This window comes from Chryseobacterium sp. BLS98, from assembly GCF_001045445.1.
GTDB lineage: Bacteria > Bacteroidota > Bacteroidia > Flavobacteriales > Weeksellaceae > Chryseobacterium.
Map to the genome: position 1 here is coordinate 1211104 of NZ_LFNF01000002.1, position 57671 is coordinate 1268774.

General features: G+C 36.9%; 51 protein-coding genes and 1 tRNA gene (2 of these 52 only partly in view). 21 read left to right on the plus strand and 31 right to left on the minus strand.

Annotated elements, in window-relative coordinates; genetic code table 11:
- The 8 genes from ACM40_RS10515 to ACM40_RS10540 all read left to right on the plus strand — a co-directional run.
- On the plus strand, positions 1-714 hold the end of the coding sequence (locus ACM40_RS10515; protein WP_165579302.1) for a helix-turn-helix domain-containing protein. 840 nt of this gene lie to the left of the window's left edge; only the last 714 of its 1554 coding nucleotides appear in the window; its start codon lies off the left edge, out of view; its stop codon occupies positions 712-714.
- A gap of 239 nt (positions 715-953) precedes the next feature.
- Entirely contained in the window at positions 954-1082 is a 129-nt protein-coding gene (locus ACM40_RS20840; protein WP_262483715.1) for a hypothetical protein, read from the plus strand.
- 26 nt (positions 1083-1108) lie between these two features.
- Positions 1109-1282 (plus strand): hypothetical protein, encoded by a 174-nt coding sequence (locus tag ACM40_RS20575; protein WP_165579303.1) that lies wholly within the window; start codon positions 1109-1111, stop codon positions 1280-1282.
- A gap of 19 nt (positions 1283-1301) precedes the next feature.
- Entirely contained in the window at positions 1302-1457 is a 156-nt protein-coding gene (locus ACM40_RS20580; RefSeq protein WP_165579304.1) for a hypothetical protein, read from the plus strand.
- A 34-nt stretch (positions 1458-1491) separates the two neighbouring features.
- Positions 1492-1674: a bacteriocin gene (locus ACM40_RS10525; protein ID WP_048502725.1), complete on the plus strand. Its 183-nt coding sequence runs from the start codon at positions 1492-1494 to the stop codon at positions 1672-1674.
- A gap of 53 nt (positions 1675-1727) precedes the next feature.
- Positions 1728-2171, plus strand: coding sequence for a CPBP family intramembrane glutamic endopeptidase (locus ACM40_RS20905; RefSeq protein WP_048502726.1), 444 nt, complete (start codon positions 1728-1730; stop codon positions 2169-2171).
- Between the two features lie 13 nt (positions 2172-2184).
- Positions 2185-3267, plus strand: a complete 1083-nt coding sequence (locus ACM40_RS10535; protein ID WP_048502727.1) for an HlyD family secretion protein — start codon at positions 2185-2187, stop codon at positions 3265-3267.
- Entirely contained in the window at positions 3267-5429 is a 2163-nt protein-coding gene (locus ACM40_RS10540) for a peptidase domain-containing ABC transporter (RefSeq protein ID WP_048502728.1), read from the plus strand. Before ACM40_RS10535 ends, ACM40_RS10540 begins: the two co-directional genes overlap by 1 nt.
- 472 nt (positions 5430-5901) lie before the next feature.
- Here the strand turns inward: ACM40_RS10540 and ACM40_RS10545 are convergent, their stop codons facing one another.
- The 12 genes from ACM40_RS10545 to lpxB all read right to left on the minus strand — a co-directional run bounded on the left by ACM40_RS10545 (position 5902) and on the right by lpxB (position 26131).
- Positions 5902-10293, minus strand: a complete 4392-nt coding sequence (locus ACM40_RS10545) for a GEVED domain-containing protein (RefSeq protein ID WP_083996828.1) — start codon at positions 10291-10293, stop codon at positions 5902-5904.
- Between the two features lie 291 nt (positions 10294-10584).
- Positions 10585-13512 (minus strand): reprolysin-like metallopeptidase, encoded by a 2928-nt coding sequence (locus ACM40_RS10550; protein ID WP_048502730.1) that lies wholly within the window; start codon positions 13510-13512, stop codon positions 10585-10587.
- Positions 13513-13730: 218 nt separating this feature from the next.
- Entirely contained in the window at positions 13731-14399 is a 669-nt protein-coding gene (locus ACM40_RS10555) for a DUF6048 family protein (RefSeq protein WP_048502731.1), read from the minus strand.
- Positions 14365-14841, minus strand: a complete 477-nt coding sequence (locus ACM40_RS10560; RefSeq protein ID WP_048502732.1) for a DUF6452 family protein — start codon at positions 14839-14841, stop codon at positions 14365-14367. The genes ACM40_RS10555 and ACM40_RS10560 overlap by 35 nt, the downstream gene beginning before the upstream one ends.
- A 31-nt stretch (positions 14842-14872) precedes the next feature.
- On the minus strand, positions 14873-16279 hold the full coding sequence (gene rlmD, locus ACM40_RS10565; RefSeq protein WP_048502733.1) for a 23S rRNA (uracil(1939)-C(5))-methyltransferase RlmD: 1407 nt from the start codon (positions 16277-16279) through the stop codon (positions 14873-14875).
- A gap of 167 nt (positions 16280-16446) precedes the next feature.
- Positions 16447-17970, minus strand: coding sequence for a TlpA family protein disulfide reductase (locus ACM40_RS10570; RefSeq protein WP_048502734.1), 1524 nt, complete (start codon positions 17968-17970; stop codon positions 16447-16449).
- A gap of 318 nt (positions 17971-18288) precedes the next feature.
- Positions 18289-19056, minus strand: a complete 768-nt coding sequence (locus ACM40_RS10575; RefSeq protein ID WP_048502735.1) for a succinate dehydrogenase/fumarate reductase iron-sulfur subunit — start codon at positions 19054-19056, stop codon at positions 18289-18291.
- 24 nt (positions 19057-19080) lie between these two features.
- Positions 19081-21093, minus strand: coding sequence for a fumarate reductase/succinate dehydrogenase flavoprotein subunit (locus ACM40_RS10580; RefSeq protein ID WP_048502736.1), 2013 nt, complete (start codon positions 21091-21093; stop codon positions 19081-19083).
- A 15-nt stretch (positions 21094-21108) separates the two neighbouring features.
- Positions 21109-21774 carry a succinate dehydrogenase cytochrome b subunit gene (locus ACM40_RS10585; protein WP_040997499.1) on the minus strand — a complete coding sequence of 222 codons (666 nt, stop codon included), beginning with the start codon at positions 21772-21774 and terminating at the stop codon, positions 21109-21111.
- Between the two features lie 143 nt (positions 21775-21917).
- Positions 21918-23687, minus strand: coding sequence for a ComEC/Rec2 family competence protein (locus tag ACM40_RS10590; RefSeq protein ID WP_048502737.1), 1770 nt, complete (start codon positions 23685-23687; stop codon positions 21918-21920).
- Positions 23688-23870: 183 nt separating this feature from the next.
- Positions 23871-24911: a glycoside hydrolase family 99 protein gene (locus ACM40_RS10595; protein ID WP_228376167.1), complete on the minus strand. Its 1041-nt coding sequence runs from the start codon at positions 24909-24911 to the stop codon at positions 23871-23873.
- Positions 24912-25027: 116 nt separating this feature from the next.
- On the minus strand, positions 25028-26131 hold the full coding sequence (gene lpxB / locus ACM40_RS10600) for a lipid-A-disaccharide synthase (RefSeq protein WP_048502739.1): 1104 nt from the start codon (positions 26129-26131) through the stop codon (positions 25028-25030).
- A gap of 78 nt (positions 26132-26209) precedes the next feature.
- On the opposite strand from lpxB, the gene ACM40_RS10605 reads away from it, so the two are divergent.
- From ACM40_RS10605 to ACM40_RS10615, 3 genes are all read left to right on the plus strand, one after another.
- Entirely contained in the window at positions 26210-26719 is a 510-nt protein-coding gene (locus tag ACM40_RS10605; protein ID WP_048502740.1) for a DUF2480 family protein, read from the plus strand.
- Positions 26720-26722: 3 nt separating this feature from the next.
- A complete protein-coding gene (locus ACM40_RS10610) occupies positions 26723-27982 on the plus strand; it encodes a protein O-mannosyl-transferase family (RefSeq protein WP_048502741.1) in 1260 nt (419 codons plus the stop codon).
- A gap of 81 nt (positions 27983-28063) precedes the next feature.
- The gene (locus tag ACM40_RS10615; RefSeq protein WP_040997509.1) at positions 28064-28720 is read left to right on the plus strand and encodes a DUF937 domain-containing protein; all 657 of its coding nucleotides are present in this window, start codon (positions 28064-28066) and stop codon (positions 28718-28720) included.
- 54 nt (positions 28721-28774) lie between these two features.
- Here the strand turns inward: ACM40_RS10615 and ACM40_RS20265 are convergent, their stop codons facing one another.
- A complete protein-coding gene (locus tag ACM40_RS20265) occupies positions 28775-28894 on the minus strand; it encodes a 30S ribosomal protein THX (RefSeq protein WP_083996829.1) in 120 nt (39 codons plus the stop codon).
- A 207-nt stretch (positions 28895-29101) separates the two neighbouring features.
- Positions 29102-30496 carry an MATE family efflux transporter gene (locus tag ACM40_RS10620; RefSeq protein ID WP_048502742.1) on the minus strand — a complete coding sequence of 465 codons (1395 nt, stop codon included), beginning with the start codon at positions 30494-30496 and terminating at the stop codon, positions 29102-29104.
- Between the two features lie 112 nt (positions 30497-30608).
- Between ACM40_RS10620 and ACM40_RS10625 the strand changes: the two genes are divergently transcribed.
- From ACM40_RS10625 to ACM40_RS10660, 8 genes are all read left to right on the plus strand, one after another.
- Positions 30609-30974, plus strand: coding sequence for an ankyrin repeat domain-containing protein (locus tag ACM40_RS10625; protein ID WP_165579305.1), 366 nt, complete (start codon positions 30609-30611; stop codon positions 30972-30974).
- A 162-nt stretch (positions 30975-31136) separates the two neighbouring features.
- Positions 31137-32891, plus strand: coding sequence for an aspartate--tRNA ligase (gene aspS / locus ACM40_RS10630; protein WP_048502744.1), 1755 nt, complete (start codon positions 31137-31139; stop codon positions 32889-32891).
- Positions 32892-32937: 46 nt separating this feature from the next.
- Positions 32938-33642 carry a glutamine amidotransferase-related protein gene (locus ACM40_RS10635; protein WP_048502745.1) on the plus strand — a complete coding sequence of 235 codons (705 nt, stop codon included), beginning with the start codon at positions 32938-32940 and terminating at the stop codon, positions 33640-33642.
- Positions 33643-33664: 22 nt separating this feature from the next.
- Positions 33665-34396 (plus strand): carbon-nitrogen hydrolase family protein, encoded by a 732-nt coding sequence (locus ACM40_RS10640; protein WP_048502746.1) that lies wholly within the window; start codon positions 33665-33667, stop codon positions 34394-34396.
- Positions 34397-34621: 225 nt separating this feature from the next.
- Positions 34622-35407 (plus strand): Ku protein, encoded by a 786-nt coding sequence (locus tag ACM40_RS10645; protein ID WP_048502747.1) that lies wholly within the window; start codon positions 34622-34624, stop codon positions 35405-35407.
- Positions 35407-36009 carry a DNA polymerase ligase N-terminal domain-containing protein gene (locus ACM40_RS10650; protein WP_048502748.1) on the plus strand — a complete coding sequence of 201 codons (603 nt, stop codon included), beginning with the start codon at positions 35407-35409 and terminating at the stop codon, positions 36007-36009. The genes ACM40_RS10645 and ACM40_RS10650 overlap by 1 nt, the downstream gene beginning before the upstream one ends.
- A 77-nt stretch (positions 36010-36086) precedes the next feature.
- A complete protein-coding gene (gene ligD, locus ACM40_RS10655; protein WP_048502749.1) occupies positions 36087-37958 on the plus strand; it encodes a DNA ligase D in 1872 nt (623 codons plus the stop codon).
- Between the two features lie 45 nt (positions 37959-38003).
- The gene (locus tag ACM40_RS10660) at positions 38004-38543 is read left to right on the plus strand and encodes a hypothetical protein (RefSeq protein ID WP_048502750.1); all 540 of its coding nucleotides are present in this window, start codon (positions 38004-38006) and stop codon (positions 38541-38543) included.
- Here ACM40_RS10660 and ACM40_RS10665 read toward each other — a convergent pair.
- From ACM40_RS10665 to ACM40_RS10705, 9 genes are all read right to left on the minus strand, one after another.
- Complete coding sequence (locus tag ACM40_RS10665; protein ID WP_048502751.1) at positions 38540-39274, minus strand: SDR family NAD(P)-dependent oxidoreductase; 735 nt, start codon at positions 39272-39274, stop codon at positions 38540-38542. The two genes, ACM40_RS10660 and ACM40_RS10665, sit on opposite strands and share 4 nt — an antisense overlap.
- Positions 39275-39329: 55 nt before the next feature.
- The gene (locus ACM40_RS10670) at positions 39330-39656 is read right to left on the minus strand and encodes a transposase (protein WP_048502752.1); all 327 of its coding nucleotides are present in this window, start codon (positions 39654-39656) and stop codon (positions 39330-39332) included.
- A gap of 9 nt (positions 39657-39665) precedes the next feature.
- Positions 39666-40103, minus strand: a complete 438-nt coding sequence (locus ACM40_RS10675) for a helix-turn-helix domain-containing protein (protein WP_048502753.1) — start codon at positions 40101-40103, stop codon at positions 39666-39668.
- Between the two features lie 68 nt (positions 40104-40171).
- Positions 40172-41749 carry a hypothetical protein gene (locus ACM40_RS10680; protein ID WP_131705356.1) on the minus strand — a complete coding sequence of 526 codons (1578 nt, stop codon included), beginning with the start codon at positions 41747-41749 and terminating at the stop codon, positions 40172-40174.
- 276 nt (positions 41750-42025) lie between these two features.
- Positions 42026-43525 carry a hypothetical protein gene (locus ACM40_RS10685; RefSeq protein ID WP_048502755.1) on the minus strand — a complete coding sequence of 500 codons (1500 nt, stop codon included), beginning with the start codon at positions 43523-43525 and terminating at the stop codon, positions 42026-42028.
- Positions 43526-43784: 259 nt separating this feature from the next.
- Entirely contained in the window at positions 43785-45389 is a 1605-nt protein-coding gene (locus tag ACM40_RS10690) for an AraC family transcriptional regulator (RefSeq protein ID WP_083996830.1), read from the minus strand.
- Positions 45390-45532: 143 nt separating this feature from the next.
- On the minus strand, positions 45533-45898 hold the full coding sequence (gene yajC, locus ACM40_RS10695; protein WP_048502757.1) for a preprotein translocase subunit YajC: 366 nt from the start codon (positions 45896-45898) through the stop codon (positions 45533-45535).
- A 6-nt stretch (positions 45899-45904) separates the two neighbouring features.
- Positions 45905-46423, minus strand: coding sequence for a DUF1573 domain-containing protein (locus ACM40_RS10700; RefSeq protein WP_048502758.1), 519 nt, complete (start codon positions 46421-46423; stop codon positions 45905-45907).
- Between the two features lies 1 nt (position 46424).
- Complete coding sequence (locus ACM40_RS10705) at positions 46425-47330, minus strand: transcription antitermination protein NusB (RefSeq protein WP_048502759.1); 906 nt, start codon at positions 47328-47330, stop codon at positions 46425-46427.
- 90 nt (positions 47331-47420) lie between these two features.
- Between ACM40_RS10705 and ACM40_RS10710 the strand changes: the two genes are divergently transcribed.
- Positions 47421-49082, plus strand: a complete 1662-nt coding sequence (locus ACM40_RS10710) for an ABC transporter ATP-binding protein (RefSeq protein ID WP_048502760.1) — start codon at positions 47421-47423, stop codon at positions 49080-49082.
- Positions 49083-49181: 99 nt separating this feature from the next.
- Positions 49182-49517 (plus strand): DUF3276 family protein, encoded by a 336-nt coding sequence (locus ACM40_RS10715; RefSeq protein ID WP_034701927.1) that lies wholly within the window; start codon positions 49182-49184, stop codon positions 49515-49517.
- A gap of 142 nt (positions 49518-49659) precedes the next feature.
- On the opposite strand, the gene ACM40_RS10720 is transcribed toward ACM40_RS10715, so the two are convergent.
- The 8 genes from ACM40_RS10720 to ACM40_RS10755 form a co-directional block, all read right to left on the minus strand.
- On the minus strand, positions 49660-51894 hold the full coding sequence (locus ACM40_RS10720) for a T9SS type A sorting domain-containing protein (protein WP_048502761.1): 2235 nt from the start codon (positions 51892-51894) through the stop codon (positions 49660-49662).
- Positions 51895-52458: 564 nt separating this feature from the next.
- Positions 52459-52534 (minus strand) — tRNA-His (locus tag ACM40_RS10725).
- 35 nt (positions 52535-52569) lie between these two features.
- Positions 52570-53289, minus strand: coding sequence for a bacillithiol biosynthesis deacetylase BshB1 (gene bshB1, locus ACM40_RS10730; protein ID WP_048502762.1), 720 nt, complete (start codon positions 53287-53289; stop codon positions 52570-52572).
- Between the two features lie 160 nt (positions 53290-53449).
- Entirely contained in the window at positions 53450-55099 is a 1650-nt protein-coding gene (locus ACM40_RS10735; protein ID WP_048502763.1) for a tetratricopeptide repeat protein, read from the minus strand.
- Between the two features lie 92 nt (positions 55100-55191).
- On the minus strand, positions 55192-56064 hold the full coding sequence (locus ACM40_RS10740) for a PstS family phosphate ABC transporter substrate-binding protein (RefSeq protein ID WP_048502764.1): 873 nt from the start codon (positions 56062-56064) through the stop codon (positions 55192-55194).
- Positions 56054-56251 carry a DUF308 domain-containing protein gene (locus ACM40_RS10745; RefSeq protein ID WP_083996832.1) on the minus strand — a complete coding sequence of 66 codons (198 nt, stop codon included), beginning with the start codon at positions 56249-56251 and terminating at the stop codon, positions 56054-56056. The genes ACM40_RS10740 and ACM40_RS10745 overlap by 11 nt, the downstream gene beginning before the upstream one ends.
- A 76-nt stretch (positions 56252-56327) precedes the next feature.
- Positions 56328-57167 carry an energy transducer TonB gene (locus ACM40_RS10750; RefSeq protein ID WP_048502765.1) on the minus strand — a complete coding sequence of 280 codons (840 nt, stop codon included), beginning with the start codon at positions 57165-57167 and terminating at the stop codon, positions 56328-56330.
- A 23-nt stretch (positions 57168-57190) separates the two neighbouring features.
- Positions 57191-57671 carry the 3' portion of an ExbD/TolR family protein gene (locus ACM40_RS10755; protein ID WP_040997546.1) on the minus strand. It continues 92 nt past the right edge of the window, so only the last 481 of its 573 coding nucleotides appear in the window; its start codon lies off the right edge, out of view — the gene reads right to left on this strand; the stop codon is at positions 57191-57193.

Sequence of the window (57671 nt, forward strand, 5' to 3'; positions counted from 1 at the left end):
AAACTTGACGAACAATTCAAATATTTATCTACAGAGCTTCCTAAAAAATATGATACTCCTAATCTTTTACAGGAAAAAGAAAGTATCATTAATGATTTGCAAAACAGAAAAATGATTCTGAATATATCTATTGGTTTTCTATCAATAGTTCTTGTATTGCTTACTTTTTTGTACTTCAGGTCTAAAAAGAGAGAGAGACAGCACAGGAAAATTGCTCAGGACCTGATCAATTCCATTGAGATGAAAAGCTTTAAAACTCAGGAAACAGAACCCATCATCATCCCTTCTCCTGCAATTGAACAAACTGAAATAGAAACAGAGGATAAGATAGTTAAAACTACTCCAGAAGATATAACTCAATTTATCTTAAAAGAGCTTGAAATTTTTGAAAGTAAAGAGCTTTTTTTAAAGAAAGGAATTACATCCGCAAGTTTAGCAAAAAGTATTAAAACCAATACTACGTATTTATCAGAAGTTATCAATACTCAGAAAGGCAAAAACTTTGCAACTTATCTTAATGACCTTCGTATAGATTATGCCCTTAACAGGCTGATAAAGGATAAAAAATTCCGTTCATATAAATTATTGGCCATTGCTGAAGAGCTGGGCTATAATAATGAGCAGTCTTTTTCTCTGGCTTTTAAGAAAAAAACCGGAATTACGCTTTCTGTCTATATTAAAGAAATTGAAAAATCTAACAATTCACAATCATAATTAACTTACTTCTTTTCAATAATTTACAACTTTCCCCATTTATAAATCTATGGCTTTAGATTTATAAATCTAAGATTCATCTCCTTTTTTTGCTCCAGGTTCTTACGTAAGTTTGCTCCAGGTAAGAACACAAATACCCTTTTTTATATGTGTACAGTATAAAAAATAGTAAGCTGATCAGCAAAAGCCCATGTCAGGGTTTATATGACAAAAAAAGATTCAACTTTAAAATTAAAAAAATGAAATTAACATTTTTAACAACAAAAGAGCTAATAACAATCGAAGGTGGCTCGGGAACTGGGGAACCGCAAACAATTAATATTCTGGGTAATGTTATCTATACAGGTACACCACCTTTAAATCCTTAATAAATAACAATTAAAATTAATTTACAATGAATTTAGCAAAATTAAACTTAGTAGAGCTCGAAGCTCATGAAACTATATTAGTTAACGGTGGTGGTAATGGTGGTTGGCTTTGGCTGGCGGAACAGGTAATTGAGAACTGGAATGAAATTAAAAGCGGACTTTCCGATGGATGGAACGGAAATTATAATCCACCAAAATAATTAACTTAAAATTTAAATTATGACAAATATTCAAATACTGACAAACGAAGAACTTTTAATGATAAACGGAGGAGACGGTTTTTGGTATGATGTGGCTTATGCAGTTGGGGCTTTAGCACATGAATATGTACATCAGGTTTCATTAGCAGGCTATTATGCTAGTGCAGGTCATTAATTTCTTTAACTTATTAAAATAAAAAAAATAGAATATGAAAAATTTAGAAACACTTACAAACGCTGAACTATCATCAATTAATGGAGGGGATGGTTTTTGGTATGATGTTGCCTATGCAATTGGAGCTGGTGCTCATGCAGCTGCTAATGTACTGGTAGCTGCTGCGGATACAATCGCTTCACATCCTGTTGGAGGACCAAGAGGCGGCTATAATTAATAATATTAATTACTAAAAATTGCTACCTTATAATAAGGTAGCAATTATTATTTATGAAAAAACTATTTATTTTCTTTTTAATTTCATTTGCTCTCGCAGTAATTAATGGATATTTTTTTAATTATATTAATGATATCTATTTGCACTTTGATGTAAATCAAGATAAAAATCAAAATATTTCAAAAAATGAACTAAACTTCATTGCAATATTCATTGCTCCTTTTATAGAAACTTTTGCATTTCAATATCTTCCGTATTTAGTCTTAACCAAATGGATAGGTATCAAGAATAACATAATTTGTATAATTACTATGAGTGTAATTTTTTCATCGATGCATTATTATAATTGGTTATATATTGTTATGACATTTTTCGGAGGATTAATTTTAAATAATCTTTATGTTTATTATTATAAGCATACTCATAAATACAGTTTTATTTTAACGGTTTTCTTCCATGCATTATTTAATCTTTACGGATTTCTATTTGTAATGTAAAATCATTTTCTCAATGTTTAAAAAATCAATTTATATAGGAATTTTAATTCTTATAATTACACTCATATGCACTTTACCGATCATTAAAATCCCGATTTCCTCTTCATCAAGAGGGGTGATACGATCTGTACAGGAGAATACTAAAATCTCTGCCATTGTTTCAGGAAGAATAATTTATAGCAAATTAGAAAAAAATAATCAGGAAATAAAGCAAGGTGATACGTTATTCATCGTAACAGCAGAACAATTAGACACCCAGAAAAATCTACAAACCAGTCAAAGTTCAGATTATTCAGCACAATTACAGGATCTAAATAAACTTACAAAAGGACATGCTTCAGGATTGCAAACCGGGCAATATCAAAGAGAATTATCTGCTATGCAGGAGAAAGTTGCACAGGTACAAACACAATTATCTTTAGCGCAGAAAGATTTTGACAGAGCTTCAACATTGTATAATCAAGGGGTAGTTCCAAAAGCAGAATACGATAAATTCTTCTATAATTTGCAAGGTCTTAAAAATCAGATTGCTGGTATAAGAGAACAACAAATTGCTCAATGGCAAACACAAAAAAGAGAAACGGAAAGACAAATTCGTTCTCTGGGCTCAGAAGTACAACGTATTAATCAGGAGCAGAAAAATTATATTATTACTGCACCAGTTTCCGGAAGACTTGTTAATTTCTCCGGAATACAGAAAAACAATTTTCTTACACAAGGTCAGAATATAGGAGAAATATCTCCGGAAGTCTCTTTAATTGCTGAATGTTTGGTTTCCCCAAAAGATATAGGTTTTATCCACAAAGGACAAAATGTAAAATACCAAATCGACACTTATAATTACAACCAGTGGGGACTACTGGAAGGAAAAGTAGCTGAAATTGATCAGAACATTAAAATTAATGAACAAACCGGAGAAGCTTTCTTCAGAGTTCTCTGTAAAATGGATAAAAACCATTTGCAACTAAAAAACGGATATAAAGGAAATATTGGAAAGGGAATGAGTTTTACGGCTCGTTTTCATTTAATAGACCGCACATTGTGGCAACTATTATTCGACAGAATAGATGATTGGTTCAATCCGAAACTAAAATAATGAAAAAAAACATACTTGTAAAACAGCATGATATAAAAGACTGCGGTGCTGCATGTCTTGCTTCTGTTACAACACATTACGGATTAAAAATGCCTATTGCCAAAATCAGGCAGATCTGCCATACCGATACAAGAGGTACCAATGTTTTAGGTTTAATACAGGGGCTGGAACAAATGGGTTTCAATGCAAAGGGAGTAAAAGGCGGTATTGATGCTTTGCCGGAGCTTCCGTTACCTGCTATCGCACACATTATTGTTAATGGACACATGCACCACTATGTAGTCATTTACAAAGTTGCAAAAGACAAAATCACGGTAATGGATCCTGCACGAGGAAAACTGGAAGATTACAAAACAGAAGATTTTTCAAGAATATGGACTGGGGTTCTTATTCTCATGGAACCCAATGAATATTTTGAGCAAAGGGATGAAAAAACAAGCCTCTATAAAAGATTCTGGAACTTAGTCCGGCCACACAAAAGCATTTTAATTCAGGCATTATTAGGAGCCCTGGTTTATACTATTTTAGGATTATCGACTTCAATTTATATAGAAAAAATCACAGATTATGTTTTAATAGACGGAAATAAGCGTCTTCTTAATCTGCTGTCAGTAGGAATGATTGTTATTCTGCTTTTCCAGATTTTTATCGGCGCGATGAAAAGCGTTTTGGTATTGCAGACCGGGCAAAAAATGGATAAGCACCTCATTCTCGGTTACTACAAACATCTGTTAAAGTTACCTCAACGGTTTTTTGATACGATGAAAGTTGGTGAGATAATTTCAAGGGTAAATGATGCCGTTAAAATAAGAACATTTATCAATGATGTTTCGATACAGATTTTTGTCAATATTTTTATTATCATCTTCTCATTTGCTTTAATGTTTACATATTACTGGAAACTGGCTCTGATTACGGCATTGGTCATTCCATTTTATTTTTTAGTCTATTGGATTACCAATAAATTGAATAAAAAAGCAGAACGAAAGTTGATGGAAGAAAGCGCTGAACTGGAATCCCATTTGGTAGAATCAATTACTTCTGTAAAAACCATTAAACAATTTGGAGTAGAAACGTTTGCCAATAATAAAACAGATAATGCTTTCTCAAATCTTCTTAAAACGATCTATGCTTCGGTAATGAACGCTTTATTTTCAGGAAATTCCTCTGAATTCCTATCAAGAATTTTCACTATTGTATTGCTTTGGGTTGGCTCCGGATATGTAATTGACAGGGTAATCACCCCTGGAGAATTGTTGTCTTTTTATGCTCTGATAGGATATTTTACAAGTCCTGTATCCCAATTAATCGGAATGAATAAAACTATTCAGAATGCATTAATTGCTGCTGACCGTCTTTTTGAAATTATGGATTTGGAACGTGAAGAAAATACAGAAAAGCTAGACCTTACAAAAAAAAATATTGGAGATATACAATTTAAAGATGTGAGTTTTAGTTATGGAAGCAGAGCGGAGGTGTTTGCTAGCTTTAATTGTCTTATAAAAAAAGGAGAAACTACAGCTATTGTTGGAGAAAGTGGAAGCGGAAAAACTACTTTAGCTTCGTTAATTCAAAATCTGTATTCGCTTAAAGCAGGTAAAATTATGATCGGAGATTATGATATTAATTATATATCTAACTATTCTTTAAGAAATTTAGTTTCCGTAGTTCCACAGCAGATAGACTTATTCTCAGGAAATATTATTGAAAATATAGCTTTAGGAGAGGATTTTCCGGATATACAAAGGATTTTAAACATCACCAAAAATTTGGGAATATTAAATTTTGTTGAAAAATTACCCAACGGTTTTCAAACGTATCTAGGTGAAAACGGAGCGTTGCTTTCCGGCGGTCAGAAACAGAGAATAGCCATTGCCAGAGCTTTATATAAAAATCCTGAAATTTTAATATTGGACGAAGCAACTTCTTCTTTGGATACAGAATCGGAGATCGTGATCCAAAATACGTTACAGGAATTTAGAAATCAAGGCAAAACTATGATTGTTATCGCCCATCGTTTAAGCACTATTGCCAATGCAGATACCATTCTTGTAATGAAAGAAGGACAAATTATTGAAAAAGGAAACCACAACGAACTTCTAAATACAGACTCTGTTTATAAATCTATGTGGGAAAAACAAGGGACTAGGTTAGATTATTAAAGCTAATATTATGATTGATTTTATGCTTACTTTATTTTTAGCTATTATGGAGTTTTTAGATAAAATCTTATAATACCAATGACAAAATGGCTTTGTAATATTCTGCGTTTGGATATGGATATTATATACACCACAATAAATGAATAGAAAAATGAATCTAAATAAAAAGTAATAAATTCATTTTTTATAAAATACATTTGTCTAATTTTCAAATTACAATTTAACCATTGTTTTCTTATCCCGAACTCAGATTATTTACGAATTAATCCAAAAGCTGAAAGCTGAAATCTGAAAGATAATCTTTATCATCAGCTATTATTTAAAAGAATTTCCGATAATATTCTAACCATAAACAAACACAAATCACCAACTATTTTGTCAGTTAATTAAGATATACTAAAATCAAAAATACAAGACCCAACAATAAAAAAGCCCTCATCACTGAGGGCTTACTTATATTTGAAATTTAATATTATTCTTTAATAAATTTCTTCTGAACTGTTACTCCATTGTCTTCGATATCTATTACATAAATACCGCTGATCAATTTAGCGACGTTAACCTGGTTATTAAGCAGAATACCGTCACCGATAACCTGTCCTGCAGAATTGTAGATCTTATATTTAGCTTTCTTGCTGATATTTTTCACATACAATACTGTACTTACCGGGTTAGGGTAAATCATGATATCCGTCTGATTAAGAGAATTCGGCACTCCCGGTTTAGAGATTCTTACAGAATAATCTTCTACTTCCCCGTTGGCAAAATTGGTACAGTTCACAGGAATTCCGTCTCTCATCATTGCCACTCTCATTACTACATATTTGTAGTTCGTCATGCTTACGTAAGCGTCTACAGGTACATTGAATGTTCCTGTAACAGGAGTTGTAGTATTTGGAGGTGATGTGAATACTCTTTCATCAAGATCAAAATATCCGTTTCTGTTGAAATCGATCCATACCGCGATACCTTCATCATGGTTGGTTCCGTTCCATTTCTTCTCAATTGTAATCTGGTTTCCTGTAGATCCCTGAACCATTTCAATAAATGTATCAGGTACTCCTGTATAGTTTGTATAGCTGGAAGGTCCCGACTCATTCTCCATCTTAGGTCTTCCGTTTGGAACTACCGTAACTTTGGAGATATGTTCGTTAACAGCATTTTGAGAAGCCATCTGGCAATAAACTACTGTAGGTGTTGTGAAATAGTATGGAGGTGTATATGTACCTGGGGTACCATTACAAACATTCACCACCTGCATTTCATATTTCGTTTCTTCCAATAATCCTGTTATAGTGTACGTATTCGTTGTTAATGGAACATTTGTCCAGCTTGGAATACCTACTTTTCTGTATCGAAGGATGTAAGTAGCCCCAGGGAAACCTTCCCAAGTAACTTCAGCCCATGTAGGATTAATCTGAGTTATCGTTAATCCCGGAGGAGGAAGTTCACATGTTCTTTCCGTAGTAAATACTTTCGGGTTAGAATATGGGTTAAGAGTAGTTTCTCCAACACATTTATTAGCCACTCTTACTTCATATTTTGTATATGGGTCTAAGTTTGTTAATAAATAGGTATTGGCAGGAGGTGCAATGTTAGGAACCTGTGTCCATGTAGCTGCTCCTACTTTTCTCCATTCCAGTGTATATGTTGAGCTTGCTGAAAGCGGTGCCCATGTAATCAGTGCGGAATTTGTAGTGATATTACTTACCGTAACATTTGGAGGTGTAGGATCACATCTTGTTACAAATGTCTTGATCGCAGTAAATGTACCAGCAACATCTCCACAAACAGTAGCCACCTGAACTTCATAGATGGTAGCCGGAGTTAAACCGGTCAATACCAATGGAAGGTTATTTAATAATGTTGAAGCATATACTTCTGTCCACGCTCCCGGAGGAGTTGCCTGAACTCTGTATCTTACAAGATAAGTTACGTTAGTTGCCGAACCTGTTAATGTAAGAGTAGCTGTATTATGAGTAGCTGTAATCGTAGGCTGGTTTGGTGTTGCGTTGCTACAAGGTCTGATTCTTACCGCATAGTCTTCAACTTCACCGTTTACCGCATTCTGACACATTACCGGAGCACTTGTACGTTTAAGAACAACTCTCATTGTAGTGGTAAGCGGACCTGTATAAGCAGCTCCCGGAACAGAGAAGGTTGCAGTAATAGGAGTTGTTGTGTTTGCCGGAGAGTTTATAATTTGTTCTGATGTTTCAAAAACACCGTTTCTATTATAATCAATCCAAACTGACACTGCATCATTACTTGTTGCACCCGTCCATCCTTTTGCTACAGAGATCTTATTATTCGCAGAACCTGCATCAAGAGTGATTAATGTTTGAGGTGTAGTATAGCTTGTATAGTTATTCTGTACAGTAGTATTGCTCATCACCGGCACTCCAGGGTTGGAAGAAGTAACAGTTACATTTGAAATGTGGTCGTTAGTTCCGGTACCTGTCATCGGACAATAGGTAAGCGGTGGTGTTGTAAACTGTACTGTTGTAGAATATGGTCCTGTAGAAGTTCCACATGTAGTAGAAACCTGTACATCATATTTAGTCTGCTCAGCAAGTCCAGGAATAGTATAGTTGTTTACTCCCGGTGCCAAAGTCACAGGTGGAATTGTGAAAGTTGGTGCACTGGCCAGTTTCCATCTGATCGTATAAGTAGCATTTGCTGCAGCCATCCAATAAACCGTCGCTGTAGAAGCAGTAAGGTTGGTAACAGTAATATTTGTAGGTGGTGCTGTAGTACAGGCTGGCTGGTCAATAAGTTTCACAGCATAGTCTTCTACTTCACCCCATGTGAAAGTTCCACAAGGAGCAGCCGTAGCACTTTCTCTCAACGCTACACGCATACGGGTGGTAAGGTTTCCTGTGTAAACTCCTCCGGCAACGTTTGGTACAGTGAAGGTAGCAGTCACAGGAGTGGTTGTATTACTTGGTGAGTTCAATACCTGTTCGGATGCTTCAAAAACTCCATTCCTGTTAAAGTCAATCCATACACCTGTTCCGAAAGACCATTGAGTTCCCGGCCATGTTTTTTCGACAGTAATAGTATTCGCTCCTAAACCTCTTACCAGAGTAACAAGTCTTGCAGGATCTGTGGTATAATCTGTATAATTACTGAAATCTGAAGTGCTGGTCATTGGGATGGCAGCATTCGGCGTTACAACAACTTTACTGATATAGCCGTCAATAGTGCTGCTTGTAGAACCAGAAGTACAATAAGAAATAGCAGGAGTCGTAAATGTGGTGCTTGGAGAGAATGGTCCCTGGGTTCCACCACAGATTGTAGCAATCTGCACTTCGTATTGGGTCTGTTCTGTAAGGTTGTTTATTGTATAATTACTCGCAAGAGGAGTTGTAATATTTACTGAGGTCCATGTTGCGGCACTTACAGCTTTATATCTCAGTACATAAGTAGCCCCTGTTGAAGGCAGCCAACTTACAAGAGCTGTAGTTGGGGTAACGTTGGAAACTGTAATATTACTCGGAGGTGCGGTAGTACATGGCTGCAATGCCATAACTGTTAATGTAAAGTCTACATAGTTACCATAAGGTGCAGATCCGCATGAATTTACAGTTCCTATAAACGATGTTGCCGTTCTTACCCTGTAATTACCCGGTGCCTGTGACGCTGGAATGACAATTGATGCCGTTCCGTTTGTAACATAGTTGGGAGTTGCCAGAATTGTTTCACCCGGATCATTAAAGCTCATATTATTATTCCAGTCAACCCAAACATAATAATAGTAAGTACTTGTTCCGGAATTCAGGTTCATTGTTACCGTGTTACTAGGTAAAGCGGTAATAACCGGAGAGGCACTGTTAACATAAGCCGTATAGGAATTAGCCGTATAGTTGATATTCGTGATTCCCCCTGTCGTATTAACAGTTTTCAGATAATATGAAGTTGAACTGGAACCTCCTGTAGGTGTACAATATCCTGTAAATATATTCAAAGGTCCGATCCAGGTACTCTGATCCGTTCCGCTGCATCTTGATCTTACCCATACATAATAAGCCGTATTGGCTGTCAATGGAGAAAGTGTTGTACTTGTCCCGGTTGTAATGGTTTGTGAAGGTAGAGTTGCAGATGTAGGAGCTGTTGCGGATGTACTGTAGTAAACATCATATCCTCCTGCCGGTACGGAAGAAGGAGCAGTCCAGCTGATTGCCGCACTTGTTGTTGTCACAGTTCCTAAAGTTAATCCTGAAGGCGGTATACACGAAGGAGCCGCTCCAAAGGTGAATTGAACATTGGGCCTGTTGGAGTTAACAGTTCCTGTATTGGTAGTAGGGGCAGTATTATCCACCTCTATATACATATGTCTTGAAGTAGCACTAGAGTATGTAAAAGCACTTCCTGAAGTACTTCCGGTTCCGGTACCTCCATAGTCTGTTTCTACCAACACCATCAGGTTTTCTGTCCCGTTGTAATAATAAGGCGTTTGCAGGGTGATGGTGTTCCAACCTGTCGTTATATTATTGATCGTTCCGGTATACACTAAACTAGCACCGGCCTTGGTTGTTGGCCAGTCTTGCGATGCAATAGTGTTTGTTGCTGCCGGAACAGTTTTTAAATAAACCTTTACCGGAGCAGTAGCACTCGTAGCTGTTGTGGCATTCCACGCTACTGACAGTACACTTCCTCCAGCAGGCATATTAATTTCTGCTGCAGTATAAAGTGATGCATCTCTTTGATACCCATAGTACACACTCAAAGGATATCTTTGAGTACTTGTACCTGTACCAATGGTAACTGTTTGTGCCTGTGAAAACAGCCCGAAGACCATACAAAGCAATGTTATGAGCACCCTAAAGGGCCGGCTCATTTTACAGAGTAAAAATCCACTCATATTTTAAAAATTTAGTTATAATAACAATAGTAATAAGGTATAGTATTTCTTATTTGATGATGCTCAAGTACGTTTGGAGCATCTGTTTTACAGATTATCTGTATTGAAAAAAGTAGTTTTTTAATTCATACGCTAATATTTTAATAATTACACAAATCTAATAATTTTTTCACTATTAATATATTCATTCAAATATTTTTTTGTAAAAATTTCACAATAATAATACATTCTGTGTATAAAAATACAAAATCCTCAGGAGGACCTGAGGACTTTATACTGTCTTAATTAGGATTATTTTTTGATGAATTTAGATCTGAACTGATCTTTATCTTTTTCATCTATCGTGATCACATATCCGCCTTTTACAAGAGAGGAAACATTGATCTTTCCATCATTAATATTTCCGTTTCCTACCAGCTGACCGGCAGTATTGTAAATTTTATAGACTGCTTTATCTGACACTTTGGTCACATTCAGAATATCAACTACCGGGTTAGGATAAATCTGGATGTCATTATTTGGATTGCTGACATCACTTGTACCCAGTGCAAGCTGAATCTGAACAGGATAATCTTCAATTTCACCATAAGCAAACCCATTACATCCGTTTTCAGGCTGATCTTCGTAAGCCATTACCACTCTCATGATCACTTTTTTGTCTGTATATGCATTAGCTGGTACGGAGAAGGTTCCTGAAACAGGAGTTACCACGTTTGACGGGCTGGTGAAGATGATTTCAGAATCTGTGAAGTTACCATCCCTGTTGAAATCTATCCAGGCAGTTACTCCTTCGTTATACTGGCTGGCAGTCCATGCCTTTGTAACACTGATGGCATTACCTGAACTTCCTTGTCTAAGGGTAATTAATTTTGAAAGGTCTGATGTATAATCTGTATAAGTGGAAGCTGCACTGGTATTGGACACCGCTGTCATTCCAACCGGAGTTACAGATACGTTTGAAATATATTCATCATCGGAGCTTCCTGTAGCATTGGTACAGTATGCATAAGGCAATGTACTGAAGTTGGTACTTGCAGAATAGGTTCCTACAGTGCTTCCGCATATATTGGCAACCTGTACTTCGTACTGAGTAGTATCGTCAAGTCCTGAAATATAATAAGAATTGGTTGGAACATTTACCGTAGTCCAGTTTGTAGTTCCTGTTTTTCTGTATCTTAGAGTATAAGTAGCTCCCTGAACCGGTGCCCAGGTAATATTTCCTGAAGAAATTGTTAATCCTGAAGCGGCAACTCCTGTAGTGGCTGCAGAAGAACAAGTTGCTGTTGAAGCAGCTACTGTAGCATTTCCTATTGCATAGAAAACATTACCTACGGCACTTACCCTGATCTTTATATTCGTTCCGTTAGGAAGGGAAGAAAATGTAAAGGCTTCCGCTCCGTCATTCGGTGTGGATGGCGAAAGTACTACCCATGTCAATCCGTTATCTGCAGTGTAATCTATTTTTACATTGGGTGTATTGTATATACCGCTGTTGGTGTTCACAACATCCCAGGTAACAGCACCTGCTGTATTATTATAAACAGTCGTTGAAGTCACTTTAAAAGGTCCCTCGTTTCCTACATTGATATTCTGAAGTCCTGAATTGGTTTGCTGCTCATTTACAATCGGGCTGTTATCTCTTGCTGTAAATACAAAGCTTGAAGATCTTGCTCTGTTGGATACCGTTTCCCAGTCTGCTGCAGAGGAAAGATTCCCTGCTAAAACGGTACCTAGTTTAGGGAAATATCTTGTAGGTGAAGTAGACGGAAGTATAGATCTAAACAGCGGACCTACTCCTGTATCTCCATTAACAGAAGTAACCGGAACACCAGCATTATCAAACTGCTCCCACGTAAAGGTCATAGGATTTCCCTCCGGATCAATAGCATTTCCTGTAAGGGCAAATGCTGTCCCTTTCGGAATGGCATAATCATTTAATGCAGCAATTACAGGAGGATTATTGGTAACCGAAGTTTCAACATCACAGGTTTTAGCAACAAGGTTATTCTGAACCTGAAGGATGCTTACGACATGAAAATAAGGATCGGAGTTATTCTGAACATCAGCATTGGTAATCCCTGCATATCCCATAATAGTGGATCCTGATCCTGGTTCCATATTAACTCCTGCACCTTCAAGATTATGAGAGAAAGTATGGTTGGCTCCCAGCTGGTGTCCCATTTCGTGCGCTACGTAGTCGATATCAAATGTATCTCCCTGCGGAATAGCATTGGCCGGTGAAGTGTATCCTGAACCTTTAGCTTTAGCCGTTGGTGTTGCAGGATTTACACAGATACATCCTATACATCCTGCATTTCCTCCACCTCCGCTTCTTCCGAAAAGGTGTCCTATGTCATAATTTTCGTTCCCTACAACACTGGTAAGGGTTTGCTGAAGCTGAACATTCCAGTTCCCCATCTGGGAAGCAGGAGAATATGGATCTGTAGCAGCATCCATGTAGACCAGTGTAGGATAGTTGACCATATTAAGGTGTATCCCCATGTCTTTTTCAAAAACTCCGTTTACCCTTGAAAGTGTAGCATTCATAGCGGTAAGGGCTCCTGCCTGGGTACCTCCGAAGTAAGCAGTATATTCTCCGGTTACGGAAAGGGCAAGCCTTAGAGTTCTGTACTTTTTATCTGAAGATTTAGAAAAATCCGTATTATTATTGGCAAAGGATTTATTGGTATTGTAAAGTTGGGCAATCTCCTTTTTAGAAAGAACATCTTCATCCATGGAACACAGGAAGCCCTGGGAGCCCGAAGGTTTTGTTTTTCCGTGCACTCCATAAATGGTTTTAGAGGCATTCTGAGGTTCAATGAACTGGTATACCCCATCTTTAATAATCATGGACTGAAAATCATTGGGAGCCAGTGAAAATCTTAAATACTTGGAAGGATCATCAATTCCCACCCCTACATAGGATCCCAGCTGATACTGATCGGCAAGGTTTTTAGCAATAACAGGAAAGCTATAAACATTAAATCTTTCAATTTTACCGTCTAAAGTAGGAAGCGAAATGGCAATAGGTTTTGCATTCTGCCCCATCTCCTGAGCTCCGGCAAGCTGTGATCTTAATAAAGAAATATCGAGAGCATAATATTCTTTAACATCTGACCGCTGTATTACTTCTCCAGACCGTCCCGTAGAGGGCGTCCACTGGGCAGTAGCAGCAGCAAACATACAGAGAGAAAATATTGAAGTAAAAATTTTCTTCATAATTATTGAGATATTAGATTAATTTTACAAATATAATATTTCCATTAAAATAAAATCATTAAATCATAAACAATAATAAATAATCACCACAATACAACCCATTCAAAGTATTATTATAAAAAATTAATCCTCAGAAAAATCTGAGGATTAATTATAGTTACCGTTTATTTTATACAGTATAATAAATATTATTCTGCTTTTATTGAAAACAAACTGTTTTAAAACTTATAAGCAATATTCCATGCAAAACCCATGTTGAATTTGGATGAGCTTTTTCCAAATCCGGGAACTATCATTGGGGTAATATCATCCTGTTTGGACGTATATACTAAATATCTTGGCTGGAGGTTGACATCAATATAAAAATTGGATTCAAAGAGCTGCACTCTTCCTCCCAAAGTTCCTTCCACCCAGGCTGAAGTTTGTGATGAAGACGGAAATGCCACAGATGAACCACTGCCCCCAAAGCCACGAACCGGAACTGCCATATATTCCTGATTGTAAAATGCCCCTCCTATCTTACCACCGGCATAAAAACCGTTGAATTCATTTTCGAGGTCTTTTGCCAGCATATAAAATGCACCCACCTTTACAAAAGGACCGCTTGCTTTTGCATCGTAGCCATTTTTTTGATATACATTTTTCTCAAAACCGGCTTCTGCAACAGCATGAATGTTTCCTTTCACCTTAGATGAAATAAAACCCTGATAAAGAATCCTGTCTGAAAAAAAAGAAACACCCGCATTCAGGATATCAAAACCTACCATAAAGTTCGGCTTATATTTTTCCTGCACTTTTTTAGCTTCGCCGGTTTCTTTTTTTTCCTGGGCAAACCCGGCTACTGACAGGATGCTAAAAAATAAGGAAAAGATTAGTCTTGTCTTCATTCTCTATTTGGTTTTGTCCTGCTTCAATTTTCTGTACAGGATTGGGTTGTATTAATTCTGAATTCAAATTCTCATATGTTTTCTTAATTCCACATCCGGGAGAAACATAGATCGCCTTCGTCGTATAATTAATCCGCACGTGAGATTCTACTCCTTTATCTGCAAGTCTGAAATAAACATCTGTATAAGGTGAATCATCAACTCTTAACGGGATAAGCCTGGAATCTGTTTTCTCCGTTTTTCCAAGCTGCACTTTACCGGAGCCATAATCTACAGCGACATACAATGAATCTAAAGTTTTGGGTTTTCCAGACACTACATCCTTGAATGCCACTTTCATTCTTGGTGTTCCCTCTCCACTTTCGCAGATATCGTCATCTCCGCCGCAGGAAAAAAGCATCCCTACAAAACAGATCATGATGAGAAATTTAAAATACTTCATATTAAGATTTGAGAGTCAAATTTAAATAATTTTATTTTTTAACAAGCAATGCGATGTTTTCAACGTGATGGGTCTGCGGGAACATATCTACCGGGAGGATTTTTACCAGTGTATAATGTTCTTTCATTAAAGCCAGATCTCTTGCCTGCGTTGCTGAATTACAGCTTACATATACTACTTTTTCTGGGGCAAGCTTCAGGATCTGTTCTACCACTTTCTGGTGCATCCCGTCTCTTGGCGGATCGGTAATCAAAACATCTGCTTTCGGATGATTTTCCATGAATTCATCGTTAAAGACATTTTTCATGTCTCCACAATAGAATGTCGTATTGGTAAGACCATTTAATTCGGCATGCTCAATAGCAGCATCTATGGCTTCCTGTACAGATTCTATCCCGATTACCTGCCTGGCATTCCTTGCCACATATTGAGCAATTGTTCCCGTTCCCGTATAAAGATCATAAACCACTTCATCCCCCTTTAAATCTGCAAACTCTAATGTCTTTCTGTAAAGCTCCAATGCCTGCTTATAATTGGTCTGAAAGAATGATTTAGGACCTATTTTAAATTTTAGTCCGTCCATTTCTTCCATCAGGAAACCTTCACCGAAGTAAATATTGATATCCAGATCGTATATGGAATCGTTCTGCTTAGGATTGATGGCGTACACGAGTGTTTTGATCTGTGAAAACTGTTCAAGTAAGAATTGGAAAAGCCTTTCCCTGTTTTCTTTTTCTTCTCTGTAAAGCTGGAATAATACCATCCACTCACCTTTGGAGTTCTGTCTCATCATCAGGGTTCTCAAAAATCCTTCCTGGTTTCTTACGTCAAAGAAGTCCAGCCCGTTGTCTACTCCAAACTTTTTAACAGCCAGACGGATCGCATTGGACGGATCTTCCTGCAGGAAACATTCTTTAAGATCCAGGATCTTGCTCCACATTCCGGGAATATGGAAACCCAGAGCATCCTTACTGCCAAAATTTTCCTCAGAGCTTATTTCATATTGGGTAAGCCATCTCGCGTTGGAAAAGGAAAACTCCATTTTATTTCTGTAGAAATACTGCTCTTCAGCACCTAAAATCGGAAGGGTTTCGAAATCATCAATTCCTCCGATTCTTTTAATATTATTGTATACTTCTTCCTGTTTGAAATCAAGCTGTTTTTCATAGCTCATATTCTGCCACTTGCATCCTCCACAGGTTCCAAAGTGAATACATTTAGGATCTACTCTGAATGGTGACTTCTCCAAAATTTCTACCGTTTCGGCTTCATAGTATTTGGATTTGGATTTTTTAACCCTGGCATTCACTACATCACCGGGAACCGCCCCGGAAACCAAAACGGTTTTCCCCTCTTCGGTTTTTCCTATGGCAACACCTTTTGCCCCTGCCCCAAACAGCTTAATATTTTCAAGAATTATATCTTTCTTCTTTCTCATCCCTAAACTCAATTTCTTTTAATGTTCAGATGTCACCCTCCGGCTCATCATCAACTCTATTTTATTTTTTCTAATACAGCCGAAAGAATTCTCCCGGTTTGATTCCGCAAAAATACAATAAAAAAAACCTTATCCGAAGATAAGGTTTCCATCTATATTAAAGTTTATTATTTTGTTGGAGCTGGCTGAGGATTGGCAGGCTGCGCAGATGGGTCAGCCGGCATTCCCGGCATCATCTGAACATTAGGCTGTAGTTTCGGCGCAGAAAGCCCCGTAAGTTTATCTAATATGGTCACTACTTCCTGTTCGCCAAGATTTACAAAAGATCTGCTGGCAATTTTACCGTCTTTATCAACGATTACAAAGCAAGGCAGTTTAAATCCGTAAACTCCGTATTTTTTAGCAATATCTGAATCGAGACCTTTCTCTCCATATACATTGGTTCCCGGAATTCCTTTCAGCAATGCACTGCTTGTTTTTACGAACTGGTCTTTTGTATCATCTACGTTCACAAAAACAAAGTTCATTTTAGATTTATAGAAATTCACCACTTCTTTCAGTACAGGAACTGTAGCTTCACTGATGTAAGGATTCCATGATGCATAGAAAAACAGCATGTATGGCTTTCCTTTATTTTCAGAAAGCTGGTAAGATTTACCGTCTGCTTTTATTAATGCTGCTTCAGGGGCAGCTTCTCCTACTTTAAGACCGTTAACAGCTAACTGCATTTTAACAAGGTCCGCCTTAATACCTGCATCTGTAATATCCGTATCGATGATTTTCTTAACTTTATCCATATTCTTCGCAGGAGCACCCGGATGAATATCCTGAGCCACTACAAATGCCAAAAGATAGTCTTTAGCAGTCTGTGAAACTTCTTTTCTGTCTTTCAGGAACTGTGCAAAAATTTCAGAAGTGGTAACGTCTGTTTTTCCTTTAGCTTTTGCCTCGGCATACTTTTGGAAGTCAGGACTCATTTTCACAAGAAGATATTGTCTGTATAAAGGAATCGTTTTTACCATTACGTCTTTATCTCCTTCCAGCTTGGTTTCATAATCCTTGAAATCTTTGGAAACTTTAAATGAAGGGTTTCCTGACATCTGTCGCTGTGACATCTCATAATTGGCAAGAAGGTTAAGGATCGTCACTTTCACATCATTCTTCTTCCACTCCAGGATTCCTTTGCTTGGATTATTTTTCTGAGCAAGCTCATCTACATTTTTATTGATATCGGCTTCGATCTTCTGAGCTCCTTTAAGGAATGTTTTCTCATCACCGGACATTAGTTGCTGGATATTGATTTTACTTCCGTACTCACCCAGGAATTTTTGGCTGGCCTGAAGGAAATCATTATTTTTCTTAGCATCTCCTGTTACTACAAATTCATTAGGGAAAGTCATTGCATTTCCTGAAATATTCAGTTTCTGCCCGCCTTCAAGATAAATAAGGTTTTGTCTTCCTGCATAATTAATGACATACATCCCGTCTTTAGGAGCTTCAAAGCTTCCTGTAAAGTTTCCACTTTTATCTAAACCAATATTAACAAGCGGAAGGGTTGCCACGCCAGAAGCTTCAACGAATTCAATTCTTTCGAGTGGTGAACTTCCGGTAATCTTTCCTTTAACTTCAACTTTTTTTGAACAAGACATCACAAAAGCTGTGATGATAAACAATAAAAGATATTTTTTCATTTCAATTTTAATATTACGCAAAAATACGTTTTTTGCGGCTTGTTGATTAACACTATTTATTTTTTTTGAAAATTTTATGGAATACCCTCAAAAAGGGAGTTCCAAGGCCTTTCCCGTTCTTAAAAATTCCACCATGGAAAAATAGATTCTAAAAACCCAGGTTCATTTTCATATGCCTATGTGCTCACCAAATATAGACTTATTAAACAAGGAATGTCTTATTTAAGCAACAACTTAACAAATTTTAACAGCGATGGGGTATGTATAAAAAAATCGTCTCCAAAATGAAGACGATTTTTAATGTATCTGAATAGGATTTTATCCCTGATCTACCATAGCAGCCATATATTCTCTGTTCATTCTGGCAATGTTTTCAAGAGAAATTCCTTTCGGACATTCCACTTCACATGCTCCTGTATTTGAACAGTTTCCGAATCCTTCTTCGTCCATAGCTTTCACCATGTTCAGAACTCTTCTCTTAGCTTCTACTCTACCTTGTGGAAGTAATGCATACTGAGAAACTTTTGCTCCCACGAACAGCATTGCCGAACCGTTTTTACATGTAGCTACACAAGCTCCACATCCGATACAAGCTGCAGCATCCATTGCTTTATCCGCATCTTCTTTAGGAACCGGAATTGCGTTAGCATCCAGTGTATTACCAGAAGTGTTTACAGAAATGAAACCTCCGGCAGCCATTACTCTGTCGAATGCGCTTCTGTCTACCATCAAATCTTTGATAACAGGGAAAGCAGCACTTCTCCAAGGTTCAATAACGATAGTCTCTCCATCTTTGAACATTCTCATGTGAAGCTGACAGGTAGTAATTCCTGTATCCGGCCCGTGAGCTCTACCATTGATGTAAAGAGAACACATCCCGCAGATTCCTTCACGACAGTCGTGATCGAAAGCGATAGGTTCTTTTCCTTCGTTAATTAAATTTTCATTCAGGATATCTAACATCTCTAAAAATGAAGAGTCTGTAGAAACATCCGATATTTTGTAGGTCTCAAACTGACCTTTAGTTTTGCTATTTTTCTGTCTCCAAATTTTCAGTGTAAGATGAAGGCCTTTTTTTGCACTCATAATGTTATATTTATAGGTTGGAGATTATTTATAACTTCTAGTTTTAACCTCGATGTTGTCATATATCAGGTCTTCTTTGTGCAGAATTTCATTGTTGATATCTGCTCCCTGATATTCCCAAGCTCCGACGTATTTGTAGTTTACGTCGTCTCTTTCCGCTTCTCCATCTGGAGTGGAATGGTCTTCACGGAAGTGCCCACCACAAGATTCGTTTCTATGCAGTGCATCGATAGCCATTAACTGTCCCAGTTCAAGGAAATCTGCCACTCTGAATGCTTTTTCAAGCTCAGTGTTCATTCCGTCCTTGTCACCAGGTACTTTTACATTTTTCCAGAAATCGTTTCTTACTTCCTCGATTTCTCTAATTGCTTCTCTTAATCCTTCAGGAGTTCTTCCCATTCCTACTTTATTCCACATAATGTGTCCTAATTTTTTGTGGAAATGGTCTACTGAATGTGTTCCCTTATTATTTAAGAAGAAATCTATTTTCTCTTTAATTCCTTTTTCAGCTTCATCAAATGCTGGAGACTCAGTAGGAATAGTTCCGGTTCTGATATCTGCAGAAAGGTAATCTGCAATTGTATAAGGAAGAACGAAATACCCGTCTGCCAAACCTTGCATCAATGCAGAAGCACCCAATCTGTTCGCTCCGTGATCTGAGAAGTTGGCTTCACCGATTACGAAACATCCAGGAATTGTAGACTGAAGGTTATAATCTACCCAAACACCGCCCATGGTGTAGTGAACGGCAGGATAAATCTTCATTGGAGTTTTGTAAGGATCATCAGCAGTAATTTTTTCGTACATTACGAATAGGTTACCGTATTTCTCCTCAACCCAGCTTTTTCCTAAATCATAGATCTGCTGATCTGTCGGGTTATGAATATGTTTTTCGATAGCGGCTTCTTTACCTTTTTTCATGATCTCTGTAGAGAAATCAAGGTAAACACCTTCCTTAGTATCATTATTTTCAATTCCGAAACCAGCATCACATCTTTCTTTAGCAGCTCTGGACGCAACGTCTCTAGGCACCAGGTTTCCGAATGCAGGATATCTTCTTTCCAGATAATAATCTCTGTCTTCTTCTTTAATATTTTCAGGTCTTAGTTTACCTTCTCTGATGGCTACTGAATCTTCAATTTTCTTAGGAACCCAGATTCTTCCGGAGTTTCTTAATGATTCAGACATCAGAGTCAGCTTAGACTGTTGAGTTCCGTGAACAGGAATACAAGTCGGGTGAATCTGTACATAGCAAGGGTTGGCGAAGTACGCTCCTTTTTTGTGGATCTTCCATGCTGCAGAAACGTTTGATCCCATAGCGTTGGTAGAAAGGAAATATACGTTTCCGTATCCTCCTGAAGCAATAACAACTGCGTGAGCAGAATGTCTTTCGATTTCACCTGTTACAAGGTTTCTTGCAATAATTCCTCTGGCTTTTCCGTCAACAATTACAAGATCAAGCATCTCATGACGGTTATACATCTTGATTCTACCTTTACCGATCTGACGGCTCATTGCAGAATAAGCACCTAATAATAATTGCTGTCCTGTCTGTCCTTTTGCATAGAAGGTTCTTTTTACCTGAACCCCACCAAATGAACGGTTATCTAACTGGCCGCCGTAATCTCTACCGAAAGGAACTCCCTGAGAAACACACTGGTCAATAATATTAGCAGAAACCTCAGCCAATCTATAAACGTTTGCCTCTCTCGCTCTATAGTCACCTCCTTTGATGGTATCATAGAACAATCTGTAAGTAGAGTCACCGTCACCCTGATAGTTTTTAGCAGCATTGATACCTCCCTGTGCAGCAATGGAGTGTGCTCTTCTTGGAGAATCCTGATAACAGAATGCCTTTACATTATATCCTTGCTCAGCCAGAGTAGCTGCCGCAGAACCTCCTGCCAAACCTGTACCTACAACAATAATATCAATCTTGTCTCTGTTGTTGGGTGCAACAAGGTTCATATGGTCTTTATGATGCTTCCATTTATCCTTTAACGGACCAGCCGGAATTTTTGAATCTAATTTACTCATATTGGTATATTGATATTATTGAGTTACAAAGTGAAAAATTGCGATAAAAATGAAACCTGCAGGAATAAGGATTGAATACCATTTTCCAAAAGCTTTAATTACCGGAGTATATTTCGGGTGTCTTGCCCCAATAGACTGGAACGAAGACTGGAAACCGTGAGCAAGGTGTAGTCCCAATAAAACGAAAGCGATTACATAGAGTACCACTCTCCAGATATCGGCAAACTTCTCGTGAAGCTCCGGCCAGAAACGTTCTGAATCAGGAGCAAGCCCTTCCACATACTTGTAATTGATTTCATGAAGCCAGAAATCATAAAAGTGAAGTACCAAGAAGGCTAAAACAACAGCTCCGGAAATAATCATATTTCTGGACATCCATGAAGAGTTCACAGAAGGGTTGTTGGAAGCATACTTTATCGGACGTGCTTTATTGTTCTTAATTTCCAGTACAAATCCCATGATAAAATGGAAAATAACTGCAAAACCAAGAATAGGCTGCATCAGGAACTGAACAAGCGGATTATAACCCATAAAATCGGAAGCCGTATTAAAGATGTTACGGTTCGGCAATACAGATAATAAGTTTGTCGTTAAATGCAGTATAAGAAAGATCAGCAAAAATAGAGCTGATAATGCCATCGCATATTTTCTACCTATCGTAGAACTCGTTAAACCTGCCATATAAGTTTAAATTTGAATTTCCCACAAAATTAAGAAAGTTTAACAATATCGGGAAGTGAGAAATCTCACAATTAGCCAGTTTGTAATCTTTCTAAATAAGAATCTAACACATTATTTAGAGGGAGAAATGAAATATCCGCTTACTATTTCAAGTTGTAAATTCTGCCATTATAAACTACTTTTTCTGCTGCCTGTGGAAAGGTAGTTATTTTCATATTTTTTATACGCCTGGAAGAGCAATAAGGAGCAGCTATAAATCTGGAAATTTTATTTTTATCTGAATTTTCCGGCACCCAAAAACAAGCTCTGTTCCCGTCCTTTACAGATAATACTTTAGTTTTATTAAAATCGTGAAGCACTATTTCTTCTTTCTGATTTTCAAGGATATTACATCCGGTTCTGAGCACAAAAAAGACAAGAATAGCAGCAACCACCCTAACTAAGTTTTTGAAATTGATATTTAAAAATAAAGGTTTCAGCATATAAACGATCACAGATAATGATACAACTTCAATAATATTCATTGCTATGTTTGAAAAAAACAATACATCTCTTTCTGCAAACCAATGAATCAGGTTTAATAAAATCCGGATTGAAATGTCATATATGGAATCAATCCATGTAAAATCTATCTGTAATCCTATGAGAACCGTCATCAGGAAGGAAAATACAATCAGAATTTCTGAAAACGGGACAATCAGAATATTGGCAGGAACAGAAACCAGTGAGAACTGGTGAAAATAATACAACATCAGCGGCAGTGTGGCCAGCTGTGCAGAAATTGAAATGGTAATAGTATTGAAGATCAGCTTTTTAAAGTAGCCGTCCTGCCGCGGGAAATATCTCAAAAGTGGCTGGTTCAGCCAAAAGATCCCCAGCACCGCAAGAAAGCTAAGCTGAAAACCTACATCGAAAAGCTGTTGGGTGTCGCCAACCAAAATAATCATTGCAGACAGGGAGAGAGAATGAAGCAGATCCGGCTTTCTCTGAATCAGCACATAGATAAAATACACAGAAAGCATGATACAGGAACGCAGCACGGAACTCCCAAAACCTATAAATGCAGCAAAACCCCAAATAAAAACAATACTGGTGATAATCGCATATTTCCTGAACCTTAAAGGGCTGAACCTTGTCAGTAAAAAGTAGAACATCCCGAAAATCACTACAATATGTGTCCCGGAAATAGCCAGCAGATGAACCATCCCGGACTTGTTAAAATCCTGCACAGTACCTGCATCCATTTCCGTTCTGTCTGCCAGGATAATTCCTTTCAGAAATTCCGGGGTTTTGTATGACATTTCAGCTTTGTCAATTTTTTGTAACAGGTTCAATCGATGCTGCTGAATCTGTTCATTGATAGTTAAATCTGCTCTTACTGCTGAAACAATTTCTCCAGATATATAACACTGATATTCGATACCCTTTCTTTTCAGATAAGTGGCGTAATCAAACTGAAAATCATACTGGGAAGGCTTTGGTTTCGATATATAAGTATCCGTCTTGTAATAATGTTTGAAATCCAGCTCTTTCGCTGTTTTTGGGATGTAAATTACAGCTTTAAAATTTTCTTTTTCCAATTGAACGGATCCCTCATATTTTTTATTTTTCTCCGTAGAATTCAGTTTTTTTGAAACCTTAAAAAATACAGGGCTATTTTGGGGCAAAGATAATGGAGCAGATGAAAAAGTATTAAAAAAATGAAGAATTATTCCAGCTCCGAAAAACATAAGCCCCAGTAATACCGCTTTGATTTTGTGAAGAATATACGAAGTCACAAAATACAAGAGGAAGATCAATAAGCAGAGCCCAGCAACTGCATAGATTATAGTGCTACCTATCGGAAAATTATCCTGAAAAAGAATTCCTAAAATAAAACAAACGGAAAGAATAAGAAGAGGCTGCTTGTTCATCGGTGTAATTTTGCTATCAAAAAAGTAATTAATTTACTTATAATACAATAACACTGATTTTGCAGAATTCAGGTATTATATCCCATTACAATGAATAACGTACGGCTTGATTATTTACTATGAAATAAGGTTTTAACAAAAAAATAAAAGCTGCCTTTGAAGACAGCTTTATATATTTTTCGATTATTTATCGCCGGAAAACTGATGGATCAAACGTTTGGTTTCCTTTATATAGAACCAGGAATCTTTTCCGTAATCTTCATATTTGAAATCTCCTGACTTTTTAGGGATTGCAGGTTCTATTTGCGTCCCTTCGTGCCATTCATTAAAAGACGTAATGCCGATGAAGTCCGGATTTACTTTTACAGCTGCATGAAACATCTTTTCATAATACTTACCGTTTTCTCGGCTTTTGAAATTGGCCTCATTCCAGGGTCTTATTCTGGTATCGGAGTATCCCGGGCCTACACAAGGTATGAAGATCAGATGATGGTCTTTTGCAAATTGGGAAAGATAGCTCCAGTTTGAAGTTGTACTCCCAAAAACAAAGCCTTCGCTGGCAAAATAGGTGTAGAAACCGTCAAAACCTGCTGTTTCAAAAAAAGCTGAGTCTTTTTCTTCTACCCATAATCCTATATAAAGTCCGTCCAGATCTGTATTTCTTACCGTATTTTCTCCGTTTCTGGAAAGCAGCTTTGACCATTCTGAAGAAGGGATCTTGTAACTGTCGTACACATAATACAATGGTTTGCCATCTTTTTTGTAAAAAGCATGATGATGGGAGTAAGTTTTGACCAGATAGGAAAGCTGCTCCCTAAGCTCAGTAATATTTTTGTAGAATGGTTCTATATGAAAAGCTACTTTTAAGCCAAACTGATCGGCAATATCCAGGTATTTTGTGATGCTTTTATCAACAAATGAATCTTTTCCCAACCAACTTAAAACCACTACCCCAACTCCGGATTCTTTGATCATCTTCATATGTTTTTTAATGATCTCCGGATCGTTGGAACTGTAATTTCCCAAAGCAGGATAAAAATTAGCACCAATATCATCTCCTCCTTTGTGATTTCCCATGTTATTCCATTTGGGATTGTTCCAGTGAGGCAAAATATCATGATTCCAATGCTCATATTTTCCATCTATCGCCGGATTTGCATACCAGCCATAATAGAAAATCTGAAATTTTTCATTTGGTTTATTATTTTGAGCTGAAATTTTCATTGAAGTGCTTATCAACAAAATGCATATCAGTAAGCTTCTAAAGTTCATTATAATTAAAATTTAAATCAGAAAATCATTTGACATAAGTGGATTTCAGGACAATTAACCGAAAGCATTTAAACACTCAAAATTACTTCGGCAGCTTTTTCACTGGCACCTTTCCCACCCAGTTTTTCTCTTAAAAGACTGTAATCTGCCAAAACCTGATTTCTTTTTTCACCTGCTATCATTTTATTTAGCTCTTCAACAAGGTTTTTGGTATTCAGATCAGCCTGGATAAGCTCCTTCACTACTTCCCTGTCCATAATCAGGTTCACAAGAGAAATATATTTGATGTTTTTGACTAGTCTTTTTGCAATGGCATAAGAAATTTTACTTCCACGATAGCATACGACTTCCGGAACATTAAGCAAAGCAGTTTCCAGGGTTGCTGTTCCTGAAGTTACCAATGCTGCTTTGGAACATCTCAAAAGATCGTAGGTCCTGTTGGAAACAAAGTGAACATTATTATCCACATATTTCTGATAGAATTCTTTCGGAAGGCTTGGAGCACCGGCAATCACAAACTGGTAATTTTTGAAATGGGATCTCACAGAAAGCATGATTTCAAGCATTTTCTCCACTTCCTGTTTACGGGAACCGGGAAGAAGTGCGATAATCTCTTTTTCATTAAGATTGTTTTCCTTTTTAAATTCTTCAATGCTGATATCGTTCAGACTACTTATGGCATCAAGAAGCGGATGGCCTACAAAATGGGAATGTACCCCGTGTTTTTTATAAAAATCTTCTTCAAAAGGAAGAATAACCATCATTTCATCCACATATTTTTTGATAATCTCTACCCTTCCTTCTTTCCATGCCCACAGCTGTGGAGAAATATAATAAACCACCTTGATTCCGAGTTCTTTGGCAAATCTTGCAATTCTCAGGTTAAATCCAGGATAATCGATCAGAATGAGGATATCAGGTTTATGTTTTCTGATGTCTTCTTTGCAGAATGTAATATTGTTGAGAATGGTTCTTAAATTCATAGCCACTTCCAGAAACCCCATGAAAGCAAGATCACGGTAATGCTTTACCAGCGTTCCCCCCTGTGCTTTCATAAGATCGCCGCCCCAGAATCTTATTTCTGCCTGTGGATCTTTATTCTTAAGGGCTTTCATTAAATTACTCCCATGCAGATCGCCGGAAGCTTCTCCTGCAATAATATAATACTTCATTTCTATAGTAAGGATAGAGAACAAATTAAGATCAAGTAAATCTTAATTTGTAAATTTGTCCAAAGATAATGATAAAAAATGTCAGAAGAATTTGAAATCCGAAATAAAGTTGCCGAAAGCGGCCTTGTGAATTTCGATCTGTCCACTCTGGTTCCCAAGGGAGTAAGAAAGGGAATTGACCTTAAAGATTTTCTGTTTCAGGAAATGATCCTGAAGGAGAAAGATTTCAGGGAAAAGGTAGAGGCAATAGATACGGAAGAGTACAAAGATACATACCTATATATTTATAATTCGGTGGATACTATCGTTCCACTGTGGGCTTATTTTGTATTGACTGCAAAGCTTACAGATGTAGCCAAAAAGATTGTTTTTGGGAATCGTGAAGATCTGGAAGTGATTCTCATGCACAATGCCATCCAAACTTACGATTTTGAAGATATGAGAGGCAAAAGAGTCCTTGTAAAAGGATGTTCGGACAAAGAAATCCCTGAAAATGCATATATAGAACTTGTTGAACAACTGAAGCCAATGGTAAAATCATTGATGTTCGGAGAAGCCTGCTCTAATGTTCCTATTGTTAAGAATTAAGGTATGTTTAAAAATTTATACGCAGTCTTCATCTTTTTTATTTTTTTAGCGATTTATTATGCCGGAAGTTTTACAAGGATCCCGTTTGCAGACTGTGTAGGCTTTGTACATACAGTTGAATTGGGCAAGTATGCAACAGTCGCTACGGCCATTACTCACTTTTTGTATGTAAATACAGGCATTTTCATTAAAGATATTACAGGACTTGATGCTATTGCTGCAAGCAGGCTTTTAATTGTAGGTTCTGCTGCCGCTACGGTATCAGTAATCTATCTTACGGTAAAAAGCATTACGAAAAAGGAATGGGTATCCATCACAACAGCCTTTGTTTTCGGCTTTAGTTTTTCTTTTTGGAGAAATGCTGAAATTGTTGAAGTATATACGTACAATGCTTTATGGATAAGCTTATTCTTTTATTCAATGGTAAAGAGCTTTACGGGGAATAAGAAAGTTTACATTATACTAAGCGGATTATTTTTAGGAGTAAGCCTGTGGCTGCATATACAGAATGTGTTAATGATTCCGGCTCTGTTTGTTTTTTTATATTATTTTAAAGAGGAGAAAAAATATGTTTACCCTTCACTTTTTATATTCCTGTTTCTTTTCGTGGCTATCAATATTTTAAATCTTTCTCAGGGATTACCGTTAAATTCTCCCTATACTGCACAAGGTGGACACTGGATACAGGATACATTCAAGAAAACACCGAAACAGTACCTTATAGATTTTGTTCAGTCTATCGCCTATTTGGTCTACAACTTCAATATTTTTATCGTTTTCGGAATCATCGGAATGATACAATTATACAGGTCGGATAAAAAAATGTTTTTTGTATTCTTTACAGCTGCCGCATGTGTTTATGGATTCTCTACGTTCTACGCAGTGTCAGATAATTATGTATTTTTTATTCCCTTCAACATGATCTTTGCTCTTTCAATTGGGTATGGCCTTGCATTACCGAAATATGCTCCATTGAAAAAATTCTCATGGTTGTGCCTTCTTATTCCTCTAGGTTATTTTGCTGCTTACAAGGCAGCATTTTTAACGGAACCGGGAAGAAAATTTCATGAAGCTAAAGAGTATAAAGGTGGGCTTGATTATTATATGCTTCCATGGATGAATAATAATGTCGGTATTTTGAAATTCATTATTGAAAAGAAGAAATCCCCTGACCCAATGCACTGGATGATCAATGGGGCCAAAGATTATATAGAGCTTCTGAAAAACAAAGGATATACAGAGGAGGAGATCAAAAAACTTTAACAATAATTGTGAATACAAAAATTCTGTGAATCATATTTTTTGATAACTTTGATTTACTTAATATTTAAAATAAACACAAACATGAGTTTAATCGACCTACTTACAGGTAACACCAGCAACCAGGTTGCTGAACAGGCAGAAAACAAATTCGGGATTAGCAAAAACCAGATAATCGCTCTATTGGCAGTTGCTGCTCCTTTGGTTATTTCTTACCTTAGAAACAAATCTCAGGATGCTAAAGAGGCAGAAGCTTTAAATAACGCATTAGATAAAGACCACGACGGAAGTATTCTTGATGATGCTTCACAGGCTGAAGCCAGACAGGCAGAAGGCGGATCTATCCTTGACCATGTCTTTGGAAGCCAGAAAAGCACTGTTGAAAATCAGCTTTCTCAGAATACAGGAATCTCTATTGATAAAATTGGGCCCGTGCTTGCTATGCTTGCTCCGGTAATCATGGGATATATCGGTAAAGAGAAACAGCAGAATAATGTAGGAGCCGGAGGTTTAGGAGATCTTTTAGGAGGAATCCTTGGAAATGCATCTAATCAGGCTCAGGCACAACAATCCAACCCTTTGAACGACATTTTAGGAAGTGTTTTAGGAGGAGGACAGTCTCAATCCGGAGGAAACCCACTTAACGACATCCTGGGAAGCGTACTTGGAGGCGGCGGTGGCCAACAGCAGCAAGGAGGTGGATTAGGAAGTATCCTTGGTAATATTTTAGGAGGAAAATAATTTAATTTTGCATATTGAAAAAGGCTGAAGATTCATCTTCAGCCTTTTTATTTTTTAGCTTTTTGCTTTAGTTTCAGAAGAACCAACCGTTTTGGAAGCTTTTCTAGGTCTTCTTTTACCATAGCTTCCTGAATTGATCTTTCCTCTTCTTGATTTTTTGTCTCCTTTTCCCATAGTGATAAATATTTATTGGTTAAATACTAAATTATAAAATATGGAATACAGCAAAAAATTAAGGCTGTTAAAATTTTTATAAAACTGATTCATGCAGAGCCGGAAGAAAGAGCTTATCCAAGCCACATAAAATCAAATTGTAACCAACTACCGGTAATCATAAGCTCTTCCAGCAACTGCAAACCTCCTTCACCCGGCTCCCATCCTTTACACTTTCACCGTCTTCCATTTTCCTTTTTTAAACAAAATAAAGGCAACGATGGTAATTAAAGTTTCTGCGGCAGGAATAGAGATGAATACCCCTTTCGGCCCCATTCCAAAATGTTTGGAAAGAAAATAGGCCAATGGAATCTGAAAAAGCCAGAACCCAAAGAAATTCACCCACGTTGGTGTCCAGGTATCGCCTGCTCCGTTAAATGCATTGATTAATACCATTCCAATTCCATAGAAAATAAATCCCACACTCATAATATGTAATGCATTCTTGGCAAAATCTTTAATTTCCGCTTCCTGTGTAAAAAATCCGACAAGGAAATCTCCGAGTAAGAAAAATATTAAACTCACAGCCAGCATGAAGATCACATTATATTTTACGGTTTTCATGACAGACTGTTCCGCTCTCAACATTTCATTAGCTCCCATATTCTGCCCTACCAATGTAGAAGCTGCGTTACTCAGTCCCCATGCAGGAAGCACAAAGAACATCATCAGCCTTAAAGCCGTCTGGTATCCGGCAGAAGCATTTTCCCCTCCGGTCGTTGCCACCAGCTGGGCAAGAAAGATCCAGCTGCAAGAGGCGATTACAAACTGGAAAATTCCGGGAGTTGCAATTTTTACAATAGATTTGATCTGTTTAAAATCCGGGCTGAAGTAAGAAAGTGAAATACGGATCTGGGTATCAGCAACCAAAAGATGATACAGTTGATAAATTACCCCTATACTCCTCCCTACTGTAGTCGCTAAAGCCGCTCCTGTAAGTCCCATCGCAGGAACAGGACCGAAGCCTTTGATAAGTACCGGACACATTATAATATTGACAATGTTGGCGATCCAAAGCGATTTCATAGCAATAGCTGCATTTCCGGCTCCCCTGAAAATCCCGTTGATTAAAAATAAAAGCATAATGATCACACTGCTGCCCATCATTATTCTTGTGAAATCTTTTCCATAAGCCGCTGCCTCAGGCTTAGAACCCATCAGAATCAGAATTTCCTCAGCATAAATAACCCCGAACAAACTGAGAATAAAAGTTACAACAAATGAAACCAATAAAACCTGTGCCGCACTTCTGGAAGCTTTTTCCGGATTCTTTTCCCCGATTCTCCTTGCCACCAAAGCCGTGGCAGCCATACTCATTCCTATGGCAATAGAATACATTACCGAAAGCACAGATTCCGTTAAACCAACACTCTGGATGGCATATCCACTTTCCTTCAGATGCCCTACAAAATACAGGTCAACTAAAGCAAATACTGATTCCATAGCCATTTCCAGCATCATAGGAACAGCCAGCAAAAGAACAGCACTTCTTATCGTTATTTTTGTATAGTCTACTTCCTCACCGCTAAAGGCCCTTTTCAAAAACTCTATATATTTTGTCATTTTCTAATCAATAATTATCTGATTTCCAAAAATACAAATTCAATTCTTATAAAAAATTAGTTACTCATATCAAAAAAATAATTTAGATTTGTATATTCTTAAAATGAATCTTATGAAAAAAATAATCTCTACTGCTTTTCTACTTGTCATCTCGGCATCTGCCAATATGCTTTCTGCTCAGACTCAGCCTCTAAGCAAAGCTCAGATGCAAGCTATTCAATCTGATAATGTTGCTTCATTTAAAAAGAATTTTTCAAAAGCAGATTACAACAAATGCTTTCCACTTAAGGATGAGACTTTCAGTGCATTAGGTTTCAGCTCACTTTACGGCAGAAATAATATTGTTAAATTTCTTTTGGACAACCAGGCAGACGTGAACAAGGAATGTAACGGCAAAACTCCTCTTGCATTAGCTAAATTGGGGAAAAAAGAGCAAACCGTACAATTGCTGATACAACAAGGAGCTGCTAATAATTAATTAAAAAGCCCTCAAATAATATACAAGACTTCCGAAAGGAAGTTTTTTTTGTTTCTAAAACCTTCAAAAATCCTATCTTTGCATCCTGAATTTATGGCTGGAAATTTCATGATCAAAAAGTTCAGCCCTATATCTTAAACATTGAACCTTAAACAAATAATTATGTTTCGATCACACACGAACGGAGAATTATCTCTGAAAAATCTTAATGAAGAAGTTACACTTTCCGGATGGGTACAGACTATCCGTGATAAAGGATTTATGATTTGGATAGATCTTCGGGATCGTTACGGAATTACACAACTTGTTTTTGATCAGGACCGTTCTTCTGCCCAGCTGATGGAAGAAGCCAAAAAACTGGGCCGCGAATTTGTGATCCAGGTTACCGGAAAAGTAATTGAAAGAGTAAGCAAAAACCCCAATATTCCGACAGGAGAAATTGAAATTTTGGTTGAAAATTTAACGGTTCTTAATGAATCCCTGCTCCCTCCTTTCACTATTGAAGATGAAACAGACGGTGGCGAGGAATTAAGAATGAAATACCGTTATCTGGATATCAGAAGAAACCCGGTAAAAGAAAAGCTGATTTTCCGTCACAAAATGGCTCAGAAGGTGAGAAACTATCTTTCGGACGAAGGATTTATTGAAGTGGAAACTCCGGTTTTAATTAAATCTACTCCGGAAGGGGCAAGAGACTTCGTGGTTCCAAGCAGAATGAATCCGGGACAGTTTTATGCCCTTCCACAATCGCCACAGACATTCAAACAGCTTCTGATGGTAGGTGGAATGGATAAATACTTCCAGATCGTAAAATGTTTCCGCGATGAAGATTTAAGAGCGGACAGACAGCCGGAATTTACCCAAATCGACTGTGAAATGGCTTTTGTAGAGCAGGAAGATATCATGAATGTCTTTGAAGGAATGACAAAAACGCTGATCAAAGACGTTACAGGACAGGAATTCGGAGATTTCCCTAGAATGACCTTCGCAAATGCCATGAGAAAATACGGAAACGACAAACCGGACATCCGTTTCGGAATGGAATTCGTAGAACTTAATGAACTGGTAAAAGGAAAAGATTTCAAAATATTTGATGACGCTGAATTGGTAGTCGGAATTAACGTAGAAGGTTGTGCAGATTATACAAGAAAGCAGATCGATGAACTTGTAGACTGGGTAAAACGTCCACAGATCGGAGCTTCGGGAATGGTATGGGTTAAATTCCAGAATGATGGTGTGAAAACATCTTCTGTCAATAAATTCTACAATGAAGAAGATCTTTCCAGAATCATCGAAAAATTCGGAGCTAAAGAAGGTGACTTAGTGCTGATCCTATCCGGAAACGAAAATAAAGTAAGAGCACAGCTTTCTGCCCTGAGAATGGAACTTGGAAACCGTTTGGGGTTAAGAAAAGGAAATGTATTTGCGCCGCTTTGGGTAATTGACTTCCCATTACTGGAGTTCGATGAAGAGAGTGGACGTTATCATGCCATGCACCACCCTTTCACCTCTCCGAAACCGGAAGATATCCATTTACTGGAAACAGATCCGGGCAAAGCAAGAGCCAATGCCTATGATATGGTTCTTAACGGAAACGAGATCGGAGGCGGTTCGATCAGAATTTTTGACAAAGATCTTCAATCTAAAATGTTTGACCTTTTAGGATTTACCAAAGAAGAAGCAGAAGCCCAGTTTGGATTCCTGATGAACGCGTTCAAATACGGAGCACCTCCACATGGCGGTCTTGCTTTCGGGTTTGACCGTTTGGTGGCTATTCTTGACGGAAATGAAGTTATCAGAGATTACATTGCGTTTCCTAAGAATAATTCAGGACGCGACGTGATGATCGATGCACCGGCATCCATCGCTGAAGCCCAACTGGATGAACTGGAAATACAATTGAATTTAAAAGCATAACGTAAAGCGGAGATTTTTGTCTCCGCTTTTTTATTAATATACACTTATGATACCAAAAATTGCTATTCTGGGAGACTTCAACCCTAATCATTTCACACTTCATGCACTTAATGACACTACAAGAAATGTTCAAAAAAAACTAAATCAAGAAATTCAGTTTGATTGGATCCCTACTGATATTTTCGATGCTAAAACTGTTTTTGAAAAACATAAGTATTTAGGATTGTGGATTGCTCCGGGAAGTCCATACCGCGATATGGAAAATGTACTGAATGCCATACAGTTTACCCGGGAAAATAATATTCCTACTTTTGGTAATTGTGGAGGATTCCAACATATGATTATTGAGTTTGCCAGAAATGTCTGTGATATTAAAAATGCAGATCATGAAGAAACAAATCCGGATGCAAAAGACTCATTGATTAAAAAACTTTCATGTTCGTTAAGAGGTGAACAGGAGAATCTGAAAATTATTGATACAAATAGTTTTCTTTATAGAACAATTGACCAAGATACTATTATTGGCAAGTATAACTGTAGTTATGGTATCAATGAGAAATACATTACTATATTAAAAGACAAAGGATTGTCTTTAACTTCAATTTCTGAAGATGGGAATTACCGTTCATTTGAAATACAGTCCCATCCTTTTTTTGTAGGAACATTATTTCAACCGGCACTTACCTCTACAGAAAATGAGCCCAATCCCATGATCGTAGAATTTGTAAAAAAATGCCTGGTTCGGATTTAAATAGGTAAAAATCATCTTTAAAATGAAAATCGCAGCTGCCCAAATCAAACCAATCAAAGGAGATATTAATGCTAATATCGAAAATCATAAAACACTAATTAACCTTGCTATTAATAATAATGTTGATCTGATCATCTTCCCGGAGCTATCAATCACAGGCTACGAGCCTGAACTGGCAGAACAGCTTTCAGTTCATTATGAAGATCCTGTCTTAGACATTTTTCAGAAAATGGCAGAGGAAAATAACATCACCATCATTGTCGGCATGCCTACAAAAGCAGATGACAAATTATTGATTAGTTCTATCATATTCCAGCCAGAGAAAAAAAGGGATATTTATTCAAAACGTCATCTTTTCCCAACGGAGACTGGTGTTTTTTCACGACGTGAAAGCTTCTGTCAGCTGAACGTATTACAGAACAAGATTTCGTTAGCAATATGCTATGATTTATCTGATCCAAATCATTCCCAGCAAGCTTATCAGGCCGGATCAAATGTATATGCTGCCAGTGTCCTTAATTCTGTAAACGGCATCGACAATGATCTTATTAAACTTTCCGATATTGCAAAAAAATATCATATGCATGTTTTGATGGCAAATTTCACAGGAGAATCAGGTGGCTATGAATGTGCCGGAAAATCTTCTGCATGGAATAATAACGGAAGTTTACTCGGAGAGCTCAATCGTGAAAATGAAGGACTTCTTATTTTAAATACGGAGAATAATCAGATAGAGAAAATTTACATCCCTTAACACTGAAGAGGTGGAGTAAATTTCTCCACCTTTTTATTTCACAAACTCCAATTCTTTTACTTCAATTCTGGTAAGCAAACAATAAAGTTGATGAAATCTATAAATTTCAACCAATTATAACCGATACCTTTTAATAAGGTTTATAAATTCAAAACAAATACCACATTTGGTAAATATTTTTCACTCGGCACAATCATTGTACTTTCTTACACAAAACGTAAGACAATGAAAGCAATTTGGAACGGCGCCATTGGATTCGGTTTAGTCAATATTCCTGTTAAGATCTACTCCGCCACAGAAACTACAAAACTTGATCTCGACATGCTCGATAAATCTGATTATTCCAACATTAAATTTAAAAGAGTAAACGAGAGCACAGGGAAAGAAGTGAAATGGGAAAACATTGTAAAAGGTTATCTCATGGATGATAAATACATTGTTCTCGATGAAGAGGATTATGAGGCTGCGAGCCCTGAGAAAACAAAAATACTTTCCATTGACCAATTTGTACAGGAGTCTGAAGTAGACAGTGTGTACTTTGAAAATCCTTACTTCCTGGAACCCCAGAAAAATGGTGAAAATGCCTACAGGCTTTTATTAAATGCATTACAGGAAACCGAAATGGCCGGAATCGGCACCTTTGTCCTTCGTGACAGTGAAGCTATTGGAATGATCAGGCCTTATAATGAAGAGATACTTGTCCTTAACAGGCTTCGTTTTGATCAGGAAATCAGGGATTACAAAGATCTTAAAATCCCGGCCAAGAAAGCCCCAAAACCCGCGGAACTTAAAATGGCTGTAAGTCTTATCAAACAGCTTTCCCAGGACTTTGATCCCGTTATGTATAAAGATACTTATTCTGATGAACTGATGAAGATCATTAAGCAGAAAGCAAAAGGTAAAAATATAAAAGCTAAAAAGGCCGAGCCAGCCAAAGAAGGTAAAGTAATCGACCTTATGGCCCAGCTGAAAGCCAGCTTACAAAATTCCAAATCTAAATCTGCATCATAATGGCTCTAAAAGATTATAACGAAAAACGGAAGTTTAACGAAACTACAGAACCGGAAGGCAAAACGAAAAAAAGTAAGGATAAGCTTATTTTCGTCATCCAACGACATGCAGCATCCCGTCTTCACTATGATTTCCGTCTTGAAATGGATGGTGTTCTGAAAAGCTGGGCGGTACCGAAAGGCCCTTCACTGGACCCAAAAGACAAGCGTCTCGCTATGATGGTAGAAGACCATCCTTACGATTATAAGGATTTTGAGGGAAATATTCCGGAAGGAAATTATGGCGCCGGACAGGTGGAAGTTTGGGACAGCGGCACTTATGAGCCGTTGGATGACACAAGCAAACTTTCTGACGAAAAAGAATTATTAAAAGAGTTAAAAGCCGGCTCAATAAAATTTATTTTGCACGGAGAAAAACTAAAAGGCGAATTTGCCTTGGTTAAAATGAAAAATGCTGAAAATAACGCATGGCTTTTAATTAAACATAAAGATGAATTTGCAGAAGAAGATTACAATGCAGAAGAAAACACCTCTAAAAACTCTGCGGTAACAAAATTTTTAGAGGAAAAAAAAAGCCTAAAAAACGACAAAAGGAAGTCATAACTTCTGAAAGTAAACCAAGATTTCAAAGATTTAATTCTTTAGTTGACGAAAAAAAATTAGAGAACTTCATTAGGCCTATGCTGGCAAAATCTTTTGAAAACGCCTTTGATGATGAAGGTTGGATTTTTGAAATAAAATGGGATGGCTACAGGGCTATTGCCGATCTCAGCCATAAAAATCCCCTGTTCTATTCCCGGAATGGAATTTCATTCTTATCCAAATTTGAAAGGGTCACAGAAGATTTTGAGCAGCAGAAACATAAAATGATCCTTGACGGGGAAATTGTTGCCTATGATGAGCATGGAAAGCCCAATTTCCAGCTATTGCAGCAGATCGGTGACAATCCCAATCTTGCGTTAACCTACCAGGTTTTTGATCTTCTCTGGCTGAACGGCCATTCTACGGAAGACCTTCCTCTTCTGCAGCGGAAAGAGCTTTTAAAAGAAGCTTTAACAGAAACAGATATTATCAAGTACTGCGACCATATTCCTGAAAAAGGAATCGATTTTTTCAACCAGATGAAAAGCATGAAACTGGAAGGAATGATCGCTAAAAAAGCAGACAGTTTATATGTTGAAAATCACAGGACGACCGACTGGCTTAAAATAAAATTTACAGTGACAGATGAGGCAATTATTTGTGGATTTACAGAACCAAGAGGTTCCCGCAAAAGTTTTGGCGCATTGATCCTCGGGAAATATATTGATGATGAGCTGATCTATTGCGGCCATACAGGAACGGGTTTTAATAATGAATCTTTGCAACAGCTGTATGGAAGGCTTGAAGAATTGATCATTAAAACCTCGCCTTTCAAAACCATCCCTAAAACCAATATGCCGGTAACCTGGACAAAACCTGAACTGGTATGCGAAATTAAATATTCCGAAATTACCAAGGACGGCATCTACCGGCATCCTGTATTTGTTGCCATCCGGGAAGATAAGGAACCGGAAGAAATCACGATCAGCCCAATTAAACCAAAAATTAAGGAAATGAAAGCTAGAACTTCAACAAAAAAAGCAGAAAATACTGAAAAAGAGAAAGAAGTGACCCTGGATAAACATACAGTGAAGCTTACCAATCAAAATAAAATTTATTTTCCTAAAGACGGAATTACAAAGGGTGAGGTCATTGAATATTACCAGTCTGTTGCCTCTTATATTTTACCTTATCTCAAAAACCGTCCGCTGTCTCTGAACCGTTTTCCCAATGGAATTGAAGAACAGGGTTTTTATCAGAAAGATGCTGGGGACAATATGCCGGACTGGATCAAAACAACCAAAATATATTCTGAATCCAATGATAAATATATTGATTATGTTTACTGTAATGATAAGGCTACATTAGCCTATCTGAATAATTTAGGCTGCATTGATATGAATCCGTGGAACAGCGCGCTTCCGGACCTTGAGCATCCTGATTATCTCGTACTGGATCTCGATCCGTCGAAAAAAAATACGTTTGATCATGTGATTGAAACTGCACTTCAGGTAAATGAAGTGTTACAGTCTGTTAAAATTAAAGGGTATTGTAAAACTTCGGGTAGTACAGGAATTCATGTTTACATTCCAATGGGTGGAAAGTATGATTTTGACCAGGTGAAAGGTTTTGCCCATATCCTGATGAAACAGGTCAACGAAAAACTTCCAAAGCTCACTACTCTGGAAAGAAGCCTGCAGAAAAGGGATGACAAGAAAATATACCTGGATTATCTGCAAAACAGGACCGGACAAACCTTGGCCAGTGCATACAGTTTAAGACCGAAAGAAGGTGCTTCCGTTTCAATGCCACTGGAATGGGAGGAGCTAAAACCTGGCCTGAAGCCTACTGAGTTTACAATTGATAATGCTTTGGAAAGGATTAAGGAAAAAGGAGACTTGTTTAAACCTGTTTTAGGGAAAGGAATTGATATGATGAAGGTGTTGGAATTGTTGCAGAGTACTGAATAATATTCTACTTTTGGACAATAAATCTATTACATCATTATAATAACCATGAACGAAACTATTAAGATTGAAATTCCATTTAACGAAACATTTGAAAGACAAAACCAAAATTTTTACTTCAAATATGTTTGGGGAAAAACATTAAAAAACTGGTGGAAAATTGTACTTTTTACAGCGGTATTTTTATTCTTGGGATTTTATCCAATAGAAAATTTTGATAAAAGCTTAATTTATTATATATGTAAATATGGTGGAATTTTTTTCTGCGGATATTGTTTTATTTTAATTAATCATTATTTTGTATCCAGAAAGAAATTTAAAAAAGAAGTTGATCAGATTATTGCTGATTTCAAAGCGAAAAATGAACCCTCCTACATTACTTTAGATAGCTACAGCATTGAATTTAAAAACGTGTTCTATAGTATCTCTTCCGTTTGGGAAAAAGTTTCTTATGTAAGATCAAATGATACTATTATCATAAATACAATCAATACATTATCCTTTATTATACAAAAATCTGAATTTAAAAATAATGAATTTGATGTTATATTAAATTACCTTGAAAAAAATTCTAAACAGCAAAATTAAGGTAATTTCGCCACCAAACTTTCCGGCAGAACTTTCAAAATCATATAAATCATTTTCCATTTGAAATTCGGGACAATGGTAAAAGAATTACCAGCGTTTACAATATGTTTTGCCACATAATCCGGTTCCATGATCAGGGATTCATTAAGCTGGAGTCCCTCATTGATTTTGGTTCTGATATAGCCAATTACCAAAGCATTGACCTTTATCTTTCTTGAAGCCAGTTCCTGTCTTAAACCGGCTAAATAGGTTGTAAAAGCAGCTTTTGTGCTTCCATACACAAAATTACTCTTCCTGCCTCTTACACCTGACAGTGAAGATAAACCGATGATTCTTTCCAGATTTTTATTGCTTTGATCCATAGCAATGATATTAAGGATGGAAACGGCTCCCATATAATTCACCTGCATCATCTGTTGTGTACCTTTAAAATCTCTTAAAGCCTTTTCATTATCAACCAGAAAACCTGCTGCATATACGACAATATGAGGCTTCACAGGAAGTTTATCATAAAATTCCTGATGGGAATCAAAATCTACAGCGTCAAAATAAAGGACGGTAATTTTTAACGGATCAAGCTGATGGTCTATAATAAATTTCTGAAGCGAAGCAGTATCTCTTGAAGCCGCTGTCACGGAAAATCCTTTTTCAAGGTACTGTCTGATGCACTGCTTGGCAACATCTGAATTGGCGCCTAGAATGAGAACGGTTTTGCCTGTATTTTGATTCATGATGCAAAGATACTTTACTACAGATATCCTGCAAAAAAGAAAAATTAATCTTTCTTTATCTTTCGAATACTTTTTTCCATTTTGCAATAGTATTCCTACTGATGTTATAATAGTCCGCGGTCTGGGTATTATTTAATTTATTATGCTTCTGATAATCCAATATCTCGATAACTGTTGATTCATCATAAGACCTGTGTTTTTGATTTGAAACAAATCTTTCAAAATCTTCCGTCCCAAATATAAGAGCGTTAAGTCTGATCACATCTAAGACTGAGAACTGTCGTTTATTCAATATAGTCTCACAAAGAATTCTTTTTTGGGGATATTTATTATTTATAATATCCATGTAGATTTTTTTATAATCCGGCTGCGATTTTTTCATAATATGATATTATCTTTTATCTTTGGTGTATTTAGCAATCCATTTATACAGCGTAGTTTTCGGAATTTTATATTCATTTATAATCTGACTTCTGCTCTTTTCTCCAGATTCCACAAGTTCTAAAATAAAATCAATCAGCTCTTTTGTATAAATATTTTTTTTGAACTGAGGGAGTTCTGTTTTCTTTTTCCCAGAAACAGCATTATACACAATAGAAGCAGCCGGAGCAAATAATATTAAATGCTGGGAATATAATCTGAAAAAATCATATCCCAGCAGCTTACACCATTTCAAAAGAATCTCTGAATCTAAGCTTTTAGAATAATACATTCTCTCAATTTCCTCTTCTGTGCATTTAAAAAAATTACAAATACGGGGTACTTCTATGCTATGCTCCACGACACGCTGACTGATTAAGGAACCAATATGTATATTCTTGAAATTCATTTTTTCTTAAAAACTTTGGTAAGAGTCAATTTTCTTACCAAAGCGACATCATTGTGTTTTTAGAATCGTTATGGTTTGCTCTTATGAGCCTGCAGGTCTTTAACCTTTTTTTCCAGATCTTTTATAATTTTGTCTTGTTTTTCCAGCATTATTGAGACCTTTTCGGCGGTAAGCGCATCAGGATCCTGTACCGATGCTCCGGCTGTTCTCGCAAATGCGCCGGGATTATAGGCATCTACTGCACAGTCTGTATCTGCAACAGTTCCTAAGACTCCAAGATTACTGACTGTAAGCTTGTAGCATGTTCCGTTGGGTGCCTTAAGAAGAATAAGATCCGCTACATCTCTCCAGGTCAAATTATTGTTCATATTTCCATTTCCCGGATCAGAAGATTTACCATGCGTTACCAGCACCTGTCCTCTTTTCCCATCAGTTTTAGGGAAATAATAAAATCCTTTATTAACATCATTGGTATCTTTGAATTGAAAATAAACTCCTAAAGCAGGATGCGTTGCAAATGCGGATGTCCCGTATGCAGGATTAGTATTATCAGTAGTAGAGAAACTGGTACTTCCTCCCGGAACAGTACTTATATTATTGCTTCTGCCATCTGAATCACTGCTGTAAAAATTTAAAAAAGTAGTATTTCCTACATTCTGAATATTTAAACTTCCTGAGGAGCCAGTTGGTGATGATTGACTTATAATAGTATTGGATTTATTCTGTGCAAAAAAACTACCTGTACCTGAGGTTGTATCTGTAACTCCATAAACGTTAAACCCCGAGAGCAAATTAGAATTGGTTTCAAGCAAAAATTGGGTACTGGAAGGTGTATCTGCCTTAGAAGCTCTAAAATCTCCAACCACCTCTAATTGCTTTTCAGGTGCCGTGGTATTTATCCCTACATGCCCATCTTCCTGAATAAACATACGTGTACTACCGCTGGCATTAAAGAACATATTGCTTAGGTTAGTCGTACCATCTCCTTTGTACCGAGCTACAATACTAGAAGTATTTTGAAATGCTCCATTAAAATACGGACGAAAGTGAAATGCTCCAATATTGTCATCGTTCTGCAAATTTTGAGGCAAAGCCTCTGTTCCTCTGGCTCCACGGAAGAAAAACTCTGAACCGGGAGTTGTATTATAGCTGTCTATAATAATATTATCATCAGCTGTTGTTTTATTGTCATTCAGGATATGCAGTGCAGCACTCGGTGTTTTAGAGTTGATCCCGATTTTTCCCATTTGATAAATATCCTGGGTATTCAAAGCTGCAGGAGTGTTGGTGCCCGAAACATTCCAAGGCTCGATAGTACCTGAATTACCGTCTGTAATTTTTATCCAAAGACTACCATCAAAATAATAATAACCAACCTGCGTAACATTAATGGTTTTAGGTGTTACAGGACTTGCTGCTGCTGTTGCATATATAATTGCCCCCAGCTGATCTGTCCCATATAAAAGGTCCTTCGCCTTCAATTCATTTCCCGTTAATCTTGGCGCTATAAAACCGTCAGTCTTGGTAATATCGTTAGGTTTAGCTACAACATCTAATGTTGCTTTTGGAGACTCGGTACTTATGCCGACCTGTGCAAATGAAGATTGTACGACAACAACTCCCAGAAATAAAACTATTTTTTTCATATTTTTAATGTTTTTAATAAATTTTTTATAAAATCCCTGATACAAAGGAATACCTAGCAGTGTGAATAAAAAAACAAAAAGAATAAGCAGATCATATGATTTGACATATCTGTTTTATTTTTTAAATCACTAAAAAAGCAATGGAATTAATTAAGGATGTCCAATCCGGATAATTTTTGTTTTTGTAAATCTTTCAACAGATATTGGCTTGTGTTTTTAGAACCTAGATGAGAATACATTTTTCTATATATTGGGAACAAAGTTTTTTACTATATTTTAAGGTGTACACGGTGTTGTACTTCTAAATAAGTTACCGTCTGCATCAATACAAGCAAAAGCATTTCCAGTCCCTTTCAATTGATTTACTTGAACTTTTCCATCTTTATATATTGTTAATGCATTTTTTTTAGCTGTGTCACTTGTACCAATACCAACTTGAAGAATAGGGTCTGTACCTATCCAGTTTGAGGGATTAGAGGTAGAAGCAATTTCGTTCCATCTACCTAAAACAATTTCTGAAAAAGAGTTAGCCATTAAATCTGAACCAATTGTTGTGGAAACATGTCCTTTAGATGTATTCCGTGTTCCAATAGAAGTTGCATAATTTATTGTACCATTTCCTCCAATTGTATTATTAAGCCCAAAGACTGTGGCATATCCAGCATCTGTATTTACAATATTATTTGCTCCCGAAACAAAAGCAGTAGGAGAACTTACTTTATTGTTTGTGCCAACAACTAAAGAGAGGTTTGCGTCAATAAGAGTATTCTTGCTCCCCAATAACCCAACATAAGAAGAATTGTTGGCTATATTTTGAAATCCAGTCGCAAAAACACTTGAAGAAGTTTGGTCTGTTGAGTTTGTACTGCCATTGATAATATTATAATCTCCATGTATTATATTTTGACTCCCATTTACTATTGAATAGTCATTTTGTATCTGATTTCCATTTCCTCCTACCATATTTCCTACCGTATTGGTTATCCCGGCAATTGGAGATAAATTGTTGTTAAGCCCAGTAACTAAATTGTATGCAGTTGCATTGCCTGAAACAATATTATCAGCACCACTAATAAGACTTCTGACTCCTTCGACATTGTTTTGAATACCAAATATACCATTATATGAGCCTCCTGTAGTATTCGAGTTACCTGCTACAATATTACCGGGCCCGGTCACAGTATTGCTATCTCCAAAAGCTGCACTTCTTACCCCTGATACCTTATTGTTATTCCCTACTGCAATAGAATTACTTCCAACAGGAGATGAGCCGTTAATTTCTTCTGCATTAGGACTTCCTCCACGAATAGATCCGCGAACATCTAATTTTGTAACAGCACTACTTGCTCCAATTCCCACTTTGCCCATCTGATAAATATCCTGTGTATTTTTGGTAGCGGCCTTATTGATAGCAGAATCATACCAGGGTTCTATATAGTTTCCGTTCTCGGTGGAAGTATCTGCAAGTCCTATCCAAACATTTCCATTAAAATAATAATATCCCGTAGTGACTACATTAATGGTTTTAAGTGTTACAGGACTAGCGGCAGCAGTTGCATATACAATAGCCCCAACCTGATCTGTCCCGTATAAAAGATCCTTCGCCTTCAATTCATTTCCTGTTAATCTTGGCGCTATAAAACCGTCGGTCTTAGTAATATCGTTAGGTTTAGCCGCAACATCTAATGTTGCTTTTGGAAATTCGGTACTTATGCCGACCTGTGCAAATGAAGATTGAACGACAACAACTCCCAGAAATAAAACTATTTTTTTCATATTTTTAATGTTTTTAAGATTGTGCTTGAATTAAGATAACCCTGCAAAAGTATTAGATACGGTAAGTTTTACACAAAGGGTAACCTTGTTAAATCAGGGAAAAATCAAGTTAAACAATAGATTTAAAACGCTAATTATCAAATGATTAAATCTGATTAATCATTCTCATATTTAATCAAATTCAGAATCAAAAAAAAGAATGTAAAAAATTAATTTTACATTCTTTTAACTGATTAATTTTCAAAAAAATAGAAAATTCCTATGTTTTTTGATGAGCCTTTCCCCGAGCCTGACTAATGAAAGCAGAAGGAGAAATGCCTGTTACATTTTTAAATATTTTTGTAAACACACTATGTGATGAAAAGCCACTTTCCTGTGCCAAGTAGCTTATTTTATAATTTTGATATTCCGGATTGTTAATAATCTTTGAGCAAATATAATCTATACGAAGTTCATTGATGTAAACATTGAAGTTCTTTCCTTTCCGATCATTAACAACTTCAGAAATATAATTGGCATTTGTTCCAAATTGGGAAGCTAAATAGGTAACACTCATTTTTGGATTGGTAAATTTTTCAGAATTTTCAAATTTCTGCAACTTCTGTAATATATCTTTTTCTACCATTTCCGGTATGATTCGTTTCTTTATATTTTCTTCAGTTGAATTGACAGGGATTGTCTCTGAATCTACTGCCGGTAAGTCTATCAGATCTTTATTTTTTTCTTCCAGTCTGTTTTCAAGCTTAGAAATAATATTCTGGAAAAGGAGCTTTTCTCTTTTCTTCGCCTTCTGAATTTTGTAAATACTGAAAAATGCTACAAAAACAACGACTGCTAAACCCATCAACAAGGCTATTATTTTCAGTTTTTTATCCTTTTCTTTTGCGTCAGACATCACCTGTTCCTGCTTAATAGATTCTTCCAGCGCCTCTTTCTCTTCTATTGACAGCTTTTGAGAAAACTTTAAGAATAGGTCATTATATTTCTTGTAATTTATAAAGTCATTTACAGCTTTATAGCTGTTTGATAGGGTGCTGTACAATTCCGTCTTTACATAAAGCCCTTCGTTATTACCTTCTTTTATAGCAATTGAAAGTGTATCAATAGCTCTTTTATTTTCCCCTCTATAAGAATAAATTTTCCCAAGATACAGATAGGCATAGGCCTTCCGATGTTTTTTAGTTTGTTCAATCACTAAGGAAGGATCCAAAGATCTTTTAAAAGCCCATTCAGACGAATCTATTTTTTCTGCATAAAAATAAATTTCTCCCAGCCTCATATACATTAGATCAAATTCTTCGCGTACCTCATGATGAAGCCTCTTATCATCATATTGTCTTCCATAATCTATTGCTTTCTTTAGGTTGGCAATTGCAAGTTCATAATTCTTCTGATTTTTATAGTTTTCTCCAATATACTGGTATAGCCTTGAAAGGCTAAGATTTTTTAAACTTGGATCCGGTTGTTTTTCAGTATAGTTTATTGCTTCTTTTAAATATTTATCCGCTTGCTCTACAAGCCCCATTTTGATATATGTATTAGCAAGACCCATATTAGCATTTGCCTGTACTTCATAATTATTGGTAAGCTTCACTTCCTCAACTGCTTTTATCAAATAGGAAACAGCGTTCTGTGGTGAGCCTTTTATATTATAAGAAGTTCCTATACCAATTAATGCATATGAGATTTGTATTTTATCAGATTTAGGGTTATTCAATATTTCCTTTCCTATTTCAATAGCTTTATCAGGCGAATGAAACTGAATATCAAACAACTCCCATACTTGACCCTCTATTTTAGGATCCTGAGCATACATACATTGAATGCCTATCAAAAGAAATAAAAAAATAAAAATTTTCCTCATTGAAATATTTTTCTAAAAGTAAACATTTTCTATTGTTAATTTAAACAGTTGCAATATATAGTGCGAAATTCTAAAACCCTATAAAGCCAAGAATGGCGCTAAACTTTCGTACAGCGCCATTGTTTACTATTTTAAAAACTGAATTATTTCTTCTCAGTTTCGATTTCTGTTTTCTCAGCTGTTTTCTCAGCAGCAGCTTTCGCTTTGTCTCCAAAACGGGCTTCAGTAAATTCTCTTGAAACAGCCGCTTTTTCGAATTTCAGTTTTCCGGATAAAGTTTCTATCACGAATCCGTCATCCTGAACCTGGGCAATTCTTCCGTGAAGACCTGAGGTAAGAACGACTCTTGTTCCTACTTTTAAGGTTTCCTGAAAGCTTTTCTCCTGCTTCTGCTTTCTCATTTGTGGTCTTATCATTAGAAAATAAAAACCGACAAACATCACCCCCATCATGATCAGCATCATTGATGAAGATCCCTGTGGCTGTGCCTGTAAAAAGATTGTCAACATATTGTATTACGGTTGAATGTTCGCTGTGAACGTTAATTTAATAGGAGCTTTATCTACGTTGGCAAATACATCTGCATACTTCTGAACGTTTCCGTCGAAGCTTGAAGAATCAAAATGCAAAGTGATTTTTCCTTTTTTACCGGGAAGAATAGGATCTTTTGTAAAATCAGGAGCCGTACATCCGCATCCAGGCTTTACTTCAGAGATCACTAAAGGATTTTTCCCTGTATTGGTGATTTCGTAAACGTGCTCTACTTTATCTCCTTTTTTGATGTTTCCAAAATCGAAGTTATTTTCAGACAGGGCCACAGTTGTTAATGGCTGGTTTGAAACCGGAGCTGTAGCAGCAGCTGTTTCAGCCGAAACCGGTGCAGCAGCAGTCGGAGCCAAATTGGTTGCACCCGCTGTAGAATCTGTAGTGTTAGCAACTTCTGTTCCTGCAGCAGCTTGCTGGTTTTCTTTTTTACAAGATACCAGACCCAGGCCTATGATAGACAAAGCGATAATTGATAATGTCTTTTTCATGTTAAATTCTATTTTGATCTTTACAATATTTATCCAAAATTCCGTTAATGAAGATATTGGAGCGGTCCGTTGCAAATACTTTTGCAATTTCAATATATTCATTGATAATAACTCTTGAAGGGGTAAAAGGAAAATTATCCAGCTCTGAAATAGCCGTAGCCAGAATTACTTTATCCATTAGGGAAACTCTCTCCAGATCCCAGTTTTCCAGTCTCTCACTTAGTTTTTTCTCATTAGCTTCCCAGTTATTCAGGGTATCTCTAAGGAGTTTTCCGGCGAAAGTTTTATCTTCTTCATCTTTAATCATTTTAATTAAAGTCCTGCTTTCTTCATCTTCTTTCAGGAAACCGATTGTTTTCTGTACCATTGAGTTGGCAATATGGATATCGTCATACCATGAAAGTTCTTTATCACTAAGATAATCCTGGAAATCATCATTTTCAGCAATATATCTCAGGAACAACTTTCCGATAAACTTCTGATCGTCTTCAAAAGAGTATCCGTCTTCTTTCATAAAATCCTGGTAACGTTTTCCTGCAGTAATCCTCTGGAACGTTTTCACCAATAAATCATCATGCATATCCCATTTCAGCTGTTTGTGCTGGCCTGTAAAAAATAATCTTTCAGGATTTTCCTCAAGCTTGATCAGTACCTGGTTATTGATGAATTTTTGGTTAGGGTTGATATCAGCATCGGTTTTGATATACTTGTTTTTCCCGATTTCAATTTGGGTTTCTGCCAATTCTTTCAGAGCCACCAAAAAATTAAGCTGATAAATATAGAGATTATAGATTTTCTCTATTCCTGAGAACATGTTTTTCTCTAAAACATCAAACTTTACAGGATTCTGATAGTATGAATACACTGTCTGTACTACTTTTTCACGGATTTGTCGTCTTCCTAACATTCAAAGAGCTTTTTATGGGTGCAAAGATACAAAAATTAAAATTGATGAAATTCGTAGTATGTATACATTTTTGTAAATTTGTAAAACTTTATGAAAGCGCTAAAAACCTTAAACCCTTACTTTTGGAAGCACAAAATATTATTGTTTTGGGGGTTGTTATTTATCATTGCCAGTAATTTCTTCAACATTTATAAGGTTCAGTTTGTAGGAAAGTCTGTAGACGAGCTTACAAAAAGCGGAAACCTGGGCTTTAACCAACAGGTTTTGGTGTATGTAGCTATTATTGTCGGCTGCTCACTACTTACAGGATTTTTTACGTTTATGATGCGCCAGACCATTATTGTAGCATCCCGAAGGATTGAATACGAACTGAAAAATAAAATTTACAGACATTATCAGGAACTTTCCCTTACAGATTATAAGCAAACCACCATCGGTGATCTAATGAACAGGTTAAGTGAAGATGTTGTAGCTGTCAGAATGTATTTGGGTCCGGGGGTAATGTATGTGGTGAATCTCGTGATTCTTCTTTTAATTACGAGTATTTATATGGTAAAAACCGATGCTTCTATGACTCTGTGGACTCTTTTGCCGCTTCCCATTTTATCTTACATTATATTTAAGGTAAGCTCGATTATCAACCAGAAGTCCAAGATTATGCAGAAAAGCCAGTCTGCCATCTCTACTTTTGTACAGGACAGCTTTTCCGGGATTCGCGTAGTGAAGTTTTTTGCCAAAGAAAACTACATCAAGAAAAACTACGGCATAAAAGTTACCGATTATCAGAACAAAGCATTAGATCTGGCGAAAACCGAAGCCTATTTCTTTACCATTATCTTATTTGTAATCGGACTGCTGAATGTAGCTGTTATATTAATCGGCGGTCAGAAATATATCGCCGGGCAATTAAGCGTTGGTAAAATTGCTGATTTCTTCATGTATATCAACATCCTGATCTGGCCGTTTTCAATGGTGGGATGGGTAACTTCCGTGAACCAGAGAGCTGAAGCTTCGATGCAGAGGATTAATGAATTCCTGGATAAAAAATCAGAAGTCATCAATACGAATTTTGAGAACTATCCTATTAAAGGAGATATTGAATTCAGGAATGTTTCTTATGTGTACCCAAATACAGGAATCAGAGCCCTGGATAACCTGAGTTTTACCATTAAAGCCGGACAATCTCTTGCGATCATGGGTAAAACAGGAAGCGGAAAATCTACTATTGCCCTTCTTCTATGCAGACTTATTGACCCTACGGAAGGAGAAATTTTAATTGACGGTAAAAACCTGAAAGATCATAATCTCACGAATTACAGAAATTTCATCGGTTATATTCCTCAGGAAAGTTACTTATTCTCTGATTCCATCGAAAATAATATCGGCTTCGCGATCGACCATCCTTCCCATGAAAAAGTGGTGGAATATGCTAAGATTGCTGACGTGGATAAAAATATCATTGGATTTAAGGAGCAGTATAAAACACTGGTAGGTGAACGCGGGGTGATGCTTTCCGGGGGACAAAAGCAAAGAATTTGTATCGCCAGAGCATTAATTAAGAACCCGAATATCATTATTTTCGATGATTCTCTGTCTGCCCTGGATACGGAAACAGAGCAGAATATTCTTGAAAATATCGACCGGAAAATCAGCAATGCTACGTCCATAATTATCACACACAGAGAGTCTAGCGCTCAGAGAGCTGACAAAATCATCAACTTAACCGAAATTACCAATTCTGTAACCGCTTAGCCGTTTCATTCTCAATTGTTAAATAAATCATAAAAAAAATTTTGTGATTAAAAGAATTCTTTTATATTTGTTCTTAACAAGATTAAAAAATATCTAACAATGAGTGAATACAAGGAACGCCATGAAAATGAAATTTTCACTAAGGTGTTAAAAGCAGGAAGAAGAACTTATTTCTTTGATGTGCGCGAGACGAAAGCAGGAGATTATTATCTTACGATTACTGAAAGTAAAAAGAATTTCGGAGAGAATGGGGAAGCTACATTCGAGAAACACAAAATTTATCTTTACAAAGAGGATTTTAAAAGTTTCCAGGAGATGTTTAATGAATCCACAGATTTCATCATTAACGAAAAGGGTGAGGATGTAATATCAGAAAAACATGACAAAGACTTCAAAAGCAAATCATTCACAATTGATTCTGACGACGAAGTTTAAAAAAAGAATATTCTAAAAACACAAGCATCTGAAAAAGGTGCTTTTTTTTGTGTCCAAAATTAAATTCACCAAATAAAATAAAAAGTACACTTTAAAAGTGTACTTTTTGTGAGTCATAGTTAAAAATCAAATCCTATCTATTTTATTTTTTAATGACTTTTAAGGTCTTTACATCATCATTTGAATTTACTTTAACCAAATAAACTCCTGATGCCAGACCGGAAAAATCTATTGTGCTTTCATTAGCATTTATTATTTTATTCAATACTTCCTGACCCAAGAGATTATAAACCGATACTAAAGAAATCTTTTTATCAAACGAAATAATAAGCTTGTCATTAACCGGGTTCGGATAAGCCATTAAAGTATTGTTAGACTTTGTAAAATCATCAACACCTAAAGTTGGACAGGCAATCGTTGTTGGAGTATTTTTATCAACCGTGGAACCATCACCTAACTGACCATAAAGATTTAATCCCCATGTACTAACGGTCCCGTCACTTTTTAAGGCAAAAGTATGTGATATTCCGCCAGCAATAGCTTTCCAGGTGGTAAGACTGCCTATTTGTACAGGAATATTACTGTTTGAAGTAAGTCCGTTTCCTAACTGTCCGTATTGATTTCTTCCCCAGGCCCAAAGTGTCCCGTTGGATTTTATAGCTGTGGTGTGATTTCCTCCGGAAGCAATGGTCTGCCAGTTAGTGGCTGTTCCGATTTGCGTTGGAACATTCTTATTGGCAGTTGTTCCGTCCCCCAATTGTCCATTAGCATTATATCCCCAGGCCCACAGAGTTCCGTCTGTTTTTAATGCAGCGACATGAAGCGCTCCTACACCAAGGCTTTGCCAGTTGCTGGCAGTGCCAATCTGAGTAGGTACCAGCCTGTTGGTATTGGTAGCATCTCCAATAGTACCGTAAGTATTACTTCCCCAGGCCCACAATGTTCCGTCTGTTTTCAATGCAACGGTAAAATCCTGTCCGCATTGAACAGCTAACCAATTAGTAGCAGTTCCGATTTGAACGGGTACTAAACTGTTAGTAGTGTTGCCTGTACCTAGCTGTCCATAAGGATTAAGCCCCCAGGCCCATAGTGTTCCGTTATTTTTTATAGCCACCGTATGATACATTCCTGTATCAAAAGTTTTCCAGTCATTAGCCGTTCCTACCTGTACTGGTGTGTACTGATCCGTATTGGTACCGTTGCCCAACTGACCAGAATTTGCTCCCCAGGCCCATAATGTTCCATCAGTTTTTTGGGCAATGGTGTGGTTGCTTCCGCCGACAATCTCTTTCCAGTTGTTAGCTGTTCCTATTCGTTTTGGGGTTGATGAATTAGTCGTTGTCCCATTTCCTAATTGTCCTGAATAATTATTTCCCCAGGCCCATAATGTTCCGTCCGTTTTTATAGCTACACTATGCAGACTACCCGCGTTTATTTTTTGAAAACAACCTGTTTGAACAGCTCCCGGCGACATTTTCGTTAAACCAAGCTGTAATGTTCCCAACCAGATAGTCCCTGAAGATTGGGTCCTGACTGCACTGAAATAGTCATCCGGTAAACCTAAATTTGTATTGGTTCTGGTGTAAGTCGTACAATTTGTAAAATTTTGCAAACCTGCCCCATTAAAACCAATCCATACTTTACTGTTGCTGTCAACATCCAGAGCGTTCGGATTATATCCTGCAAGACAAGAAGTGCTTTGGTAGATAAATGTGAGATTAGTTCCGCTCGTTGTTAATGTAATTAAGCTGTCAGAACCTTTTACATACACTGTATTGTTGGCAATTCTCAATATTCTCTCAGTTCCCTGAGCTATAAAATCAAAATCAGTTCCATTGAATTTATACAATACACCTCCATTGGTAACCCAAACACCATTATTACTGTCGGTGGCCACAGAATTCAGGTTGGCCAAAGGATAAGTAGCCCATGTAGTACCGTTGAATTTTGTCAGTCCTGAATCTGTAGCAATCCAAAGGTTATTTTGTCCGTCAACTGCTATATCATTGATTGCATTAGTGGGTAACCCTGAATTGGAAGTTGTATAGTTAGTCCAGCTTGTTCCGTTATATAAAATAATTCCATTGAGCTGAGAGGCAATCCATTTTCTCGCTAAACCATCAATTTGAATTTTTATAATTGAGTTGGATGCAATACCGGAATTAGTAGTATTATAATTGGTAAAGGTTGTTCCGTTAAAAGTTGAAACTCCATTAAAAGTTGCAAGCCAAAGCAAGCCATTGGCATCGGTTTTAATATCCGCAATGTAATTGCTTCCTATTTCTGAATTTGATACATTGTAAGTTGTATAAGTATACGTTTGTGCCAATGCAGAAATTGAACTGAAAATTAAAAGTAAAAAGTAGAGTTTTTTCATAGTTTTTAGTAAAATAAATTTCTTCATGTTTTAGTTTTATAATATTTCCCTACTCATTTAGCTTTTCGGTTCCGCTTCGTTTGAATGGTTTCTGAACTCCATATAAAATGGAAACCTTTCAAAATCAAATTAATTCATGACTTTAAAAGTATTTTTGTTAATTGGCAATACCGATTATGACCGACAGAACATCTGCAGTCGTTTTCAGCATCCATAGTTTCCAATATGATTACTGAAATAATTAAAATGAATACACAACTTGTATTTTTAAAGAAACCTAAAGGATTTCTTTAATTGTAAATTGCTAGAAATGGGTATTGATGAATTAACAGAATAAAATTCAGGGTAGTTTTTTCATGGTTTAATTGTTTTTGAAATTCAGGTTTTAGTTTTTAGTACAACAGTTATCATGTTGATGATGTATATTGTGACTACAAAAATATACTATTCTTGTGGATTATCAAACAATTAACAAAAATTAACACACCAAATAGTGTTTTCTTAAACGGATATTTTATAGTATATAGAAATAAAAAAAGTACACTTTAAAAGTGTACTTTTCTTGGGTGAATGATGGGTCTCGAACCCACGACCTTCGGAACCACAATCCGACGCTCTAACCAACTGAGCTACAATCACCGTTTTGTGAGTGCAAATATAGGAGATATTTTTTAATTACCAAACAATTCCGTCAAAATTTTTCATCGCAATCAACTTCTCAGACGTAAATCCCTCAGCGTAAGTCACTCCCGATAATCTTCCCAAATCCTGAGCACGGTAAGTCAGACTTTCAAAAAAATCTTTTGTTGCGATAGGGGTAACAGGTTCGTTGGACGTAGGATCATAGAATTGTGTTTTAAAAGCCATACAGGCCGCAATCTTTTTATCCAGATGTTCAGATATGTCAATGACAAATTCCGGCTTGATATCTTTCCATTGAATATAATGGAAAATCTGCTTTGGTCTCCACACTTCCTGGTTTTCCCCTTCTAAAACTGTTACGATTTTTCTCAAACCGGATAAAAAGCACGCATCCGATACTAATTTCGCTCCTTTTGCATGGTCCGGATGCCTATCATCAATTGCATTGGCTAAGACGATTTCAGGGCGATATTTGCGGATCATTTTTACAATCTCAATCTGGTATTCTTCAGAATTAACCAAAAAGCCATCTTTCATTCCAAGATTCTCCCTGGCAGAAACCCCAAGTATCTTTGCGGACTCTCCTGCTTCTACTTTTCTGGTTTCATCTGTTCCTCTGGTACCGAGCTCTCCTTTTGTAAGATCTACAATAACGCATGTTTTCCCTTCTGAAATCATTTTGGCGATAGTGCCGCCACATCCCAGCTCTACATCATCAGGATGTGCTCCAAAAGCAAGTATATCTGTTTTCATCTGTTCTCTTTATTTTTTAATTTGTCAAATGGAACGCCCAATAATCTTTCTCATATTTTCGAATTTTTAACCCCGGGTGTTTCATATTTTCAAAGATAAGATTTAAAATAAAAACTTCCCAAACATTGAGAATGGGAAGTTTTAATATCTATAAGTTAAATTACTTGTTAATTTCTGCATTTAATTTTACAGCATCCTGGTAAGTAGGATCAAGCTGTAAAGATTTAGCTATATAATCTTTAGCTTTTGCAGGATCAGAATCTTTGCTCATGTAAGCTACGGCAAAGTATGCGTACGCTAAAGTCTGCTTGTTAGCTTCCTGATCTGCAGGTTTTACTGTGCTGATGAATTTTTCATAGGCTAATTTTGCAGCATCATTATTTCCTGCCTGCTGGTAAGAATACCCCTGACTGTAGTAAGCTGGAGCCCAATCTGGAAGAAGGGCACTCATTTTCTGCCATGTAAGTACTGCTCCATTCCAGTTTTTAGCATCCTGGTAAGCTGTTGCCAGTTTAAACAGGGAATCTGAATCTTCTTTATTAGCAGCTACTTTTTTCTTCAATGCTTCAATTTCAGGAGTGGTAGGTCCTTTTTCTGCTTCAGCCTGAGAAGCACCTCCTCCTGCAATATTAGCCAATTCTATATCCCACTTCATTGTTTCATCTTTAGCAGCTTTAGCAATAGCAATTTTTTGCTGAGCTTCTGTATTTAAAGCTGTTTTTTTAGCAGCGTCAGTTTCAGTTTTAGCTAAACCTGCTGCAATAAGTCCCTGAAGACCCTGATCAGCCGGCTGAATTCTTGTTTTCTCAGCCTGAGATACGAAAGTATCCATATTTTGCTTTGCTTCAGCATAGTTTCCGTCTGCATAAGACTGGTAAGCTCTTAGCTTAAATTTGATTGGGTCATCAATTTTGTCAAAAATCTTATCTAAAACTGTTTTAGAGTTTGCATAATCCTCGTTAGTGAAATACAATTTAGCAATTTCTAACTGGGTGTATGGATCCTCATCAGCATATTTTGTATAGTTGATCAAATCTTGAGTTGCTTTTGCATTCTGCTGGTATCTGATATCATAAGAAGCCAAAGCTTTGTAAGCAGGTGCATAAGTTGCATCTACAGCAATTGCTTTGTCAATACTTTGTTTAGCCTGCTGCCATTGTTGTGCTGCCATCCATAGGGTAGCCATTCTTGTATAAACAGACGCTTTATTTTTAGCTAATGGAAGCGCTTTATCATAAGCAGACATAGCATCACCAGGAACTCTTTTCAATCTGTAAGCATCTCCAAGTGTATAATAGTAGTGAGCAGGAACTCCTTTTTTCTCAGCTTTTTCAATAGCTTTTGTCAGATACTGGATAGCTGCATCAGGAGCACTGTTTTTTTCAAACAATGTTAAAGCTTCTGCTGCTCTGAATAATACTTCAGCATCCTTTTCTTTTGAATCTGCTACAATTTTCTGAATTTCAGCAATTGCACTTTTATCTCCTTTACCTAATTTTACAGTAGCCAGACCTATTTTGTTAAGATAGCTTTTGCTGTCAACAGCTAAACCTTTGTTAAAACTTTCGATAGCTTTAGCATAATCAGGCTCCCCCTGTTTCAGGTATGTGTTTCCTAAGTAGAAGTAATTTTCTGCTGTTGGTGCTTTGGCAACCATTTCCGTGAAATTGGTTTTAGCCTGAGCATATTTATCACTGTCTATACTGTTAATACCATCCTGCAGTGTTTGTGCAGTGGCTAAACCGGAAAAAAATACTACGGCAGCTCCAAAAGCAATTTTCTTTACATTCATAATCATTATATCTTTCATTTTATATTTTTCTTATATTTTGAGTTATATGCTCCACAATTTTCAGACCAAAATAATATTTTATAAAGTGGGTACTATTATTTTAATATTTTTTAACGCATCTGTACCTCTCTTTTGTATATATTATAGGGCTGTAAACCTTCTTTTTGTACAATCATCTGACCCAATTGGGTACATGAATATCTGATAAATCCGTTTGCAATATTAAAGTTTCCTTCATTGGTTAGAAAATAGAGAACACGGGTAAAAGGGTATTCCATTTCGCGAAGACCGGCAGCATCAGCGGTGTATAGTTTTCCGTTATTTTCTATAGGAAGAATTTTCACCATATCTCTCAGCTTCTCAGAAGTTTTATCATAGGGACGGCTGAAAGTATTCAATCCTATAACTCCAATTTTATCCGGATATTTTCCTAATTCTTCTATGATTTTCTGGTTTCCGGGAATAATGGAAAATTTCAGGTCTTTCGGCTGCTTTTTCAGTTTCTGGGCAACAAAGTTCAGGTTACTAGAATTGGTTCCGTCGAAAATGAAGTTCTTCGCCTCAGATTCTAATCCTTTTTTGATTTCATCCATAGAAATGCTCTGCTTTGGAGAGTCCTTCGGAACAACAAATACAACTGCATCTGCAGCGAATTTTGCCGGAAGAAATTTAAGATCTACCTGTTCTTCATATGCTTTTTTCTCTTCCGGGGTAAGATCCCTTGACATTACTGTTATTCTTGCTTTATCCTTCAACAGGTCAAGGAAAGCCAGATCTTCTTTCTGCGTTACAACCTTAATGTGGGTTTCCGGATAATTAATCATATATCCGTCTGCCAATGCTTCGGTAACGCTTTTAAAAGATTCATCAGTCAGTATGGTAAGATCTCCTTTATGATAAGACGGAGATTTGTCATCTTTTTTGCAGCTTACAGCCGCGATGCTCATTATAGAAAGCAACGTAATTTTTAAACTATTTCTCATTTCCTGAATCTTTAAGTCTTGAAACTGCTCTATAGATTCTGAAAATTCCATAAAGAATAAGCACTGCACCCATTGCATAAGCAATAGCAGGCTCTAAAACCGTAAAGAAAAATTTGTAGATAATAACCACAACTCCCAATACGATATAAAATAATCCTGTAACTAAGGATAACCAGTTGAACATCATGTAACAAAAATACCAAAAAAAATAAAAAAGAGAAGCATATGCTTCTCTTTTTATTTATAAGTTGAATAAATAAGTCTTATTCAAAGTTCATAGTGAAAGGTACGCTATAGTAAGATCTAACGCTCTCCCCGTTTCTTTTCGCAGGAGTCCATTTTTTAAGTTTCTTAACTACACGTATTGCTTCGTTGTTGAAGTCGTTATTTGGAGATTTCTCTTCAATCGTAACTGCTGAAACAGTTCCGTCTTTTTCTACAACGAACTTAAGCTTGGCTTTAAGTGTACCTTCACCTCCTTCCATTAAAGAAGTATCAAAGTTTTCCCCAAGGAACTTTCTTAATGCTCCCATACCTCCAGGATATTCTGCAGATTGGTCTACATCTTTGTAGATTTCATTAGGGTTGTTTGCTTTTACTTCCACTGTACTAGCTTTATTACCAGTAGATGGTGGCGGTGGCGGTGGTGTATAAGCCGGAGCTTTTACCCCTTCCTGATTGTTCAGACCAGTCGTCGTTTCTAACTGCTTAGAAATTGGTGGCGGTGGCGTTTCAATCTTCGGAGCTTTTACAGGCTCAGGAACCACGTTCTGGATCACCTCAATTTTTTCTTCTTCTTTCGGAGGAGGTGGTGGAGGTGGTTCTTCTTCTTTCGGTTGCTCAATAATTGGCTCATCTTCGATAATGTTTACCAAATCTGCCTTTACTTCCTGCTTAGGCGGTTCAGTAAGTCTCTTAATGGTAAGATAAATAAAAGGAGACAAAGCCGCAACCAGGAATAATGCCGTTCCAACAATAAAAGATTTTGTCAGAAGTCTAGGATACTGATGTCTCAGATCATAGGCACCATATTCCTTGTTTCTATTTTCAAATACAATCTCGTCTAAAGTAAGATTCTGATTGTATACATTTTCATCTGCCATAGATATACAATTTTATGGTTAAATTACTTTGTAGCCGGTGCAGCCGCAGCTCCATTATTTCCAACTTTCTTGTTATAAATAGCTTTCTCCCAAGGCTTCACATCGGTTACCCCGTACTGTTCGCTTTTGGTAATGGCCATTTCGTCAAGAATATCTACAAAGTTCTTATATACAGCATCGTCAGTCGGCTTAATGATCACGGTAAATTTCGTTTGATCTGCAGCTCTAGATTTTGCCTGCTGAATTACTTTTCTAATTCCTTCTCTATCAAGAGTAGTTTCCATAAGAGTCTGGTCATTCAAGGAAGTAGCATCCTGCTGGTGCCAAAAAACTCTATTGTCTTTTCCTAATAAGACAGAAATTGAGTTAGAAAGTTTAATTTCTGTTGGAGGTGGTTTTTGTTTTTCATCTTTCGGTTTAGCCGGAAGACCCAAATCCATTACATTCGGTTTACTGAATGTGGTTGTGAACATAAAGAAGGTAATCAATAGAAAACCCAAGTCC

Coding starts and splice junctions, on each gene's coding strand:
- ACM40_RS20840 (WP_262483715.1), top strand. CDS start 954: ATGAAATTAACATTTTTAACAACAAAAGAGCTAATAACAATCGAAGGT.
- ACM40_RS20575 (WP_165579303.1), top strand. CDS start 1,109: ATGAATTTAGCAAAATTAAACTTAGTAGAGCTCGAAGCTCATGAAACT.
- ACM40_RS20580 (WP_165579304.1), top strand. CDS start 1,302: ATGACAAATATTCAAATACTGACAAACGAAGAACTTTTAATGATAAAC.
- ACM40_RS10525 (WP_048502725.1), top strand. CDS start 1,492: ATGAAAAATTTAGAAACACTTACAAACGCTGAACTATCATCAATTAAT.
- ACM40_RS20905 (WP_048502726.1), top strand. CDS start 1,728: ATGAAAAAACTATTTATTTTCTTTTTAATTTCATTTGCTCTCGCAGTA.
- ACM40_RS10535 (WP_048502727.1), top strand. CDS start 2,185: ATGTTTAAAAAATCAATTTATATAGGAATTTTAATTCTTATAATTACA.
- ACM40_RS10540 (WP_048502728.1), top strand. CDS start 3,267: ATGAAAAAAAACATACTTGTAAAACAGCATGATATAAAAGACTGCGGT.
- ACM40_RS10545 (WP_083996828.1), bottom strand. CDS start 10,293: ATGAGTGGATTTTTACTCTGTAAAATGAGCCGGCCCTTTAGGGTGCTC.
- ACM40_RS10550 (WP_048502730.1), bottom strand. CDS start 13,512: ATGAAGAAAATTTTTACTTCAATATTTTCTCTCTGTATGTTTGCTGCT.
- ACM40_RS10555 (WP_048502731.1), bottom strand. CDS start 14,399: ATGAAGACAAGACTAATCTTTTCCTTATTTTTTAGCATCCTGTCAGTA.
- ACM40_RS10560 (WP_048502732.1), bottom strand. CDS start 14,841: ATGAAGTATTTTAAATTTCTCATCATGATCTGTTTTGTAGGGATGCTT.
- rlmD (WP_048502733.1), bottom strand. CDS start 16,279: ATGAGAAAGAAGAAAGATATAATTCTTGAAAATATTAAGCTGTTTGGG.
- ACM40_RS10570 (WP_048502734.1), bottom strand. CDS start 17,970: ATGAAAAAATATCTTTTATTGTTTATCATCACAGCTTTTGTGATGTCT.
- ACM40_RS10575 (WP_048502735.1), bottom strand. CDS start 19,056: ATGAGTGCAAAAAAAGGCCTTCATCTTACACTGAAAATTTGGAGACAG.
- ACM40_RS10580 (WP_048502736.1), bottom strand. CDS start 21,093: ATGAGTAAATTAGATTCAAAAATTCCGGCTGGTCCGTTAAAGGATAAA.
- ACM40_RS10585 (WP_040997499.1), bottom strand. CDS start 21,774: ATGGCAGGTTTAACGAGTTCTACGATAGGTAGAAAATATGCGATGGCA.
- ACM40_RS10590 (WP_048502737.1), bottom strand. CDS start 23,687: ATGAACAAGCAGCCTCTTCTTATTCTTTCCGTTTGTTTTATTTTAGGA.
- ACM40_RS10595 (WP_228376167.1), bottom strand. CDS start 24,911: ATGAAAATTTCAGCTCAAAATAATAAACCAAATGAAAAATTTCAGATT.
- lpxB (WP_048502739.1), bottom strand. CDS start 26,131: ATGAAGTATTATATTATTGCAGGAGAAGCTTCCGGCGATCTGCATGGG.
- ACM40_RS10605 (WP_048502740.1), top strand. CDS start 26,210: ATGTCAGAAGAATTTGAAATCCGAAATAAAGTTGCCGAAAGCGGCCTT.
- ACM40_RS10610 (WP_048502741.1), top strand. CDS start 26,723: ATGTTTAAAAATTTATACGCAGTCTTCATCTTTTTTATTTTTTTAGCG.
- ACM40_RS10615 (WP_040997509.1), top strand. CDS start 28,064: ATGAGTTTAATCGACCTACTTACAGGTAACACCAGCAACCAGGTTGCT.
- ACM40_RS20265 (WP_083996829.1), bottom strand. CDS start 28,894: ATGGGAAAAGGAGACAAAAAATCAAGAAGAGGAAAGATCAATTCAGGA.
- ACM40_RS10620 (WP_048502742.1), bottom strand. CDS start 30,496: ATGACAAAATATATAGAGTTTTTGAAAAGGGCCTTTAGCGGTGAGGAA.
- ACM40_RS10625 (WP_165579305.1), top strand. CDS start 30,609: ATGAAAAAAATAATCTCTACTGCTTTTCTACTTGTCATCTCGGCATCT.
- aspS (WP_048502744.1), top strand. CDS start 31,137: ATGTTTCGATCACACACGAACGGAGAATTATCTCTGAAAAATCTTAAT.
- ACM40_RS10635 (WP_048502745.1), top strand. CDS start 32,938: ATGATACCAAAAATTGCTATTCTGGGAGACTTCAACCCTAATCATTTC.
- ACM40_RS10640 (WP_048502746.1), top strand. CDS start 33,665: ATGAAAATCGCAGCTGCCCAAATCAAACCAATCAAAGGAGATATTAAT.
- ACM40_RS10645 (WP_048502747.1), top strand. CDS start 34,622: ATGAAAGCAATTTGGAACGGCGCCATTGGATTCGGTTTAGTCAATATT.
- ACM40_RS10650 (WP_048502748.1), top strand. CDS start 35,407: ATGGCTCTAAAAGATTATAACGAAAAACGGAAGTTTAACGAAACTACA.
- ligD (WP_048502749.1), top strand. CDS start 36,087: ATGCTGGCAAAATCTTTTGAAAACGCCTTTGATGATGAAGGTTGGATT.
- ACM40_RS10660 (WP_048502750.1), top strand. CDS start 38,004: ATGAACGAAACTATTAAGATTGAAATTCCATTTAACGAAACATTTGAA.
- ACM40_RS10665 (WP_048502751.1), bottom strand. CDS start 39,274: ATGAATCAAAATACAGGCAAAACCGTTCTCATTCTAGGCGCCAATTCA.
- ACM40_RS10670 (WP_048502752.1), bottom strand. CDS start 39,656: ATGAAAAAATCGCAGCCGGATTATAAAAAAATCTACATGGATATTATA.
- ACM40_RS10675 (WP_048502753.1), bottom strand. CDS start 40,103: ATGAATTTCAAGAATATACATATTGGTTCCTTAATCAGTCAGCGTGTC.
- ACM40_RS10680 (WP_131705356.1), bottom strand. CDS start 41,749: ATGAAAAAAATAGTTTTATTTCTGGGAGTTGTTGTCGTACAATCTTCA.
- ACM40_RS10685 (WP_048502755.1), bottom strand. CDS start 43,525: ATGAAAAAAATAGTTTTATTTCTGGGAGTTGTTGTCGTTCAATCTTCA.
- ACM40_RS10690 (WP_083996830.1), bottom strand. CDS start 45,389: ATGAGGAAAATTTTTATTTTTTTATTTCTTTTGATAGGCATTCAATGT.
- yajC (WP_048502757.1), bottom strand. CDS start 45,898: ATGTTGACAATCTTTTTACAGGCACAGCCACAGGGATCTTCATCAATG.
- ACM40_RS10700 (WP_048502758.1), bottom strand. CDS start 46,423: ATGAAAAAGACATTATCAATTATCGCTTTGTCTATCATAGGCCTGGGT.
- ACM40_RS10705 (WP_048502759.1), bottom strand. CDS start 47,330: ATGTTAGGAAGACGACAAATCCGTGAAAAAGTAGTACAGACAGTGTAT.
- ACM40_RS10710 (WP_048502760.1), top strand. CDS start 47,421: ATGAAAGCGCTAAAAACCTTAAACCCTTACTTTTGGAAGCACAAAATA.
- ACM40_RS10715 (WP_034701927.1), top strand. CDS start 49,182: ATGAGTGAATACAAGGAACGCCATGAAAATGAAATTTTCACTAAGGTG.
- ACM40_RS10720 (WP_048502761.1), bottom strand. CDS start 51,894: ATGAAAAAACTCTACTTTTTACTTTTAATTTTCAGTTCAATTTCTGCA.
- bshB1 (WP_048502762.1), bottom strand. CDS start 53,289: ATGAAAACAGATATACTTGCTTTTGGAGCACATCCTGATGATGTAGAG.
- ACM40_RS10735 (WP_048502763.1), bottom strand. CDS start 55,099: ATGAAAGATATAATGATTATGAATGTAAAGAAAATTGCTTTTGGAGCT.
- ACM40_RS10740 (WP_048502764.1), bottom strand. CDS start 56,064: ATGAGAAATAGTTTAAAAATTACGTTGCTTTCTATAATGAGCATCGCG.
- ACM40_RS10745 (WP_083996832.1), bottom strand. CDS start 56,251: ATGATGTTCAACTGGTTATCCTTAGTTACAGGATTATTTTATATCGTA.
- ACM40_RS10750 (WP_048502765.1), bottom strand. CDS start 57,167: ATGGCAGATGAAAATGTATACAATCAGAATCTTACTTTAGACGAGATT.